A 56,440-nucleotide genomic window follows, 5' to 3' on the forward strand; every position below is an offset into this window, starting at 1 on the left:
CCCCCGGCGCCACCCGCCCGCTGGCCTACCCTGAGGAGGTCACCCCCGCAACCGGAGTCCGAGAAGTCGGAGAAGGTCGAGAAGGTCGGAGAAGTCGCAGGTCATGAGCGAACTGGCATATCCATACGAAGCACCGGCCTCGCAGGCGCTGTTCGACCGTGCCGCGGCCGTCACGCCCGGCGGGGTGAACTCCCCGGTGCGGGCCTTCGGCGCGGTGGGCGGCACCCCGCGGTTCATGGTGTCCGGCACCGGGCCGTACCTGACCGACGCCGACGGCCGGGAGTACGTGGACCTCGTCTGCTCCTGGGGCCCGATGATCCTCGGGCACGCGCACCCCGAGGTGGTCGCCGCCGTACAGGAGGCGGTCGCGCGCGGGACGTCGTTCGGCACGCCCGCCGAGGGCGAGGTCGCGCTCGCCGAGGCCATGGTCGAGCGGGTCGCGCCGCTGGAGCAGGTGCGGCTGGTGTCCAGCGGGACCGAGGCGACCATGTCGGCGATCCGGCTGGCGCGCGGGTTCACCCAGCGCACCAAGGTCGTCAAGTTCGCCGGGTGCTACCACGGCCACGTCGACTCGCTGCTCGCCGCGGCCGGCAGCGGGGTCGCCACCTTCGCGCTGCCCGACACCCCCGGCGTCACCGGCGCCCAGGCGAGCGACACGATCGTGCTGCCGTACAACGACCTCGACGCCGTGCACGCCGCCTTCGCCGCCCACCCCGGTGAGATCGCCTGCGTCATCACCGAGGCGTCGCCGGGCAACATGGGCGTCGTACCGCCGCTGCCCGGCTTCAACCAGGGACTGAAGGACGCCTGCGCCGCCAACGGCGCGCTGTTCGTCTCCGACGAGGTGATGACCGGCTTCCGGACCAGCCGTGCCGGTTGGTACGGGGTGGAAGGCGTCGTCCCCGACCTGATGACCTTCGGCAAGGTGATGGGGGGCGGGTTCCCCGCCGCCGCCTTCGGGGGGCGCGCGGACGTCATGGCGTACCTCGCCCCGGCCGGCCCCGTCTACCAGGCCGGCACCCTCTCCGGGAACCCGGTCGCCACCGCCGCCGGTCTGGCCCAGCTCCGGCTGCTCGACGAGGCGGTGTACGACAAGATCAACGCCACCTCCGCCCAGATCCAGGGCCTGGTCGGCGAGGCGCTCGGCAAGGAGGGGGTGGCGCACACCATCCAGACCGCCTCCAACATGTTCTCCGTCTTCTTCACCGACGGCCCGGTGCGCAACTACGCGGACGCCAAGGCGCAGGAGTCCTTCCGCTTCACCGCCTTCTTCCACTCCCTCCTCGCGAACGGCGTCTACCTGCCGCCGTCCTCCTTCGAGTCCTGGTTCGTGTCCGCCGCGCACGACGAGCGGGCCGTGCAGCGGATCGCCGACGCCCTGCCGGCGGCGGCCCGGGCGGCGGCGGAGGCGACCGCATGAGCAGCGCCGACCGCGACCGCGACATCACCGTCGTCCACCTGATGCGGCACGGCGAGGTGGAGAACCCCGGCGGCGTGCTGTACGGCCGGCTGCCCGGCTACCACCTCTCCGAGCTGGGCCGGCGGATGGCCGACCGGGTCGCCGAGCACCTCGCCCCGCGCGACGTGACGTACGTCGTCGCCTCGCCGCTGGAGCGGGCGCAGGAGACGGCGACCCCGATCGCCAAGGAGCACGGGCTCGACCTGGACACCGACGAGCGGCTCATCGAGGCCGCCAACGTCTTCCAGGGCAAGACCTTCGGCATCGGCGACGGCGCGCTGCGCCGCCCCGCCAACTGGCGGCACGTGGTCAACCCGTTCAGGCCGTCCTGGGGCGAGCCGTACGTCGACCAGGTGGTGCGGATGAAGGCGGCGCTGGACACGGCGAAGGACCGGGCCCGCGGGCACGAGGCCGTCGTCGTCAGCCACCAGCTGCCGATCTGGATCGTGCGGTCCTACATCGAGCGGCGCCGCCTGTGGCACGACCCGCGCAAGCGGCAGTGCACGCTCGCGTCCCTGACGACGTTCACGTACCAGGGCGACCGGATCGTGTCGGTCGGGTACTCCGAGCCCGCCCGTGACCTCGTCCCCGCCCACCTCCTCGCCGGCGCCAAGCCGGTGAAGGGGAAGGGCAAGGCGTTCGGGGCCTGAGGGTCCGGGTTCCGGGTTCCGGGTTCCGGGTTCCGGGTTCCGGGTTCCGGGGCGCGGCCCAGCAGCCCAGCACTGCCCGCGGCGCGCACGTCACGAAATCCGCACGCATTTCCGGAACCCGCCCGTTCGTCGCGTCCTCTGACTGGGTGACCAGCACAGGACGTGACGAACGGGGACACCATGCCCACCACCACCCGCCGGATCCTCAGCCGCCGGAGCGCGCTCGGCCTCGGCGCGGGCGCCGCGGCGGCCGTCGGACTGACGGGCTGCGGCGGCTCCGGCACCTCGGACGGCCTGAAGCCGGAGGCGGCCGGTTCCCCCACCCGGCGGGCGCCGAGCCCGACCGTGACCGCCCGCCCCCTCGGCGACGGCTCCACGGAGTTCACCGGCAAGCAGCCCCACCAGCCCGCCGCGGCCGAGCCGCTGGAGCCGGGCCAGGCGCCGCCGCAGTTCGTGGTCTTCTCCTGGGACGGCGCCGGCGAGGTCGGCAACGGCCTCTTCCCGCGCTTCCTGGAACTCGCCGAGGAACACGACGCGCACATGACCTTCTTCCTCTCCGGGCTCTACCTCCTGCCCGAGTCGAAGAAGCGCCTGTACGAACCGCCGAACAACCCGCGCGGCGCCTCCGACATCGGCTACCTCACCGACGCCCACATCAAGGAGACGCTGAAGAACGTCCGCCGGGCGTGGCTGGACGGGCACGAGATCGGCACCCACTTCAACGGGCACTTCTGCGCCGGTTCCGGCTCCGTCGCCCACTGGACCCCCGCGCAGTGGCGCGACGAGATCGACCAGGCGAAGAAGTTCGTGACCGAGTGGCGGACCAACACCGGCTGGACCGACCTGCCCGCCCTCCCCTTCGACTACGACAAGGAACTGGCCGGCGGCCGCACCCCCTGTCTGCTCGGCCAGGAGAACCTGCTGCCCACCGCCCGCGAGCTGGGCTGGCGCTACGACGCCTCCTCGCCCGGCGGCCGGCAGGTGTGGCCGGTGAAGCGGGACGGGATCTGGGACCTGCCGTTGCAGCAGATACCTTTCCCCGGACATTCCTTCGAGGTCCTGTCGATGGACTACAACATGCTGGCCAACCAGTCCGTCAACTCGACCAAGGCGCCGCCCGCCAACTACCCGGGCTGGCGCGAGCAGGCCGCCCAGTCGTACATATCCGGCTTCCGGCGGGCCTACGAGACGAACCGCGCCCCCTTCTTCGTCGGCAACCACTTCGAGGAGTGGAACGGCGGCATATACATGGACGCCGTGGAAGAGGCGCTCCGGCACATCGCGCGCGAGAAGGAGAAGGGCGGCGACATCCGGCTGGTCTCCTTCCGGCAGTTCACCGACTGGCTGGACGCCCAGCGTCCCGAGGTGCTCGGCAAGCTGCGCACGCTGGAGGTCGGCACCGCGCCGGCCGGCGGCTGGAAGACCTTCCTGAAAGCGGCCCCCACCAGCGCCTGAGGTGCGGGTTCGCGGTCGCGAGGGGGGTGCGCAAGATCCTCGGAACGGACATGCGAAACTTTTCACATGAGTGCCGCCAGCCGTTCCCCCCTGGGTCCCTCGGGTTCCCGGGGCCCCCTGGGTTCGAACCGCACCACCGCCCGCGCCCGCCGCGCCGCCCTGGCCGCCGGTGCCGTCGCCGGCGCGCTGCTCGTGTCCGCGTGCGGCTCCGGCGGGACGTCGGGCGGTGGCGGCGACACCAACTACATCACCGGCGCGGACGGCGTCGCCACGGTGGACCAGGGCGACCGCACCGCCATCCCCGACCTCTCCGGCGAGACCGTCGACGGCGAGCAGCTCGACGTCGACGACTACCAGGGCAAGGTCGTCGTCCTCAACGTATGGGGCTCCTGGTGCCCGCCCTGCCGCGCCGAGGCCAAGAACTTCGAGAAGGTCTACCAGGACGTCAAGGACCAGGGCGTCCAGTTCGTCGGCATCAACACCCGCGACACCTCCACCGGCCCCGCCAAGGCCTTCGAGAAGGAGTACGGGATCAGCTACCCGAGCCTGTACGACCCGGCCGGCAAGCTGATGCTCCGCTTCGAGAAGGGCACCCTCAACCCCCAGGCCATCCCCTCCACGCTGGTCATCGACCGCGAGGGCAGGATCGCCGCGCGCACCCTCCAGGCCCTCAGCGAGGAGAAGCTGCGCAAGATGCTCAAGCCGGTCCTGGCGGAGAAGTGAGCGGGGAAGTGACGTGACCGCCGCCCTGTCCACCCTCGCCGCCGACCCCGGCGAGACCGTACGCAGCGGCGCGCTGCTGCTCGCCCTGCCGATCGCGCTCCTCGGCGGCCTCGTCTCCTTCTTCTCGCCCTGCGTCCTGCCCCTGGTCCCCGGCTACCTCTCCTACGTGACCGGGGTCACCGGCACCGACCTCGCCGACGCCCGCCGCGGCCGCATGGCGATCGGCGCGTCCCTCTTCGTCCTGGGCTTCACGGCGGTGTTCGTCTCCGGCGGCGCGCTGTTCGGGTTCTTCGGGCAGACCCTCCAGGAGGAGCGCTCCGTCCTGACCAAGGTGCTCGGCGTCCTCATGGTCGTCCTGGGTGTCTTCTTCATGGGCCTGATGCCCTGGCTCACCCAGCGCGAGTTCCGCTTCCACAAGCGGCCCGCGACCGGGCTGGTCGGCGCCCCGCTGCTCGGCGCCCTGTTCGGCATCGGCTGGACCCCGTGCATCGGCCCCACCCTCGCCTCGGTCCTGGCGCTCTCCTCCGACCAGGCCAGCGCCGGGCGCGGCGCCATACTGACCGTGGCCTACTGCCTCGGCCTCGGCGTGCCCTTCGTGCTCGCCGCGGTCGCCTTCCGCAAGGCGCTGGGCGCCTTCGACTGGGTCAAGCGCCACTACGTCTGGGTGATGCGGATCGGCGGCATCATGATGATCGCCACCGGACTGCTGCTGCTGACCGGCGCGTGGGACAGCATCGTGCAGCAGATGCAGACCTGGTCCAACGGCTTCACTGTAGGGATCTGACGCGATGAGCAAGACGACGACGGACGACTCGCGGAAGGCCGGTGACGACCAGGAACTGGGCGCCGCCGGCTCCCAGCTGTCCACCGCCCCCAAGGAGGAGGCGCCGACCCTGCCCGCCATGGGCGTCATCGGCTGGGCGCGCTGGTTCTGGCGGCAGCTCACCTCGATGCGGGTGGCGCTGCTGCTGCTCCTGCTGCTGTCGCTGGGTGCCATCCCCGGCTCGCTGATCCCGCAGGACGGCACCGACCCCACCAAGGTCGACCAGTTCTACCAGGACCACGAGACCCTCGCGCCCGTCTACGAGAAGCTCGGGCTCTTCCACGTCTACAGCTCGGTGTGGTTCTCGGCGATCTACATCCTGCTCTTCGTCTCCCTCATCGGCTGCATCGTCCCGCGCACCTGGCAGTTCGTCGGCCAGCTCCGCGGCCGGCCGCCCCGCGCCCCCCGCCGCCTGACCCGGCTGCCCGCCTACACCACCTGGCGCACCGGCACCGCGCCCGAGGAGGTCCGCGAGGCCGCGCTGAAGCTGCTGAAGCAGCGCCGCTTCCGCGCCCACCTGGACGGCGACGCCGTCGCCGCCGAGAAGGGCTACCTGCGCGAGGTCGGCAACCTCGCCTTCCACATCGCGCTGATCGTGATGCTGATCGCCTTCGCCTGGGGCCAGCTCTTCAAGTACGAGGGCAACAAACTGGTCCTGGAGGGCGACGGCTTCTCCAACACGCTCACCCAGTACGACGACTTCAAGTCCGGCAACCTGTGGTCGCAGGACGACCTGGACCCGTTCAGCTTCACCCTGAAGGACTTCAAGGGCACCTACGAGACCTCCGGCCCCAACAAGGGCACCCCGCGCACGTTCGAAGCGAGGATCACGTACAGCGAGGGCGCCTACGGCAAGGAGAAGTCGACCACCGTCAAGGTCAACGAGCCGCTGGAGATCGACGGCTCCAAGGTCTACCTCGTCAGCCACGGCTACGCCCCGATCGTCACCGTCAAGGACGCCGACGGCAACGTCGTCGTCGACCACGAGGCGTACGCCCTGCTGCCGCTGGACGCCAACGTCACCTCCTCCGGCGCCATCAAGGTGATGGACGGCTACCGCAACGCCAAGGGAGAGAAGGAGCAGCTCGGCTTCAACGCGTTCTTCCTGCCGACCTACGGCGGCGCGGGCTCGACGATGCTCTCCACCTTCCCGGCGCTGCTCAACCCGATGCTCGCGCTCTCCGCCTACCACGGCGACCTCGGCGTGGACTCGGGCATCCCGCAGAGCGTGTACCAGCTCGACGACAAGAACCTGAAGGAGTTCAAGGACTCCGACGGCGAGCTGTACAAGAAGCAGCTCAAGGTCGGCCAGACCATGCAGCTCCCGGGCGGCAACGGCTCGGTCACCTTCGAGGGCATCCAGGAGTGGGCCGGCTTCCAGGTCACCGCGCAGCCCGGCAGCGGCTGGGCGCTCGGCGGCGCGCTCGTCGCCATCTTCGGCCTGGCCGGCTCCCTGTTCATCCAGCGCCGCCGGGTGTGGGTGCGGGCCGTCGAGGGCCCCGACGGCGTCACCGTCGTCGAGATGGCCGGCCTCGGCCGCAGCGAGTCCGCGAAGCTCCCCGAGGAACTCGGCGACCTCGCCGGTGTCCTCTACGACCGGGCGCCCGGCGCCCCCGACACCGACACCGATCCCGAAACCGAACCTTCCGCACCTGCCGAGAGGGCTGAGAAGAAGTGACTCTCGCCGACGCGACCCAACTGGCCGCAGCGACCAACGAGAACCTCGCGAACATCAGCAACACGCTGATCTACTCGTCGATGGCGGTCTACACCCTGGCCTTCTTCGCCTACATCGCCGAGTGGATCTTCGGCAGCCGCAGCAAGGTCGGACGGACGGCCGCCGCGCTCACCGCGCAGGAGAGCGCGGGCGCGAAGGCCGGCCCCGCCGTCACCGTGCAGAAGGCCGGCGGCACCGCCGTACTGGAACGCCCCAAGGTCGTCGTCCGGTCGGCGGCGAGCGCCCGCGACGTGCCGGACGGCCCCGGCGCGGCCGGCGGCACGGAGCAGGGCGACCTCTACGGCCGTATCGCCATCTCCCTCACCGTGCTCGCCTTCCTGATCGAGTTCGGCGGCGTGCTCACCCGGGCGCTGTCCGTGCGGCGGGCGCCGTGGGGCAACATGTACGAGTTCTCCATCACGTTCTCGACGGTCGCCGTCGGCGTGTACGTGGTGCTGCTGCTCCTGAAGAAGAACATCCGCTGGCTCGGCCTGCCCCTGATCACGACGGTCCTGCTCGACCTCGGCCTCGCCGTCACCGTCCTCTACACGGCCAGCGACCAGCTCGTCCCCGCCCTGCACTCGTACTGGCTGTACATCCACGTCTCCACGGCGATCCTGTGCGGCGCGGTCTTCTACGTCGGCGCGGTCTCGACGGTGCTGTACCTGTTCAAGGACTCCTACGAGAACAAGCTCGCCTCCGGCGGCACCCCCGGCCGCTTCGCCGACTCCGTCCTGGACCGGCTGCCCTCGGCCGCCTCCCTCGACAAGTTCGGCTACCGCGTCAACGCCGCGGTCTTCCCGCTGTGGACGTTCACGATCATCGCGGGCGCCATCTGGGCGGGCGACGCCTGGGGCCGCTACTGGGGCTGGGACCCCAAGGAGACCTGGTCCTTCATCACCTGGGTCGCCTACGCCGGCTACCTGCACGCCCGCGCCACCGCCGGCTGGAAGGGCCGCAAGGCCGCCTACCTGGCCCTGGCCGCCTTCGCCTGCTGGCTGTTCAACTACTACGGCGTCAACATCTTCGTCTCAGGCAAGCACTCCTACGCGGGAGTCTGACCCCCTCCGCACACCGAAGGCCGGCCCATGACGCGCGTCACGGGAACCGGCCTTCGGCGTACGGACGGGGACCCGTCACTCGGTCTCACCGATGTCCTCGTGCCACAGTCCGGGGTTCCGTGCGATGAAGTCACGCATCATCGCCGTACAGCCGGCGTCGTCCAGCAGCACGATCTCCACACCGTGGCCGGCCAGCCAGTCGTGCCCGCCCTGGAAGGTGGCCGCCTCGCCGATCACCACCCGGGAGATCCCGAACTGCCGGACCAGCCCCGAGCAGTACCAGCACGGGGACAGCGTCGTCACCATCGTCGTCCCCCGGTACGACCGCTGCCGTCCCGCCGCGCGGAAGGCGGCGGTCTCCGCGTGCAGGGAGGGGTCGCCGTCCTGGACGCGCCGGTTGTGTCCGCGCCCGAGCAGCGTGCCGTCTGCCCCGTAGAGGGCGGCCCCGATGGGAATGCCGCCCTCCGCGAGCCCGGCGCGGGCCTCTTCGACGGCGGTGGTGAGCCAGGAGCGTGCGTTTTCTCGGTCCATGCCGTCAACTGTGCCGTGTTCGCTCCCCTGATGCCGGTCCAGGAGCACGTCGGCGTCGGTCACGGCGCTGGCGTCCCCGACCGCCCGCGCGTGGTCGCGCCGCTCGGCCAGGTCGGCGCAGGGGGCGCAGCCGGGGACCGGGACCGGTGGCCGGTCCCGGTCCCGCGCCGTGCCGACGCCGGAACGGCCGTTGGCGGCCCGGACGCCGGCGAGCATCCGCTCCTCCTGCGTGGCCGGACGCACCGCCGCCGGGTCGGCCTGCCACTCGCGGCCACCGCCGACGGGGCGGAGCATCACGTGGGGACCGAGGCGGTCCCGGTACTCGCCGACCTGACCTCGCTGCGGGTCGTAGACCAACGCTCCTACTTCCATGCCGTTCCCTCTCATTACTGTGCGTGTAACGAGCGTTGCGCAGGGGAATCATCGGGAGCAATGCTGTGCACGTGACACTGGTCCACTGTCACGGCGGGGGGAGGGGCTGGGGTGAGTCGGCGTAATGCGGAGGGGGCGGCCTCGGGTGCCACCACGGCGGCTGTCTTCGGTGAGGTGCTCCGGCATTTCCGGGAGGCTGCGGGCCTGACGCAGGCCGAACTGGCGAGACGCGTCCACTGCGACCGGTCGCACGTCGCGCGGGTGGAGGCGGGGACGCGGGTGCCCCAGGACACGTTCGCCAAGGCGTGCGACGAGTTGCTGGGCACGGGCGGGGTGCTGCTGCGGCTTTGGCGGCGGATCGACTGGTATCCGCAGGTGGAGCATCCGGATTGGTTCGAGCGCAGGGCGCGCATGGACGCGGAGGCGGTGGTTGTCCGGGCGTATCAGACGCAGGTGATTCCCGGGTTGTTGCAGACGCCTGAATACGCGACAGCGCTCTTCGGCCGACGGCTCGCGCAACCGGACGATGTGGAAGACCGGGTGAGCGCTCGACTGAGCCGACAGCGGCGATTCCTTGAGAAGGGCGGCCCGTTCTACCTTGCTGTCCTGGACGAAAGTTGCCTTCGGCACGTGGTGGGTGGCCCGGACGTCATGCGGGGGCAGTGTGAGCATCTGCTCGCCGTCGGGCGCCTGCCCAACATCCGTATTCAAATCGCGCCGTTGGGCTGGGCGGACATCGACCGCCCCGACACCTCCCTGTCGCTGATCGAACTCCCCGGTGGGCAGCGGTGGGTGTACTCGGAGTCGTTGGACCGGGGCCACTTCAGCGATGATCCGGCCGTCTTCATGCACCACACCCGGACATATGATGTGCTCAGGGCGGACGTGCTGTCGGCGCCCGAGTCCGCGAGTCTGATCCGTGACGTGTTGGAAGGATACGAGGCCGATGACCAGCCATCAGCTCCGCACCGTGACGTGGATCAAGAGCAGCTACAGCGGCGCCAACGGCGGCGACTGCGTCGAGGTGGCCCCCGGATTTATGGGCGCCGTCCCCGTCCGTGACAGCAAGAAGCCGGACGGCCCCGTCCTCCTGCTGAACCGTTCCGCCTGGGCGGCGTTCACCGCGTCGCTGCGCTGACGTACCGGGACGCGGATTTCCGCGTTGCGGTGTCGCGGGCGATTACCCATCCAAGTACTTCGGGGAAAAAGAACCCCACCAAGCCCCACCCCTCCCGCCCGTGAGGCGGTCTCACTCGGGTGGGTGAATGTCGGCGGTCTGGCTGGATTTCCGGCCCTCAACTCCCGCACGCTCAGGGCGACAAGACCGCAGACATGCGTCGGCCCCCGCCGGGACTCACGATCCCACTGCGAGGGCCTGACCACCGAGGAAGTGAGCGCTTCCTGATGGGTACCACCGACCTTACCGCGCCGCCGCACACCGGGGGCGTAATCCACGACAATGTCCGCCACACCGCCAACTTCACGGTGGTCGGCAACCACCTCGCCCAGCACCCGGAGTTGTCGCTGCTGGCGATCGGTCTGGGCCTGCACATCCAGTCGCTGCCCACGGGGCGGAACGTCGACATCAAGAGCCTCACCGCCCGCTTCAAGGAGGGCGCGACCCGGATCGCCGGCGCCCTGCGTGAGCTGGAGGCCCACGGCTACCTGCGTCGCGAGCGCGAACGCACCCCGACGGGCCGGATCGTCACCCGGACCGTCTCCTGCAACCACCCCGCCGCAGCCGCCGCCCGTCGGCACCGCCGCCCGGCGCCGTCTCCGGCCCCGGAACGGCGACACGCGCCCCGGACGCCGAAGAAGCGCGCCCTGCCCGCCGTACCGCAGCCGAGCCGCAAGGCCCCGGCGCTGCTCCAGCAGGCCACCGACCTCCTCGCCGGCCTGCGCCACCACGACTCCCGCCTCCTGCTGTCCGCCTGCGACACGGCCCACCTGGCCCCCGCCGTCGCCGCCTGGCTGGAACGGGACGTCACCCCCACCGCCGTACGCCACGCCCTGACCGACGGCCTCCCACCCGAGGGCGTACGCCGCCCGGCCGCCCTCCTGGCCCACCGCCTGACGGCGCTGCTGCCACCCCCACCACCGTTCCGCACCCCGGCCGCACCACCGCCGGTCGTCCACCCCCTGCGCAACTGCGACGGCTGCGACCGCAGCATCCGAGCCGCAGAACCCGGCACTCGCTGCCGCGACTGCCGAACGACAGCCCAGCACTGAACCCGTAAAGGAACCTCATGGTCAGCCCGCCTCACGAGGCGATGCACCGCATCTTCCAGCACGACCCGGGGCTGTTCAGCCGGGTCTCGCGGTACCTGGGCGTGGAGATCCCCACGCCCGTCAGCGCGACAGCCCTGCCGACCGACCTCACCGAGACCAGCCCCGTCGAACGCCGCGTCGACACGCTGCTGCGCTTCGAGACGGCCGAACAGGGCCCCTTCCTCCTGGCCGTGGAGGCACAGGGCAAGAAGGACCCGGACAAGCCCGCGAGCTGGGCCTACTACGTCTCGTACCTGTGGACGAAGTACCGGGTGCCGACGGCTCTGCTGGTCGTGTGCCAGGACCATGCCACGGCGAAATGGGCTCAGCAGCCGGTGCACAGCGGGCCGCCCGAGCTACCCACTCTCAGACTCCAGCCCTTGGTCGTCGGCCCGCACAACATGCCCGTGATCGTCGACCCGGAAGAAGCCCGCGCCGACCTCTTTCTGGCCAGCCTGGCGGCCATCACACACGCCGCAGACACGTCCGTGAATGCGATACTGAAGGCCCTTGCCACAGCGCTGCGGGACGTGCCCGAAGGCATCCTGGACCCAATCGTCGAATTCACCGCGCAGGGCCTGGGCAACCGCCCGGTCAAGCACCTCTGGAGGAACCTGGTGGCCGTGGACCTCTCCTTCTACAAGTCCTACATCTTCGAAGAAGTGCGCGCTCAGAGCCGAGCCGAGGACGTTCTGCTCGTCCTGGAGCAGCGCGGGCTGACCATCTCCGATGGCGTCCGCAGCCGTGTCACGGAGTGCGACGACCCCGAGGTTCTCCGCCGCTGGCTCACCCGCGCCGTCACCGCCCCCACAGCCGAAGCGATCTTCGAAGGCGAGTAGGTCAGTCGGATGTTCGACCGACCTCTATGCTGGGCCTCCCGCTCAGAGGTCGGTCGTACGCCGGGAGGCACGTGTGTCAGCGCTGGAGCCGGACGATCCGCGCTCTGTCGGGGAGTACCGGCTGCTGGGGCGGCTGGGTGCGGGCGGTATGGGCCGGGTGTACCTCGGCCGGTCGCCGGGCGGACGGCTCGTCGCGGTCAAGGTGGTGCACGAGGGGCTGGTGCGGCGGCCGGAGTTCCGGGACCGGTTCCGGCGTGAGGTGCAGGCGGCCCGGATGGTCAGCGGCGCGTTCACCGCGCCGGTCATCGACGCCGATCCGGACGCGCCCCTGCCGTACCTGGTGACCAGTTACATCGCCGGGCCGTCGCTGGAGCAGGCGGTCGCCGAGCGGGGGCCGTTCGACAGCAGGGCGGTGACCGCGCTCGCCGCCGGGCTGGCCGAGGCGCTGATGTCGATCCACGCCGCCCACCTCGTCCACCGCGACCTCAAGCCCTCCAACGTGCTCCTCGCCGAGGACGGCCCCCGCGTCATCGACTTCGGCATCGTCCGCAGCGTCGAGGCCGAGTCCATCACCACGACCGGGCAACTGGCCGGCTCCCCGGGGTTCATGTCCCCCGAGCAGATCAACGGCGGCGAGGTGACCCCCGCCAGCGACGTCTTCTGTCTCGGCGCGGTGCTGGCCTTCGCGGCGACCGGCCAGAACCCCTTCGGCGGCGGACCGACCCCCGCCCTCCTCTACCGCGTCGTGCACAACGCCCCCGACGTCGGTGCCGTCACCGACCCGGCCCTGCGCGCCCTCGTCGCCGACTGCCTCGCCAAGGACCCGGCCGCCCGCCCGACCCCGCGCGTGATCCTCACCCGGATCGGCCCGCAGGGCGGAGAGGGGGCGACGGTCCTGTCCTACGGCGGCCAGTGGGCGCCGGAGGCGGAGGCGGGCGCCTGGGAGACCGGGCACGCGCGGCCGGCCCCGGCCGGGCCGATGCCGCAGGTCCGGCACGCCGATCACCAGCCCACCCTCGTCGCCCCGGCGCCCGCCGCGACCCGCGTCCAGGCCGCGCCGCCCCCACCGCCACCGCCCCCGCCCGCGAGCCGCAGCAGACGGGCCCTGCTGTTCTCCGGCGCCGGAGCGCTCGCCGCGATCGGTGTCGGCACCGGGTTCTGGCTCAACCGGTCGGCCACGCCCGGCCGCAGCGCCGCCGCCGCGTCACCGACGCCCAGTCCCTCCGCCTCCGCGTCCGCCTCCGCCGGGAGCGGCGTACGGCCCGTCGGGCACTGGCTCCTCGACGAGACCTCGGGGACCGTCGCCCACGACACCCAGGGCGGCCACGACGGCACCACGACCGGCGTCACCTGGCAGACCGGCGACGGCGGCGGCGCGACGTTCGACGGGAGCACCGGACAGATCGTCACCGACGGGCCGGTGCTGGAGACCGGGACGGGCCGTAGTTTCACGGTCGCGGCCTGGGTCCGCCTCACCGCCGTGCCCGGCACCTTCGCCACCGCCGTCAGCCAGGACGCCGACAGCGCCAGCGGCTTCTACCTCCAGTACTCCGGCACGGACCAGAGATGGGCCTTCTCCCGCCCCGGCCTGCGGGCCGTCGGCCGCACCGCGCCCACCGGGGGCGTCTGGACCCATCTGACCGGCGTCTGCGACGGCACGAACCGCAGGCTGCGGCTGTATGTCGACGGGGTGGAGGAAGCGGTCGTCGAGGACACCGCGCCGACCCCGTCGAACGGCGCGTTCGTGATCGGCCGGGCCTGGTACGACGGGAAGCCCACGGACTTCTTCCCGGGCACCGTCAGAGACGTACGGGTCTTCGACCGGGCTCTCGCGCCCGCCCGCGTCACGGCCCTCATGTGACCGGAGCGGTCAGTCCCCCTTGGGGTCCTCGTCCCGGTCCCCGCCCCCGTCCCTGCCCTTGTCCTCGTCGAGGGACTTGAGGAAGTCCGGGTTGTCGTCGGGGGCGACCCACTGGCCCCGGCCCCCGCCGCCGCCCTGGAACCGTCCCGGTCCGCCGGCCGGCTGCCGCTTCTTCCCCGCGATGATCCACGAGATCGAGCCGGCCAGCGGGAAGAGGAGCACGAGGATCGCCCACAGCGGCTTGGGCATGTGACGGACGTCCTCGTCCTTGGTGCTGATGCAGTCGATGAACGCGTAGACGCTCAACGCCAGTGGCACGAGGAACATCAGCACCCGCAGCATGGGGCCTCTCCAGCGAAAGCGGTGGGCGGTACGGGTTCAGCGTAGCCGCTCGGGGATACTGGACGGCATGGCTTACGACGATCTTCGCTCCCTGCTCAGGGCACTGGAACGCGAGGGCGACCTCAAGCGTGTCAAGGCCGAGGTCGACCCCTACCTGGAGGTCGGGGAGATCGTCGACCGGGTGAACAAGGCCGGCGGCCCCGCCCTGCTCTTCGAGAACGTCAAGGGCTCCGACATGCCCCTGGCGATGAACGTCTTCGGTACCGACCGACGCCTGCTGAAGGCGCTCGGTCTCACGTCGTACGAGGACATCTCCGACAAGATCGGCGGGTTGCTGAAGCCCGAGCTGCCGCACGGGTTCGTCGGGGTGCGCGAGGCGTTCGGCAAGCTCGGCGCGATGGCGCACGTACCGCCGAAGAAGGTGAAGGAGGCGCCGGTCCAGGAGACCGTGCTCACCGGCGACGACGTCGACCTCGACCGCCTCCCCGCGCTCTTCACCTGGCCCAAGGACGGCGGTTCCTTCTTCAACCTGGGCCTCACCCACACCAAGGACCCCGAGACCGGCATCCGCAACCTCGGCCTCTACCGCCTCCAGCGCCACGACAAGCGCACCATCGGCATGCACTGGCAGATCCACAAGGACAGCCGGAACCACTACCAGGTGGCGGCGAGGCGGGGCGAGCGGCTGCCGGTCGCGATCGCCTTCGGCTGCCCGCCGGCCGTGACGTACGCCTCGACCGCCCCGCTCCCCGGGGGCATCGACGAGTACCTGTTCGCCGGGTTCGTGCAGGGCAAGCGGATCGAGATGGTCGACTGCAAGACGGTCCCGCTCCAGGTCCCGGCGGGCGCCGAGGTCGTACTGGAAGGCTGGCTGGAACCCGGCGAGATGCTCCCCGAGGGGCCCTTCGGCGACCACACCGGCTTCTACACCCCGCAGGAACCCTTCCCCGCCCTGACCATCGACTGTGTGACGATGCGCAAGCGTCCGCTGCTCCAGTCGATCGTCGTCGGCCGCCCCCCGACCGAGGACGGCCCGCTGGGACGGGCGACGGAACGCTTCTTCCTCCCGCTCCTCAAGATCATCGTGCCGGACATCGTGGACTACCACCTCCCGGAGGCGGGCGGCTTCCACAACTGTGCGATCGTGTCCATCGACAAGAAGTACCCCAAACACGCCCAGAAGGTGATGCACGCCATCTGGGGCGCGCACATGATGTCGCTGACCAAGCTGATCGTGGTCGTCGACTCCGACTGCGACGTCCACGACCTGCACGAGGTCGCCTGGCGGGCGCTCGGCAACACGGACTACGCCCGTGACCTGACCGTCGCGGAAGGCCCGGTCGACCATCTCGACCACGCCTCCTACCAGCAGTTCTGGGGCGGCAAGGCGGGCATCGACGCGACGAAGAAGCTTCCCGAGGAGGGGTACACCCGGGACGGGGGCTGGCCGGACATGGTGCTGCCCGACCCGGAGACGGCGGCGAAGGTCGACCGCCGCTGGAAGGAGTACGGACTGTGACGTCGGCTTCCGCCGCGCTGCCCCGGCAGCCGGGGCGTACCAAGGCGTTCCTGCGCCTGGTGATGATCGAGCACTCGGTGTTCGCGCTGCCCTTCGCCTACATCGCCTCGCTCACCGCGATGTACCAGTGGGACGAGAACATCCACTGGGGCCGGCTGCTGCTGGTGACCATCTGCATGGTGGGCCTGCGCACCTTCGCGATGGCCGTCAACCGGATCATCGACCGCGAGATCGACGCCCGCAACCCGCGCACCGCCCACCGCGAACTGGTCACCGGCGCGATGTCGGTCAAGCACGCCTGGACCGGCGCGATCGTCGCGGTCGTCGTCTTCCTGGGCTCGGCGGCCCTGCTCAACCCGCTCTGCCTCGCCCTCGCGCCGGTCGCGGTGATCCCGATGGTGGTCTACCCGTACGGCAAGCGGTTCACCAACTTCCCGCAGGCCATCCTCGGTCTCGCCCAGGCGATGGGCCCCATCGGCGGCTGGCTGGCGATCACGGGTGAGTGGTCCTGGGACGCGGTGATCCTCGGCCTCGCGGTCGGCATCTGGATCGGCGGCTTCGACCTGATCTACGCCTGCCAGGACGTCGAGACCGACCGCGAGGTCGGCGTCCGCTCGGTCCCGGCCCGGTTCGGCGTCCCGGCCGCGATCTGGGGCGCGCGGGGCTGCCACACCGTGACGACGGCCCTCTTCGTCTGGTACGCCCTCGCCACCGGCGCCGGCACGTTCTTCTGGCTCGGCCTGCTGATCGTCGCGGGCGCGTTCGTCTACGAGCACACCATCGTGCGCCCGAACGACCTCTCCCGCCTCAACCGCGCCTTCTTCAGCGTCAACGGCTTCATCGGTATCGCCTTGTTCGTGTGCGCGCTGCTGGATCTGCTGGTGCGGGGGCTGACTCCCTGACGGCCGGGCCCCGGGCGGTCGGGCTCAGTTCACGGTTCTGGCGATGATGTGCACACTGACCCGTAGAGGTGTGGGCCAGTTGACCTCGCCGCGAACGATCACGGTGTCATTGTCCTGCGGCACCACGTTGTGGAGGGTCATGACCGCCTCCCCGAGGAAGGGCCTGTCCTGCGCGTCGATCTCAGCGATGGATTCCACTACTTCGCTGAAGCGGTTGACGCCTTGCGCGTTGAGGGGAGCGTGAACATCCCCTGCTTGCCGGAAAGATGGAACGCGTAAGCCACGAATTGCGTGACCGCACGGGGAGACACGGACACAGGTGCGATCAAACCTTCATTCGCCGCATCAGACATTGCGGTGGCCCTCCTGACCGGAAAAGTAAACCGGCGTCCTGTATTTACCCGTAGGGTCCAGAACGAGACAGATGATCCTCTGATCGGCCTAAGTGAGGGCCGGTCGGATGGCGGACCGCTGCGGGCAGGGCGGTGGCCGCAGACCGCGCGGACCGGATGAGGTGGCGAGCGAGCTCGTGACCCGTGACATGCGGCACGGGAGTGTCATCGATCCGCTCGGGTGAGCGGATCGATGACACTTGGCGAGCTTTTGTCAGGCGTTTCTGTGTGGACTGTCCTGTCCCGCTGACCCGTCAGGCCGCCGGTATCCGGGTCCGTCCCCGGCGCCGGAAGGCGAACGCCGCTGCCGCGCCCGCCGCCAGGCCGATCAGGTGGCCCTGCCAGCTGATGCCGGACTGGGTGGGGGCGAGGCCCGCGAGCAGGGAGCCGCCCCAGACCGCGGCCACCAGGACCCCGGCCAGGACGCCCAGCGGGCGGCGCTCGACGAAGCCGCTGACCAGCAGGAAGCCGAAGAGGCCGAAGATCAGGCCGGAGGCGCCGGCCGTGTTGGTGTCCGACGGGGAGACCAGCCAGACGCCCAGCCCGTCCGCCACCACGACGGCCGCGCAGACCGCGAGGAACCGGCGTATCCCGCCCAGCGCGGCGAGGAAGCCGAGGACCAGCAGCGGCACGCTGTTGGCGGCGACGTGGGCGAAACCGAAGTGGACGAAGGACGCCGGGACGACGTCCGCCAGCTCCGACGGGGTGCGCGGGACGATGCCGAAGCGGTCCAGGGCGTGACCGCTCGCCACGTCGGCCAGTTCCAGGAGCCACAGCAGCGCGACCCAGGCCGCCATCAGCTTGGCCGCGGCCTTCGCCCGGTCGCCGCGCGGCCATTCCGGCCTGCGCGTCCCCGATGCCCTGCCCGTCATGTCAACCCCCGCCGACTCACCCGTCCCCTCCGGACAACGCCCGGACCCCCTTGGCCGGTTCCCGCCCCACGGCTGCCGATAGGCTCGGTACCGTGAACCCAGTCAAGCCAGGAGAGACGGCGCGTACGCCTTGGATCGTAGGGGTGTCAGGTGCCTCCGGCACTCCGTATGCCGCCTCCGTGCTGCGCGCTCTGCTCGCCGCGGGCGAGAGCGTCGACCTGGTGGTCAGCCGGGCCTCGCGGCTCACCCTGCTCGACGAGACCGGCATCTCCTTCCGGGACGCCCACTGGCGTGACGACCTGCGGGAATGGCTCGCGCGCGGCGCCGACGGCAAGCCCGGTACCTTCGCCGTCGACCTCGACGCGGTGCGGTACTGGAACGCCGGGGACCTGGCCGCCGGGCCGTCCTCCGGTTCGTACCCGGCCAAGGGCATGCTCATCGTGCCCGCGTCGACGGCGTGCGTCGCCGGGGTCGCGCTCGGCCTGTCGAAGGACCTGTTGCAGCGGGCGGCGAGCGTCACCCTGAAGGAGGGGCGCAAGCTGGTCGTGGCCGTCCGGGAGACCCCGCTCAACGGGCAGACCCTCCGGCACCTGGTGGCCCTGGACGACGCGGGCGCCGCCGTGGTGCCCGCCTCGCCCGCCTTCTACGCGGGCGCCACCCACATCCAGGACCTGGTGGACTTCGTCGCCGGCCGGGTCCTCGACGCGGCGGACGTACCGCACCGGCTCTACCGCCGCTGGGCGGGCGAACTCGGCGGCGGGTCCGGGTCCGGTTCTGGTTCCGGTACCGGTACCGGTACCGGTACCGGAACCGATTCAAGTACGCCCCTCTGAGGCCCCACCCTCATCCCCCCCACATACACAACTCAGAATTCTTCGAGATCCACATATCGGAAGGCTTCGATCCATGGACGCGGTGGACAGGCAGCTCATCCAGGCCCTGCGGGAGAACGGCCGGGCCTCCTACGCCGAGCTGGGGCGCCTCGTCGGTCTGTCGGGACCCAGCGTCACCGACCGCATCAACCGCCTGGAAGCGGCCGGTGTCATCACCGGCTACCGGGCCACGGTGGACGCCGCCTCGCTCGGCCTGGGCGCCGTCGCCCTGATCGGCATCTCCCTCTCCGACGCCGCCGACCACGAGGACGTGGCCCAGCGGCTGAAGGAGCTGCGGGAGATCGAGGACTGCTGGTTCATCGCCGGCGACGACTCCTACATGCTCAAGGTGCGCGCGACCGACGTGGACGGTCTGGAGCGGATCATCCGCCGGCTGTCGGGGACCAAGGGCGTCTCCCGGACCCGTACCACCGTCGTGCTCTCCACCAAGTGGGAGAACCGGGTGGGCGAGCTGCCGGACGAGGTCTAGACAGGCGTACGGTTGGTCGAGTTGTCGGAGAAAGGTGTGGGTATGGACGTCGGGCTCAAGCGCGAGCTGGAGGAGAAGGTCCGCTCCGGTGAGCGGCTGACCCGCGAGGACGGCATCGCGCTGTACGAGTCGGACGATCTGGCCTGGCTCGGCGGCCTCGCGCACGAGGTGCGGACGCGGAAGAACGGCGACGTCGTCCACTTCAACGTCAACCGCCACCTCAACATGACCAACGTGTGCACGGCGTCCTGCGCCTACTGCTCCTTCCAGCGCAAGCCGGGGGAGAAGGACGCGTACACGATGCGCATCGAGGAGGCGGTGAAGCTCGCCAAGGAGATGGAGAGCGAGAACCTCACCGAGCTGCACATCGTCAACGGGCTGCACCCGAATCTGCCGTGGCGGTACTACCCGCGCTCGCTGCGCGAGCTGAAGGCCGCGCTGCCGAACGTATCGCTGAAGGCGTTCACCGCCACCGAGATCCACCACTTCGAGACCATCTCCGGGATGTCGGCCTCCGACATCCTCGACGAGCTGATCGACGCGGGTCTGGAGTCCCTGACCGGCGGCGGCGCCGAGATCTTCGACTGGGAGGTCCGGCAGCACATCGTGGACCACCGCACCCACTGGGAGGACTGGTCCCGCATCCACCGGCTGGCGCACGAGAAGGGGCTGAAGACCCCGTGCACCATGCTCTACGGCCACATCGAGGAACCGCGCCACCGCGTGGACCACGTGCTGCGGCTGCGCGAGCTCCAGGACGAGACGGGCGGCTTCCAGGTCTTCATCCCGCTGCGCTACCAGCACGACTTCGTGGACATGAAGGACGGGAAGGTCAGGAACCGGCTCCAGGCGCGGACGCAGATGGCGACGGGGGCCGAGGCGCTGAAGACCTTCGCCGTCTCCCGGCTGCTGTTCGACAACGTGCCGCACGTGAAGGTCTTCTGGGTGATGCACGGCGTGCAGACCGCGCAGCTCGCGCTCCAGCACGGAGCCGACGACATGGACGGGTCGGTGGTCGAGTACAAGATCACCCACGACGCGGACAACTACGGCACGCCGAACAAGCTGACCCGCGACGACCTGCTCGACCTGATCCGGGACGCCGGGTTCCGGCCGGTGGAGCGGAACACGCGGTACGAGATCATCCGGGAGTTCGACGGCCCCGACCCGGCGCGCCGGGACGCGCCGCAGCCGATGCGGGTGTGATCTCCCGTCGCCGGGTGCGGGTGGTTCGTGGCTGAGCGCGCCGTTCCCCGCGCCCCTGGAGGTACGTCCACCGCGCGTACCTCCAGGGGCGCGGGGTTGTGTCCATGTGCGGCTCCGGCGGGTACCCGGCCCCCATGCCCCCCGAGGACGACTACACGGCCCAGCCCTTCGTACCGGACCACGGTGGCCTGACCGCCCTCCGTGAAGCCGCCGCCGGCTGCCGGGGCTGCCCCCTGCACAGGGAAGCCACTCGGACGGTGTTCGGCCGGGGCGACGCCCACGCGCGCGTGATGCTCGTCGGGGAGCAGCCCGGGGACCAGGAGGACCGGCAGGGGGAACCCTTCGTCGGGCCCGCCGGCCGGCTGCTCGACCGGGCGCTGGACGAAGCCGGCCTGGACCCGGCGGACGCGTACGTCACCAATGCCGTCAAGCACTTCAAGTTCACGCGGGCGGAGCCCCGCAAGCGCCGGATCCACAAGGCGCCCACCCTGCGCGAGATGACCGCCTGCGGCCCCTGGCTCGCCGCCGAGCTGGCGCTGGTCGAACCCGAGCTGATCGTGGTGCTCGGCGCGACCGCCGGCAAGGCGCTGCTGGGCTCCTCGTTCCGGGTCACCCAGGTGCGCGGCACGGTGCTGGAGGAGGAGATCCACGGGCGCCCGGAGCGGCTGGTGCCGACCGTGCACCCCTCGGCGGTGCTGCGCGCGGACGACCGGGAGGCCGCCTACCAGGGGCTGGTCGCGGATCTGACGGTGGCGGCACACGCGCTGGGGTAATAGTTACCATTGCGCCGTGCCTCTTACTTTCACTCTCGACCCGGCCGTCACGACCGACCTGCGTGACGGCGTCCTCGACCTGTGGACGGACGTGTCCAACGCGGGCGGCTCCGTCGGCTTCGTGCCGCCGGTGACGCGGGAGACGGTCCGCCCCGAGCTGGTCAAGCACCTGGTGGCCATGGCGGAGGGCCGTACCCGGCTGCTGGTCGGGCACGACGAGGAGAGGCGGGTGGCCGCCACCGCGTTCCTCACCCGCAACACCCACCGGCTGATGACCCACTGGCTGTGGCTCTACACCGTGATGGTGCACCCCCGGTACCAGGGCCAGGGGTACGGCCGTGACCTGCTGGCCGCCGCCGCAGACGCGGCCCGCTCCCTCGACGGCATCGAGGCGATACGCCTGACCTGCCGGGGCGGTCTCGGCCTGGAGCGGTTCTACGCCTCCTGCGGCTACAAGGAGGTCGGCCGCGTCCCCGGCGCGATCCGCGTCTCCCCCGGCGACGACCGCGACGACGTGATCATGCTGCTGCCGCTGAGCTGACCCCCGTACCGCCTCCCGTACCCCCGCTGACGCGCGGGCGCCCCGGCGTGCTTCACTGGACGGTGCCTCTTTGTGCCGGAAACGGAAGTGTGGATTGAGATGCTCCGCTACACGCTGATGCGCCTCGGGATCTTCGTGGGCTGCCTCGTGGTCGTCTGGGGCCTCGTCTACGCCGGGGTCTTCCCGAGCGCCCTCGGTGACTCCAACGGCATGTGGATCGTGCTGCTCGCCCTGGTGATCTCGGCCCCGATCAGCTTCGTGGCGCTGCGCGGCGAGCGCGACCGGGCCTCCGTCCAGGTGGTGAACAAGGTGGACCGCATGAAGGCCAACCTGGAGGCCAACCGCAGTCAGGAGGACGGCGTCGACGACGCGTCCCGGGCGCAGGGCCAGACCTCGTAGCGGCAGAGCGACACGCGCGCAGCGCACGAGCGCCCCGGTGATCGCCGGGGCGCTTTGCGTTGTGCGGGAGAAGGTGGCCGGAAACCTCTCAAAGTCAGGCTATGGGCCTCTCAAAGTATTGGTGTTAAAGTCGGATGCATGAAGTCTGCAGCCGTGTCCCCTCTGCCCGTGAGCGTCCCGCTCGTGGCGCGGCTGCACGTGGACCTCTGCCGGTGCGCGTCCGCAAGCTGTCGCCCCTGACGTCCCCCGCTTCCCCCCTTCCGTGACGTCGGCTCAGCGCGTCCCGTCCCCCTTCAACGGAGCATGTCCGTGTCCTCACGCACGCAGTCCTTCAAGGTGCCCTTCTGGGCCCAGATCATCGCCGGTCTCGTCCTGGGCGTGCTGCTCGGCTGGCTCGCCCGCAGCCAGGACGTCTCCTGGCTGGTCACGACCCTGGAGAAGGTCGGCAGCATCTTCATCGGCCTGCTGAAGCTGGCCGTCGCCCCGCTGGTCTTCTTCGCGATCCTGGTCTCGATCACCAACCTCAGGAAGGTCAACAACGCGGCGCGCCTGGCGACCCGCACCCTCCTCTGGTTCATGATCACGTCGCTGATCGCGGTGGCCATCGGCCTCGTCATCGGCCTGGTCACCAACCCCGGTGCCGGCACCGGACTCACGCCCAAGGACGGCTCGGTCCCCGACCACACGGGTTCCTGGCTGGACTTCCTCACCGGCATCGTGCCGACCGACGTGATCACGCCGTTCACCGAGCTGAACGTGCTCCAGATCGTCTTCATGGCCGCCGTCGCCGGTATCGCCGCCCTCCAGCTCGGCGACAAGGCCAAGCCGATCCTCACCCTGAGCGAGTCCGTCCTCGAACTCCTCCAGAAGGCCCTGTGGTGGGTCATCCGCCTCGCCCCGCTGGGCACCGTCGGCCTGATCGGCAACGCGATCGCCACGTACGGCTGGGACCTGATCGGCAAGTACGCGACCTTCACCGCCGACATCTACGTCGGCTGCGCGATCGTCCTCTTCGTGGTCTACCCGGCGCTGCTCGCGGGCGTCGCCAAGGCCAACCCGCTGCAGTTCTTCAAGGGCGCCTGGCCCGCGATCCAGCTGGCCTTCGTCTCCCGCTCGTCGGTCGGCACCATGCCGCTGACGCAGAAGGTCACCGAGCGGCTCGGCGTGCCGAAGGAGTACGCGTCCTTCGCGGTGCCGTTCGGCGCGACGACCAAGATGGACGGCTGCGCCGCGATCTACCCGGCGATCGCCGCGATCTTCGTCGCGCAGATCTTCGACATCCAGCTGGGCGTCGGTGACTACCTGCTGATCGCCTTCGTCTCGGTGGTCGGCTCCGCCGCCACGGCCGGTCTGACCGGCGCGACGGTCATGCTGACCCTGACCCTCTCCACGCTGGGCCTGCCCATGGAGGGCGTCGGTCTGCTGCTCGCCATCGACCCGATCCTGGACATGATGCGCACGGCCACCAACGTGGCCGGCCAGGCGCTGATCCCGGTCATCGTCTCGGCCCGCGAGGGCCTGCTCGACCGCGAGGCGTACGACAAGGCGCACAGCTCCCCGATCGACGAGCCGGAGCCCGTACGGGACCGCGAGCCGGAGCAGGTGCCGGCCGCCGCGTAGCTTCGCGGCGTATCGGAGCGTATACGGATGTATCGGGCGTACGGCCCGGGCGGGAGTGCTCCGCCCGGGCCGTACGCTGATGCGTATGGGTGTGGGTGTGGGCGCGGGCGCCGGAAGAACCAAGCGGATGCCGCGGGCCGTCCGGGAGCAGCAGATGCTGGACGCCGCCGTGCGCACCTTCGCGCGGCGCGGTTACCGGGCCGCGTCGATGGACGAGATCGCCGAGCTGGCGGGCGTGTCCAAGCCGCTGGTGTACCTGTACCTCAACTCCAAGGAAGACCTCTTCACCGCCTGCATCCGCCGCGAGGCACAGGCGCTGACCGCGGCGGTGCGGGGCGGGGTGCGCCGCGGGCTGCCCGCCGACGGGCAGCTCTGGTCCGGGCTGCGGGCGTTCTTCGACCACACCGCCCGCAATCCGGACGGCTGGGCGGTGCTGCACCTCCAGGCCCGCACGCACGGCGCCCCGTTCGCCGCCGAGGTCGCCGCGATGCGCGAGGAGATCGTCGCGTTCGTGACGGAGCTGATCGCCGCGGCGGCCCGTGAGGCCCACCGTGACCCCGACCTGCCCGGCCACGAGGTCGCGGGGCTCGCCGAGGCGCTGGTCGGCGCCGCCGAGTCGCTCGCCGACTGGGCGGGTGCCACCGAGGGCGTCACCGCCAAGCAGGCGGCGGCGACCCTGATGAACTTCGCCTGGGCCGGGCTCGGCGACCTGATGGCGGACCGGCCCTGGACCGCGCCCGACGACGCCGACGAGAACGAGGGCGCGGGGGAGACGGTCGCTCAGGCCGGGTAGACGCTGCCCGTCAGGTGGACGCGGTCACGCGGGCCCCGCAGTTCGAACCGCCCGCCCCGCGCCCCGTACACCACCGTCCCCGGCAGCGGCACCGGTGCCCGGAACTCCGCCCGCACCCTGACCGCGTCCGGCGTGCCGTGCTCCGCCAGGCAGCGGGCGACGGTCCACATGCCGTGCGCGATGGCCCGCGGGAAGCCGAACAGGCGGGCGGTGAGCGGGTGGAGGTGGATCGGGTTGTGGTCGCCGGACGCGGCGGCGTAGCGGCGGCCGGTGCCGCCGGCCGGGTGCCAGGTGGCCCGGACGGGGAGCGGCTCGGGCTCCTCGCGGGCGGCTGAGCGGGCGGCCGCGGGGGCGGCCGGGTCCGTCCGGTGCCGGGCCAGGTACGTACTGGCCGACTCCCATACGACGCCTGCGCCGGCCCGCACCTCGGTGACCACCGTCGCCTCGGTGCCCCGCCGGTGCGGTGCCAGCCCGGTGACGGACACGGCGAAGTCGTACGCCGCGTCGGCCCGCAGCGGTGCCCGCCGGGTGATGTCGATCGACGTGTGGACCAGGCCGAGCAGCGGCAGCGGGAAGTCCCGGGCGCTCATCAGCCGCATGGCCAGCGGGAACCCCATGACGTGCGGATACGTGACCGGCAGGGTCTCCTCGCCGGTGGGGAAGCCGCAGACCCGCTCGTACGCCGTCAGCCGGGTCAGGTCGGCGCGCAGCCGGGGCAGCAGCAGCCGGGTGGGCGGGAAGCCGGCGTCCGGGCGGGGGCGTTTGAAGGGGGAGAGCAGGGCGCCCCGGGCCAGCAGCGGGGGCAGGGCGGGGACGGTCGACAGGGTGCTGGTCATCTCAGGCCCCCAGCAGGCTCTGGCCGCAGACCCGGACGACCTGGCCGTTGACCGCGCCCGAGGCCGGGTGGGCCAGCCAGGCGGTGGTCTCGGCGACGTCGACGGGCAGACCGCCCTGGGCGAGGGAGTTCATCCGGCGGCCCGCCTCGCGGATGAACAGGGGGACCGCCGCCGTCATCTTCGTCTCGATGAAGCCCGGCGCGACCGCGTTCACCGTCACCCCGTGCTCGGCCCGCGCGCGCGGGGCCAGGGCGCGGACCAGGCCGACGATCCCGGCCTTGCTCGCCGCGTAGTTGGTCTGGCCGGCGTTCCCGGCGAGCCCCGCGATGGACGCCGTCGCCACGATCCGGCCGCCGGTGCGCACCGCCCCGGCGGTCAGCAGCGCGTCCGTGGTGCGCAGCACGCTCGCGAGGTTGACGTCGAGGACGGAACTCCAGCGGTCGGCCGGCATGTTGACCAGCCGGCGGTCCCGGGTGATGCCCGCGTTGTGGACGAGGACGTCCAGCCCGTCGGGGACCGTCGCCGCGATCCGCCCGCCCGCGTCGGCGGCGGTGATGTCGAGGGCGAGGGCGGTGCCGCCGAGCCGTTCGGCGACGCGCCGGGCGTCGGCCTCGGCCGCGGGGACGTCCAGTACGACGACGTGGGCGCCGTCCCGGGCGAGGGTCTCGGCGACCGCCTCGCCGATGCCGCGCGCGCCGCCGGTGACCAGGGCGGTGCGTCCGGCGAGGGGGCGGGCGGGGTCGGCCGGGGCGGCGGGCCCGTCGTCACCGGGGCCGACGTCGATGACCTGGCCGCTGACGTAGGCCGACTTGGGGGAGAGCAGGAAGCGGAGCGTGGACTCGGCGGCGCGGGCGTCCGTGAGGCGGACCAGGTTGACGGTCCTGCCCCGGCCGATCTCCTTGCCGAGCGAGCGGGTGAAGCCCTCCAGCGCCTGCTGGGCGGCGGCCTGGTGGTGGTCGCCGGCGGCGGCCGGGGAGCCGAGCACGAGGACGCGCCCGCCCGCCGTGACCGACCGCACGACCGGGTGCAGGGCCGCGTGCACCTCGGCGAGCGCCGCCACGTCCCGGACCCCGGTGGCGTCCAGGACGACGGCGGCGGGGCGGTCCGAGGCGCCGGTCCGCAGGAAGGACAGGTCGTCCAGTTCGGACGTGCCCGCCGTCAGCAGCAGGACCTCGCCCTCCAGGGCCGGGCGCTCCGGCGACCAGCGGCGCAGCGGCGCGGGCTGCGGCAGGCCGAGCCGGCGGGTCAGGAAACGGCCCGGCGCGGTGCCGGTGAAGCTCAGATAGCGGTCGGCCATGCGTGACTCCCAGCGTCCGGTCTGCTTACTCTGGAGTAAGGTTACCGGAGGTAAGGAGGCGTCGCCGCGTGGCTGCGGACGTCGCCGTGTGGATGAGGAAGCAGGGTCGAGATGAGTCCCCTTGAGCCCCCGAGGGCCCGCCGGGTCGCGGTCGTCGGCGGTACGCGCATCCCGTTCGCCCGCTCGGACGGCCCGTACGCCACCGCCTCCAACCAGGAGATGCTGACCGCCGCCCTGGACGGACTGGCCGAGCGGTACGGGCTGCGGGGGCCCGGCGCGGTGGGCGAGTTCGTCGCCGGGGCGGTCCTCAAGCACAGCCGCGACTTCAACCTCGCCCGCGAGACGGTCCTCGGCTCGGTACTCGATCCCCGTACGCCCGCCTACGACGTCCAGCAGGCGTGCGGCACCGGGCTCCAGGCGGTCGTCGCCGCCGCCAACAAGATCGCCCTCGGGCAGACCGAGTCGGCGGTCGCGGGCGGTGCGGACACCGCGAGCGACGCGCCGCTCGGCGTCAACGACCGGCTCCGGCGCATCCTCCTGGAGGCCCGCCGGGCGAAGTCGGCGGGCGCCCGGCTGAGGGCCCTGGCCCGCATCCGCCCCGGCCACCTCGTCCCGGACATCCCGCGCAACGCCGAGCCGCGCACCGGACTGTCGATGGGGGAGCACGCGGCGGTCACCGCCCGCGCCTGGGGCATCACCCGAGGGGCCCAGGACGAACTGGCGGCCACCAGTCACCAGCGGCTGGCGGCGGCGTACGAGCGCGGGTTCTTCGACGACCTGGTCGTCCCGTTCCGGGGACTGTCCCGCGACCAGAACCTGCGCCCGGACTCGACGCCGGAGAGGCTGGCCGCGCTGAAGCCGGTGTTCGGCACGGACGGGCCCGCGCCGACCATGACGGCGGGCAACTCCACGCCCCTGACCGACGGCGCGGCCACCGTGCTGCTGGCGAGCGAGGAGTGGGCGGCCGAGCGCGGGCTGGAACCGCTGGCGTACCTGACCGCGTACGAGACGGCGGCCGTCGACTTCGTGGCCGGGGATGTGGCGGGCGGCGAGGACGGACTGCTGATGGCCCCGGCGTACGCGGTGCCGCGGATGCTGGAGCGGACCGGGTACGGCATCGAGGACTTCGACCTGATCGAGGTGCACGAGGCGTTCGCCTCCCAGGTGCTGGCCACACTGGCGGCCTGGGAGAAGCGGGGCCTGGCCCCCGTGGACCGGTCCCGCCTGAACGTGGCCGGCTCCTCGCTCGCCACCGGCCACCCCTTCGCGGCGACCGGCGCCCGGATCGTGGCCACCCTGGCGAAACTGCTGGCCGAACGGGAGGCGCCGGGCCGGGGGCTGATCTCGGTCTGCGCGGCGGGCGGACAGGGCGTCACGGCCGTCCTGGAACGCGCCTGACCCGCCCCGGGACGGCGTGCGAGGCCGCTGACACGTGACTCCCGAGGCTACTTACAGGTAACTCCGGAGGTTGCACAACCCCGGCCCCGGACCGACCCGGAACCCGCACGAACTCCCCACGTGGGCCCCGTACGATCCCCAAGCCGACCGGCGGGGCCGCCACCCCGCCGGTCCACCGGTCCGCCGGGCCCCACCGGTCGCACCGGTCCCACCGCTGAACGCCGGCACGCGTACGTCATGCAGCCGAGCGGAGCCGCCGCCGCCCGCCCCAGGAGCCGCCCGTGTCCACTCCGCTTCCCTCCTTCGCCGCGTCCGCCACCTACGGCGACGCGCCCGGACCCGTCCTCGTGGAGCCCGAGACACGGCGGCTGGACGGGGCCGTGCGGGAGGTGTACGTACCGCCGTTCGCCCCGCCGGTCCGGCACGGGTCGCTCGCCGACCTGCCGTTCGACAACGCGGCCGCGGCCCCCGGATCGGTGGTGCTCGGCCGCAGGGCGGCGGACGGGCGGTGGGCCGACGTGACGGCCGCCGAGTTCGCCGAGCAGGTGCTGGCGCTGGCCAAGGGCCTGATATCCGAGGGCCTGGCGCCGGGCGACCGGATCGCCGTCATGGCGCGGACGACCTACGAGTGGACCCTCCTCGACTTCGCCGCCTGGGCCGCCGGGCTGGTGACCGTGCCGATCTACCCGACCTCCTCCCTCTTCCAGATCCGATGGATCCTGCACGACTCCGGCGCGGTCGCCCTGGCCACCGAGACCACCGCCCAGGCCGCCGCCCTCGGCCCGGATCTCGACCGGCTGCCCGATCTCAAACGCCTGTGGATCATCGAGCAGGGCCATGTGGAGCGGCTCGCGGAGCTGGGCGCCGAGGTGCCCGACGCCGAGATCGGCGTCCGCCGCGGCATGCTCAGCCCCAGCACCCTCGCCACCCTCATCTACACCTCCGGCACCACCGGCCGGCCCAAGGGCTGCGCGCTCACCCACGGCAACTTCTTCGCCGAGGTGGACAACGCCATCGAGCTGCTCTACCCGGTGTTCAAGGCCGAGGCCAAGGACGAGGAACCCTCGATCCTCCTCTTCCTCCCCATGTCCCACGTCTTCGGCCGGATGGTCGCCGTCGCCTGTGTCCGGGCCCGGGTCCGCCTCGGCCACGCCCCCAGCCTGAAACCGGACGAGCTGCTGCCGGACCTGGCGGCGTTCCGGCCGACGTGCCTGCTGACCATCCCGTACATGCTGGAGAAGGTCTTCAACACCGCCCGCGCCAAGGCCGAGTCCGGCGGCCGGGCGACGGTCTTCGACCGCGCGGAGTCCGTGGCGGTGCGCTACGGCGAGGCGCTGGAGGCCCGCCAGACCGGGGCGGGCGGCGGCCCGGGACGCGCCCTGAGGACGGCCCGCGCCTTCTACGACCCGCTGGTCTACCGCAGGATCCGGTCCGCCATGGGCGGCCGGGTCCGGTACGCCATCTGCGGCGGCTCCCCGCTGGGCCGCCGCCTGGCCGCCTTCTACGCCGGGGCCGGAATCGAGATCTTCGAGGGGTACGGCCTGACCGAGACGACGGCGGCGGTGACGGTGACGCCGCCGCTCAAGCCGCGCCTGGGCACGGTGGGCTGGCCGCTGCCCGGCACCCGGCTGCGGATCGCCGTGGACGGCGAGATCCTCGTCTCCGGCGAGCAGGTGCTGCACGGCTACTGGGACCCGGCGGCCGGCGGTGTGGTGTCCGCCGCGCCGGACGGCTGGTTCGCGACCGGCGACCTCGGCGCCCTGGACGACGAGGGGTACCTGACCATCACCGGCCGCAAGAAGGAGATGCTCATCACGGCGGGCGGCTCCAGCGTGGCCCCGGCCCCGCTGGAGGACTGGCTGCGCTCCCACCCCCTGATCTCCCAGTGCCTGGTCGTGGGCGACCGCCGCCCCTACGTCTGCGCCCTGTTCACCCTGGACCCCGACGGCATCACCCACTGGCGCCGCATGAACGGCAAGCATCCGGTGCCGCCGGAGCTGCTCGTCGACGACGAGGACCTGCACGCCGTCCTCCAGCGGGCGGTCGACGAGGCGAACAAGCTCGTCTCCCGCCCCGAGTCGATCCGCCGCTTCGCCGTCCTGCCGCACGACTTCACGGAGTACGCGGGCCATCTGACCCCCTCGATGAAACTCCGCCGCGATGTGATCATGCGGGACTTCGCGGACGTGGTGGAGGGGCTGTACCGGACCGGCTGACGGCGGGGGCAGCGGCGGGCGATCGGCGGTGGGCAGCGGTGGCGGGCAGTGGGGGGCGGGCGATTGGCGGTGGACAGTGGTGGCGGGCGGGCGGTGGTGGCGGGCAGTGGCGGGCGATCGGTGGTGGCGGGCGGTGGCGGGTGGTCAGCGGCGGGCGATCAGGCAGGCCTGCGGGACCTTCGAGGAGGTCTCCTCCTCCTGGATCCGCACCGTCCGCGACAGCACGGTGAACCCGGCCCGCTCCAGCAGTTCCGCCACCGGCTCCGGCCGCCTGCGTTCGAATTCCAGGGTCACCGGGTGACCGAAGGGGCGGTCCAGGAGCAGCGGCTCGTCGCCGACCTGGAAGGCGAGCAGCAGATGCCCGCCCGGGGCCAGCACCCGCCGCACCTCCGCGAAGAGGTCCGGCAGCCGCTCCCAGGGCGTGTGGATCGACGAGTACCAGGAGACGGCCCCCGCGAGGGCACCGTCGGGCAGGTCCAGCGCCAGCATGGAGCCCTGTTCGAACCGCAGGTCCGGATGCTCGCGACGCGCGATCTCCAGCATGGCGGCGGAGAGGTCGAGGCCGAAGACGCGCAGGCCGAGCGAGGCGAGGTGCGCGGTGACCCGCCCGGGCCCGCAGCCCAGGTCGGCCACCTCGCCCTCCGGTCCCACCAGCTCGGCGAAGGCGCCCATCAGGGCCCGGTCGAGGGGGGTGCCGGCGCCCGCGGCGCGGAAGCGGTCGGCGTAGTCCTCGGCGATGGCGTCGTAGAAGGCGCGGGTGGCCTCGGTCGTGGTCATGACCGAGGAGAGTAGGGGCCGCCACGGACAGCGCCGGTGGTTTTTGGCCGGGAAAGGCAGGAGCCCCACGCCGGAGGGCGCGGGGCTCCTTGGGTACTGCACTCGATCCGGATCGGGAGATCAGATCAACTGATCAGATCAGACCGGGGTGACGTTCTCAGCCTGCGGACCCTTGGGGCCCTGCGTGACGTCGAAGGACACCTGCTGGTTCTCCTCCAGGGACCGGAATCCCTGAGCGTTGATCGCGGAGTAGTGGACGAAGACGTCGGGGCCGCCGCCTTCCTGGGCGATGAATCCAAAGCCCTTTTCGGCGTTGAACCACTTCACGGTTCCGGTAGCCATAAGCCCTCCTTGGGCCCAAAGGGTTGCCCTGCTCCAGAACCAGCAAGTGTGAAGATTTAATTCTGCACAACTGCATACGTCTGAGAATGACGAGAGCCCGCGGTCACATGCTCCGCAGGCTCTGTACTGCAAGGGAAACCAAACTGCAACTTGCGGCGAGCCTAGCATGCAGGCACCCGAAAGCAACAGAGCGCAAGATCACTTCACCCGAAGGTTTGAATCCCCGTGGCGTCCGGCTGACGCCCGGAGCCCTGGGGAACCGCCCGGGGGTCGGCGCCCGGTGATCCCCCGGCGAGGGCTAGCCTCGCGATGTGGACAATTCTCGCACCCGGCCGCGTGTCGGCCACATCCAGTTCCTGAACTGCCTGCCCCTCTACTGGGGGCTCGCGAGAACGGGCACGCTCCTCGACTTCGAGCTGACGAAGGACACCCCGGAGAAGCTCAGCGAGCAGCTGGTGCGGGGAGACCTCGACATCGGGCCGATCACCCTGGTCGAGTTCCTCAAGCACGCCGATCGACTGGTCGCCTTCCCGGACATCGCCGTCGGCTGCGACGGCCCGGTGATGAGCTGCGTGATCGTCTCGCAGAAACCCCTGGAGCAGCTGGACGGTGCCCGGGTCGCCCTCGGGTCGACCTCCCGCACCTCCGTCCGCCTCGCCCAGCTGCTGCTCGCCGAGCGGTTCGGCGTACAGCCCGACTACTACACCTGCCCGCCCGACCTCAGCCTGATGATGCGGGAGGCGGACGCGGCCGTCCTGATCGGCGATGCCGCGCTGCGCGCCAACATGCTCGACGGGCCCCGCTTCGGCCTGGAGGTGCACGACCTGGGCGCGCTGTGGAAGGAGTGGACCGGCCTGCCGTTCGTCTTCGCGGTCTGGGCGGCCCGCAAGGAGTACGCCGAGCGCGAGCCGGAGATCACCCGCAAGGTGCACGAGGCCTTCCTCGCCTCCCGCAACCTCTCCCTGGAGGAGGTCGACAAGGTCGCCGAGCAGGCCGCCCGCTGGGAGGACTTCGACGAGGCGACCCTCGCGCAGTACTTCACCACGCTCGACTTCCGCTTCGGGCAGCCGCAGCTCGCGGCGGTCACCGAGTTCGCCCGCCGGGTCGGGCCGACGACCGGGTTCCCGGCGGATGTGACGGTGGATCTGCTCCAGCCCTGAGCGGGCCACTACCCTGCTCGCAGGCCGCGTACCGGGGGACCGGGGGAGGGGGGACGCCATGCGCCCGCTGGAGACCGGCGAACCCACGGCCGTGGGGCCCTGCCGGATGCCCGACCGGCCGGGTCCGGTCGGCCAGGTCCGCCGCTGCCAGGTCCGCCGTTGCCCGGTTCGCTTCCGGCCCGACCGCTTCCGCCCGGACGGGAGGCCGCGGGCACGGCTGCCGCACACGGAGAACGGGCCCACGGCATGAGCGTCGAGCTGCTGGTCGTCGTCGTGGCCGCGCTGTGGGGAGCGGCGGCGGGCGCGCTGCTGCCCCGCGCGGCCTACCGCTTCTCCGTCCCTCCCGGCGAGGACTGGCGGCGCACCTGCCCGGCCGGACACCCGGTCGAGGGCTGGCTCGGGCGGGCCCGCTGCCCCCGGGACGGGACGGCGTACGGCCCCGGCGCCGCCGTCCCCGCCGCCGTCACCGCGCCGGCCTGCGCCGCCCTCGCCGCCGCCACCGGCACCCGGCCCGAGCTGGCCGTCTGGCTGCTGCTCGCGCCGGTCGCGGTGCTGCTGACCGTCGTCGACGTCCGGGTACGGCGCCTGCCCGACCCGCTCACCCTGCCGCTGGCGGGTGCCGCCCTCGCCCTGCTCGGCCTGGTCTCCCTGGTCCCGGAGCACGCCGGGTCCTGGACCACCGCCCTGCTCGGCGCCCTCGCGCTCGGCGCCGGCTACTACGCGCTGTTCCTGATCAACCCCTCCGGCATGGCCTTCGGCGACGTGAAACTCGCCCTCGGGGCGGGTGCGGTGCTCGGCTGGTACGGCTGGGCGACGCTCCTGCTGGGCGCCTTCGCCGGATTCCTGCTCGGCTCGCTGTACGGCATCGGCCTCGTCGTCGCCCGGCGGGCCGCGCGCGACACCCAGATCGCGTTCGGGCCGTTCCTGATCGGCGGGGTGTTCCTCGGCCTGCTGGTGGGGGCCTTCACGGCCTGAACACCGCCGGGACGGAGGCCGCCACGGCCTGAACCCCGCGGGGGACGGAGACGGCCACGGCCTGATGTCGGCCCTGAAGACCGCTGGCGTACGCTGGTTCGGTCCGTCCACACGGGACGATCTGTCCACAACCCTTGACGAAAGGGACGCCCGGTGACCGAGAAGGCCGACCTCCAGCCCGTCCTCGACCGCGCCGCCGCCGGTGGTCGGATCACCCCGGAAGAAGCCCTCGTCCTCTACCGTGACGCCCCGCTGCACGCGCTGGGCTCCGCCGCCGACGCGATCCGCCGGCGGAAGTACGCCGGGATCGAGCACATCGCGACGTACATCATCGAGCGGAACATCAACTACACCAACGTGTGCGTCACGGCGTGCAAGTTCTGCGCCTTCTACGCGGCCCCCAAGGACACCAAGAAGGGCTGGAGCCGCGACCTCGACGACATCCTGCGCCGCTGCGCGGAGACCGTCGAACTGGGCGGCACCCAGATCATGTTCCAGGGCGGACACCACCCGGACTACGGCGTCGAGTACTACGAGCACCACTTCTCCGCCATCAAGAAGGAGTTCCCGCAGCTCGTCATCCACAGCCTGGGGGCGAGCGAGGTCGAGCACATGGCGCGGATCTCCAAGGTGAGCGCCGAGGAGGCGATCCGGCGCATCCACGCGGCCGGGCTCGACTCCTTCGCCGGGGCCGGCGCCGAACTGCTGCCCGCGCGCCCCCGCAAGGCCATCGCGCCGCTGAAGGAGTCCGGCGAGCGCTGGCTGGAGATCATGGAGATCGCGCACAACCTGGGCGTGGAGTCCACCAGCACGATGCTCATGGGCACCGGCGAGACCAACGCCGAGCGCATCGAGCACCTGCGGATGATCCGCGACGTGCAGGACCGCACCGGCGGCTTCCGCGCCTTCATCCCGTACACCTACCAGCCCGAGAACAACCACCTGAAGGGCCGCACGCAGGCGACGCTCTTCGAGTACCTGCGGATGATCGCCATCGCGCGGATCTTCCTCGACAACGTCGCCCACATCCAGGGCTCCTGGCTGACCACCGGCAAGGAGGTCGGCCAGCTCTCCCTGCACTACGGCGCCGACGACCTCGGCTCGGTCATGCTGGAGGAGAACGTGGTGTCGTCGGCCGGCGCCAAGCACCGTTCCAACCGGCTGGAGCTGATCGACCTGATCCGGAAGGCCGGGCGGGTCCCCGCGCAGCGGGCGACGACGTACGAGCACCTGGTGGTGCACGACGACCCGGCGAACGACCCGGTCGACGAGCGCGTCGTCTCGCACATCTCGTCCACGGCGATCGAGGGCGGCACCGCGCACCCCGAGCTGAAGCTGATCGCGGCCGACTGACCCGGCCGTGCTGACCATTCACGCCGCCGAAGAGGTCCGCGCCGACTGGGACGCGTCGCCGCTGGCCGACGGCGCGGTCGCCGTCGAGGGCGGGCGGATCGTCGCGGTGGGGCCCGCCGGTGAGATCGAGGCGAGGTTCCCAGGCGCGCGGGTACGGCGCTGGCCGGGGGCGCTCGGGCCCGGGCTGCTGCACGAGGGGGCGCTGCCCGACGCGCCGAGCCCGCGCGAACGCGTGCACGCCGTGCTGAAGTCGGGGGCGGTGGCCGTGCTGGCGGAGTACGTCGACGCCGGGCTGCGGGCCGCCGCCGGGCGCAACGACGTGGCGGTGCTGCCGGCCACGCGCCGGCCGGTGCTGACCGCCGGCGGACGGGCCGACCTCGCCGTGTTCGACGCCGACGGCGCGTGCCTCGCGACGGTGTGCGCGGGGCGGCTGGTGCACCGGCGGCGGTGAGCCTGCGGGGCCCGGCACATCGGCGGGGGTGAGCCTGCGGGGCCCGGCGCATCGGCGGGGGTGCGCCCGCGGGGGTTCGGTGCACCGGTGGCCGCGGGGGTTCGGCACACCGGCGGCGATGAGCCCGGGGTTCCGTACACCGCGGCGGTGAGCCGGCGGGGTTCCGTACACCGCGGCGGTGAGCCGGCGGGGTTCCGTACACCGCGGCGGTGAGCCCGCGGGGGCCCGTACACCGCGGCGGTGAGCCCGCGGGGCCCGGTGGGGCTCAGCCCGCGAACGCCTCCCCGAAGGCGCCCGCCTCCTGGTCGACCCCGCTGCAGTCCGTCGCCGCGTCGCTGGAGTCCGTGTCGTCGTCGCACTGCTGGTCGCGGAAGGTCGACCACATCGACACCCAGGCGATCTCCTTCTCCTCGGCGAACGTCCGTACCTCCGCCGCGTCGGCGAGCGTGAACGTCTCCCCGTCGACGTCGTTGACGCCGATCATCGAGGTCAGCGCCATGCCCCGCCAGGCGTTCGCGTCGGAGAGGCCGAAGATCTCCTTCAGCTGGGTGTGCGCGGCCTTGGCGGAGGTGAGGGCGTAGTCGCCCATGTCGCCGTCGTAGGACTCGCCGTAGTTCATGGTCATCAGGTTGACCGTGGAGACCTGCACGGCGTGGTTGTTGGCGGACTCCAGCAACGCGACGCTGTCGTCGTCCAGCCCCGAGGGCATCACGGGGAGGGTGAAGGAGACCGTCAGGTCCGTGCGCTCCTCCTGGAGCAGCGCGATCGCCTCCGAACGCAGGTCGACGGAGTCGGAGTCGGTCAGCTCGTCGCCCTCGATGTCGAAGTCGGCGAGGGTGGCGCCCCCGGCCGCGTCCAGTGCCTCGCCGTACGCCTCCGCCAGCTCCTCCGCGCTGTCGCAGGTCGCCGCCAGCTCGTCGCCGGAGGCGCCGCCGAAGGAGACCCGGACCGAGGAGCCGTCCGCGGTGAGGTCCGAGATGCGGGAGGCGACCGACGAGTCGTCGATGGCGTGGCTGCCGTTCCACTCGGGGGTGCAACCGCTGCCGGAGGAGATGACGAACGCCAGGTTGTACGTCGCCGGGGAGCCCGCCGAGTCCAGGTCGTTGGCGGTGGTGGCGCTCACGTAAGGGGCGTAGCCGGTGGACGACGTGGTGCCGGACGGCGCCGACGGCGTGCTGGAGGACGGGGCCTCGGGCGCCGCGTCTGAGGAGTCGTCACCTCCCGCGGAGCAGCCCGCAGTTGCCAGGGCGAACAGACAGATCAGCCCTGCTGCGGCTTTTCGTGGACTCCTCATCGCGTACGCTCCCGCTCTCAAGATGTATGTCCCAGGACGGAAACAGAACGTGTCTCCGAACCGGAAAGGTGCCACACGCGACTGTGCCCCTCCTGGCAAAGAGCCGCGTTTTCCTGCGGTTTCTCAGCGGAATGACAGGTCCGGCCCGTTCTCATGGGCGCCTCACAAGAAAGCCAGAGTTTTGATCACATGAAGTGCTTCTAACATCTGAGGAATGCATTCCGAGCCTGCCATCGAAAGCCGCGCCGCTGCGCGCGGTCGCCGCCGCAAACGCGGTAACGGGTCCGCCGCATCGGTCGACGGTCCTGTGTTCGTTGACAACTCCGGACGCCGGGCCAAGCTGCTGCGCCGGCTCGGCATCCTCGTCGGCGTCGTCTGTATGGGGTACGCGGTCGTGCTGGGCCTGGCCTTCATGGGCATCGGCACCTCGATCAACCCGTCGTCGCTGCTGCCCTTCGGAGGCGGCGGCAACGCCTCCGCCCCCGGCGGGGGCATGCAGCCGCAGGGCGGCGTCGCCCCGACCGGGATGCCCAGCGGTGCGCCCAGCGGCGTTCCGTCCGGCGCCCCCACCGGTGTTCCGCCCACCGGAGCCGCGATCGGCTCCGCCTCCGCCACCGCCACCGCTTCCGCCCCGGCCGCCTCCGCGACCGCCGACTGACCGGAATCGCAGCCAACTCCATGACCACGACACCACCTTCCCGCGGCCGCCGCCGGGCACCGAGCCGGATGGAACGCGCCGCCGGCCGGGCCGCCGCGCTGCAGAAGCCGCGGGTCATCCTCGCTCTGCTGCTCCTGCTGGCCCTGACCTGCGTCATGCTGCTGGACGGCTACCTGCGCGCCGAGGTCGGCGGCGACCAGCGCGTCCGTACCGGCGCCAGCTCCAGCGACGTCCCCGACGACGTGCTGGAGGGCGGGCCGATCCTGTCCTTCCGCGGCGGCCAGGCCACCACCGTCTCCGTGCCGGACAAGACGATCGCGCTGACCTTCGACGACGGGCCGAACCCGACGTGGACGCCCCAGGTGCTGGAGATCCTGGAGGAGTACGACGTCCCGGGCACCTTCTTCTTGGTCGGGTCGATGGTCTCGCGCTACCCGGACATCGTCGACGACCTGGTCGACCAGGGCAACGAGGTGGGCATCCACACCTTCACCCACGTCGACCTCTCCTACCAGAGCGACGCCCGCATCACCCGGGAGATCGAGCAGACCCAGCTCGCGCTGGCGGGCGCGGCCGGGATCACGACGACGCTGTTCCGGGCGCCGTACTCCTCGGAGATGGACGCCATCGACAACTACAGCTGGCCGGTCTACGAGAAGCTCGGTGAGGACGGTTACACCAGCGTCTTCATCGACACCGACAGCGACGACTGGAAGAAGCCCGGCGTCTCGAAGATCATCAAGTGGGCGACGCCGGAGGACGGCGAGGGCGCCTCCGTGCTCTTCCACGACGCGGGCGGGGAGCGCTCGCAGACGATCAAGGCGCTGCCGAAGTACATCGAGAAGATGAAGGCGAAGGGCTACACCTTCACCACCATCAGCGGTGTCATGGCGGAGCAGGGCGCGGGCGCCCCGGCCGCGGCGGCGGCAGGAGCCGGGCAGGGCACGGCGCCGGGCGCCGAGGCCGCGCAGGGCGGTACCGGTACCGGTACCGACAACGGCACCGGTACGGGTACGGGCGCCGACAGCGGATCGCAGCTCCAGGCCGCCCACCGCGAGGCCACCGGCACGACCCTCTACGAGGGCAAGGCGCTCATCGCGGCCGTCCGCGTCGCCGAGTGGACGGTCCCGGCGCTCTCGGTCGGGCTGATGGTGGTGGGCGTCGCCGTCATGGGCCGGTTCGGGATGATGCTGATCCTCGCCCGCCGGCACTACAGACAGCGCAACAAACGCCGGTTCAGCTGGGGCCCGACCGTCACCCGCCCGGTGAGCGTGATCGTCCCGGCGTACAACGAGAAGGAGTGCATCGCCAACACCCTGAAGTCGCTGGCGCAGAGCACCCACCCGATCGAGGTCATCATCGTGGACGACGGCTCCTCGGACGGCACCTCCGAGATCGCCCGCGAGGCCGCCGACGCGCTCGGCATGACCAACGTCCGCGTCATCCGCCAGGAGAACGCGGGCAAGCCGGCCGCCCTCAACAACGGCGTGCGCAACGCCAGTCACGACATCGTCGTGATGATGGACGGCGACACCGTCTTCGAGGCGGAGACCGTACGCCACCTCGTCCAGCCGTTCGCCGACCCCCAGGTCGGCGCGGTCGCGGGCAACGCCAAGGTCGGCAACCGCAACACCATCATCGGGGCCTGGCAGCACATCGAGTACGTGATGGGCTTCAACCTCGACCGGCGCATGTACGACCTGCTGCGCTGCATGCCGACCATCCCCGGCGCGATCGGCGCGTTCCGCCGCGAGGCGGTCCTGGAGGTCGGCGGCATGAGCGAGGACACCCTCGCCGAGGACACCGACATCACCATCGCCATGCACCGCGCGGGCTGGCGGGTCGTCTACCAGGAGCACGCCCGCGCCTGGACCGAGGCGCCGGGTTCGCTGAAGCAGCTGTGGTCGCAGCGTTACCGCTGGTCCTACGGCACGATGCAGGCGCTGTGGAAGCACCGGAAGTCCCTGACCGACAAGGGCCCCTCGGGCCGCTTCGGGCGGGTCGGCATGCCGCTGGTGGTGATCTTCCAGATCATCACGCCGGTCTTCGCGCCGCTGATCGACGTCTTCACCGCGTACTCGATGATCTTCGTCGACTTCAAGGCCGCGCTGCTGGCGTGGCTGGCGGTGCTGGGCATCCAGCTGTTCTGCGCGGCGTACGCCTTCCGGCTGGACAAGGAGAAGTACCGGTACCTGCTGATGATGCCGCTCCAGCAGCTCGCCTACCGGCAGATGATGTACCTCGTCCTGATCCACTCCTGCATCACCGCCCTCACCGGCGGCCGGCTGCGCTGGCAGAAGCTGAAGCGGACGGGCGAGGTCGGCACTCCGGCGGGGGCCGGCGGATGAGCTGGGACCAGTACGGGCCCGGGCAGCGTCCCGGGCCCGGGTCTGGCCAGGGCCAGGGCCAGTACGGGCAGGGGTACGGGTACGGCGGGTACGGCGACCAGGGGCAGGCGTATGTGCCGCCCCAGCAGTACGGGTCTCCCCAGCAGTACGGGTCTCCCCAGCAGTACGGGTCTCCGCAGCCGTACGTCCCGCCGCAGCCCCAGCCGCAGCCGTACCCGCAGCAGTACGGCGAGTACGGCGAGTACGGCGCGTACGGGCAGCAGGAGGCGCCGTCGGCCGAGTCGACGGCGCAGCTGCCCCAGGTGGAGCCGGAGCCGGAACCGCAACCGCAGTCTCCGCCGGAGTCGGAACCGGCGCCGCCGCCCGCGGCCCGGTCCGGCGGCCGGGACCGGTACTTCGACACCCTGCGCGCGGTCGCCCTCGTCCGCGTCGTGACGTACCACACCTTCGGCTGGGCCTGGGCCGGGATGGTCTTCCCGTCCATGGGGATCATGTTCGGCCTGGCCGGCACCCTGATGGCGAAGTCGCTGGAACGCCCGGCCCTGAAGGTGGTCAAGAGCCGCATCCGCCGACTGCTGCCGCCCTTCTGGTTCTGGGGCCTCTTCGTCGTCGTCGCGATGCTGATCCACGGCTGGATGCCGGGCTGGCAGATCGTCTACTGGATCGTGCCGCTCGGCGACCCGCCGGGCAACGCCTGGGGCGAACAGGCCTGGGAGATCCTCTGGTACCTGCGCACCTACCTGTGGTTCGTCCTCGTCTCCCCCCTGCTGCTGAAGGTGTTCCGGCTGGCGCCGGTCCCCGTGCTGCTGGCGTCCCTCGCCCCGATCCTCGTCTTCCAGTTCGTCTGGCAGCCGCCCGACAACCGGTTCGGCACCGGGCTCCTCGACCTGGCGACGTACCTCTTCTGCTGGGTGCTCGGCTTCGCGCACCGCGACGGGGTGCTGGCCCGGCTGAAACCGGCCGCGGTCGTGGTCCTGTCGCTGGCCGCGCTCGGCTACGGCGGCTGGTACGCCCTCGCCCACCAGGCCGAGTACGGCACCTACGACCTGGACGACATCCCGCTGGCCCAGGCGTTCTGGTCGGCCGGCTTCGTGACGCTGCTGATGTACTCCAAGGCCAGGCTGAACGTCGACTTCGCGGGCCTCGCCCGCTTCCGGCGGCTGGACCGGCTGGTCAGCGTCTTCAACGCCCGGGCCGTCACGATCTACCTCTGGCACGAGCTGGCGCTGATCCTGGCCGTGCCGCTGGTCGACCAGTTCTGGAAGGTGCCCGCGTTCGAGACGTACCTGCCGCTGGAGAGCCAGTGGTTCATGTTCGGCATCGGCTGGGTGCTGATCGCGCTGTTCGTGCTGGCCTGCGGATGGGTGGAGGACGTGGCGGGGCGCAAGAGGCCGCGGCTCCTGCCGTGAGCCCGGCCGGCGCGGCCTGTAAGAATGGGCGGGTGACCCGCGCCTCCCTGAACAAGCAGCCGCACGAAGTCGCCTCGATGTTCGACCACGTGGCGGCCCGGTACGACCTCACCAACGACGTGCTGTCGCTCGGCCAGGACCGGGTGTGGCGCAAGGAGGTCGCCCGGGCCGTCGACGCCCGGCCCGCGCAGAAGGTCCTCGACCTGGCCGCGGGCACGGCGACCTCCTCGCTGCCCTTCGCCCGCACCGGCGCGTACGTCGTCCCCTGCGACTTCTCGCTCGGGATGCTCCAGGTCGGCAAGGGGCGCCACGCGTGGCTGCCGTTCACCGCGGGCGACGCGACGCGGCTGCCGTTCGCGGACGACGTCTTCGACGCGGTCACCATCTCCTTCGGGCTGCGCAACGTCCAGGACACGGACGCGGCGCTGCGCGAGCTGTACCGGGTGACCAAGCCCGGCGGCCGGGTCGTCATCTGCGAGTTCTCGCACCCGACGTGGGCGCCGTTCCGTACGGTCTACACCGAGTACCTGATGCGTGCCCTGCCGCCGGTCGCCCGCGCGGTGTCCTCCAACCCGGACGCGTACGTCTACCTCGCCGAGTCCATCCGCGACTGGCCCGACCAGCCCGCCCTGGCCGAACGGCTGCGCAAGGCCGGCTGGTCCAAGGTGGCCTGGCGGAACCTGACCGGCGGCATCGTGGCCCTGCACCGGGGCTTCAAGGAGAGCTGACCCCGAAGTTCCCGGCGGAGCCGACCTCAGGACGCGTCGAGGACCGCGTACACGCCGAGGACTGTCTGCGCGCTGAGAATCGCCTGCGCGTCGAGAACCGCCTGCGCGTCGAGAACCGTCTGCGCGCCGAGAACCGTCTGCGCGTCGAGAATCGCCTGCGCGTCGAGAACCGCCTACGTGTCGAGAACCGCCTACGTGTCGAGAACCGCCTGCGCGTCGAGAATCGCCTGCGCGTCGAGAACCGCCTGCGCGCCGAGAACCGCCTACCCGCCGAGAACCGCGTACGGGACGGCGACCGGTGCGCCCTCCGCCCCCGACACCCTTGCCGCACCCGCCGTGCCCGCCGCCGCACCCGCCCCGTCCCTGGCCGCATCCGGCGTGCCCGGCTCGTCCAGTGCCCGGCGCAGTCCGCCGCCGGGCGGCGCCGGAGTCCGGGGCTCGCGTACCCCGGCGCCCCCGCCGCCCTCACCCGCGCCGAAGTCGAACCACACGGTGACCGCGGCCCCGCGCGGCACCTCGGCCCCGGGCGGCGGGTACTGCCGTACGACGTACTCCACGACCACGCGGTGCAGTTCGGGCCGGTCGGGGGCGGCCAGCAGCACCCCGCGCGCCTCGGCCGCGCGGCGCGCGTCCACGGCCATCAGACCGACCAGACGCGGCACGCGTACCTCGGGCGTCTCGGATGTATCGGGTGTCTCGGGTGCGTTGCGCACAGAACCTCACCCCCAGCGGTACGGGCAGAGTAACCCCCGCCGCGCACCCGCCGGAAGCTTTTTGTAGCGATACGTAGTCGAATCCCCTCCCTCCGTTACTCTCCGTCACAACTCCAGGCGATAGCAGTGCCCCTGCCGCTGCGACCGAGGCGTGATGAACACCTCCGCCAGCCGCATCCCCAGCCGCCGCGTCACCGCGATGGAGCGCTCGTTGTCCGCGTCGACCATCGCGACCACCCCCGGTAGCCCCGCCGCGCGCAGCCGCCGTACCGTCTCCCGGGCCGCCGCCGTCACGTACCCCTTGCCCCAGTGCGGCCGGGCGAGCCGCCAGCCGATCTCGATCTCGCCCTTGGGGCCCCAGTCCCGCGGCCACGGCTGGGCGCCGGTGAAGCCGATGACCTCGTCCCGCTCGTCGAGGACGGTCCACAGGCAGAAGCCGTGCTCGGCGTCGTGCCGGCGCTGGCGGGCGGTGAGTTCCTCGTACACGGACAGCTCCGCCGGCCGGCCGCCGTGGAACTCCATGACCTCCGGGTCGTCGAAGGCCCGGTGCCAGGCGACGGCGTCCTCGTCGGTGGGAACACGCAACCGTACAGCGGGGAGAGCTCGTTTCACGGGGCAGCCCTTCAGCCGGGTGATCGGTGACGCTGAATAGACTGCCCATGTCCGGTGCCCGTCGGCACGCAGAATTCCGAACCCGTGGGAGACCCCGCCGTGACCGAGCCCCTCTCCGACAACACCGCCGATGTGATCGTCGTGGGCGCGGGGCCAGCCGGCTCCACCACCGCGTACCACCTGGCCAAGGCCGGACTCGACGTCCTGCTGCTGGAGAAGACCGCGTTCCCCCGCGAGAAGGTGTGCGGCGACGGGCTCACCCCCCGCGCGGTCAAGCAGCTGGTGGCGATGGGTATCGACATCTCCGAGGAGGCCGGCTGGCTGCGCAACAAGGGCCTGCGGATCATCGGCGGCGGCACCCGCCTCCAGCTCGACTGGCCCGACCTCGCCTCCTTCCCCGACTACGGTCTGGTCCGCAAACGCGACGACTTCGACGAACAGCTCGCCCGCCAGGCCCAGAAGGCCGGCGCCCGGCTGTACGAGCGCTGCAACGTCGGCGCCCCGGTCGTGGACGACCGCACCGGCCGCATCACCGGCGTCCAGGCCAAGCTCGGCGAGGAGAAGCGGGACGTCACCTTCCACGCCCCGCTGGTGGTGGCCGCCGACGGCAACTCCACCCGGCTGTCGCTGGCGATGGGTCTGCACCGTCGCGAGGACCGCCCGATGGGCGTCGCGGTCCGCACCTACTTCACCTCCCCCCGGCACGACGACGACTATCTGGAGTCCTGGCTCGAACTGTGGGACCGCCGTGGCCCCCAGGACCGCCTCCTCCCCGGCTACGGCTGGATCTTCGGCATGGGCGACGGCACCTCCAACGTCGGTCTCGGCGTCCTCAACACCTCCTCCTCCTTCAAGGACCTGGACTGGCGCGAGGTCCTCAAGGCCTGGTGCGCCTCCATGCCCGAGGACTGGGGCTACACCCCGGACAACATGACCGGCCCGATCCGCGGCGCCGCCCTCCCGATGGCCTTCAACCGCCAGCCCCACTACACCCGCGGCCTGCTGCTCGTCGGTGACGCCGGCGGCCTGGTGAACCCCTTCAACGGCGAGGGCATCGCCTACGCCATGGAGTCCGGCCAGATCGCCGCCGACGTCATCGTCCAGGCACACGCGCGGGCCACGCCCTCCCAGCGCGAGACCGCCCTCCAGCGCTACCCGCGCGTCCTGAAGGACACCTACGGCGGCTACTACAACCTCGGCCGCGCCTTCGTGAAGCTCATCGGCAACCCGAAGGTCATGCAGATCGCCGCCCAGCGCGGTCTGACCCACCCCGTGCTGATGAAGTTCACCCTGAAGATGCTCGCCAACCTGACGGACCCGACCGGTGGCGACGCGATGGACCGCATCATCAACGGACTGACCAAGGTGGCCCCGAAGGCGTGAGCCTCCCGGCCGCGGGGCACCGGGTCACCCGCTGACCCCCGGCCCGCTCACCCCGTGAACCGCGCGGCTCTGGCGGCCCGGCGTGCGAACACCTCCTCGCGCCGGTCCGCCGACTGCCGCAGCGCCGCCTTCTGTTCCCGCGCGGAGAGACGGTCCAGGTACACCCGCCCGTCCAGGTGGTCGGTCTCGTGGGCGAGGCACCGGGCGAAGTAACCGGTGCCCTCGACGAGCAGCGGTGCGCCGTCCTTGTCGAACCCGCGTACCACCGCCCGGTCCGGGCGCGGTACGTCCATGACGGCGCCCGGCACCGACAGACAGCCCTCGCCCTCGTCGAGCAGCCGCCGCCCGTCCGGACCGACGGGCTCCAGCACCGGATTGACGATGTGCCCGACATGCCGGACACCGTCGTCGTCCGGGCAGTCGTAGACGAACAGGCGCAGGCCGACGCCCACTTGGTTGGCCGCGAGTCCGGCCCCTTCGGCGACGTACATGGTCAGGAACATGTCGTCGATGAGCGCGGCGAGGTCGGGACCGAACTCGGTGACGTCCCGGCAGGGCTTGTGCAGCACCGCCTCGCCCACCTCGGTGACCCGCCGCACGCTGCCGCGCCGGGCCTCGGGCGCGAACGGCGGGTAATCGGCGGCGGGCCGCCCCTGTACGAACACACTCGGCATGGTCTCTCTCCTTCGGCTGGTGCGATCAGCTGGCCACAGACCGAGCATGGCAGGAGAGGGCGAAGGGCCGCTGCCCCTGTGGACAACGGCCCTTCGACTGTGCAGAGCTGTGGATAACTCGGATCAGAGCACGCGCACCGCACCGCTCGGCGGGTCGTAGGAGAGCGGCTTCTCGACGACGCCGGTGGACGAGTTCTGGGCGCCGACGAACATGCCGTCGCCGACGTAGATGCCCACGTGGTAGGCACTGCCGGCGCCGCCCCAGTAGAGGATGTCGCCCGGCTGGAGGCTGTCCAGCGAGACCTGGGTGCCGGCCACGGACTGGTCCTGGGAGACGCGGGGCAGGCTGACGCCCACCTGCTTGTAGGCGGCCTGGACCAGGCCGGAGCAGTCGTAGGCGGACGGTCCGGTGGCGCCGGAGACATAGGCCGCGCCCACCTGGGCCCGCACGAAGGAGACGACCGCGGCGGCGGAACCGGTGGCCGTGGACGTGCTGGTGCTCGCGGAGGAGCCGCCGGTGTCGCCGGAGCCGGTGTCGGTGTCGGCCGAGACGGTCAGGGTGGCGCGCTCGGCGTCGCGGGCGGCGCGCTCCGCCGCGTCCCTGCGGGCCTCCTGCGCGGCCTTCTTCTTGGCCGCGGCCTTCGCCTTGGCCTCCTTCAGGTCGGCCTTGGCTTCCTTGGCGGCCTTGGCCGCGGCGGCGTCACGCTCGGCCTGCAGCTGGTAGTTCGCGGCGGCCTGCTGGGTGGCGTCCGCGGACTGCGCGACCTGGGCGGCCATCTCGGCCGTCAGGGTGGGCAGCTCCAGGGTCTGCGTCACCGGCTCGGCCGCGTTCGCCGAACCCGATGCTCCGGCCACTGCCAGCGTGCTGAGGACGCCACCGGCAACTCCGGCCCGCATCGCGACGGTCGTCGACGCGCTGCGGCGGGGCTTCCGGTGGCTGCGTATGTGAGCGGTGTGGGACATGGGTACAACCGGTATCAGGAGCTCCTCCATACCTACAAGAAACGTGTGCTGCGCCACAGTTGTTCAGCCGGCGCCGCGAAAGCTCGGCACACCGCCCTTTTCTGACGCCGTAACGGACATAGCGGGCGGCTGTAACAAGCCTGTGATCACGGTCTTTGATCGTTACGCCCGAATTGCTCCCCGCTTACCACTGGTTGAGGCAGATGGCCAAGCCCGCTTCTCATGCGCCTCTCATGGATGTGGCGGAGGTCACGGAACGGTCACCCGGGTGTGCGCGTCCGCTCGTGAACGCGCGCACGCATTCACACCGGAGCCCTCGTCCGGCCCCGGGATGTGAACGCGGGCCCACTATCAAGTGATCGAGTCCAGCGCCAATTTGCATGCACGGGAACCTTCTTGATATTGAGACGACCCCGCTGAGCAGCGTCGACGAGGGAAAATGTCACCACTGGTGATCAGTCGGAAGCTTCCTGTGTGAAGATCACCGCTCATCCGACTTCATGATCCTTCGTCAGGTGGTGGAGATCACAAAGCTTGTGCGATACCCCGTGTCGCAGATCACAGAGCCACAGGCATAAGATGCGGAGCAGTTGGGCTTGTGACCTGCTTCACATGTTCGCGATCTTCGCCGGGACCAGCGGGGCTCGTGGGGCTGCTGAGGCGGCTGTGAGCCCGGGCAAAACCGCCAGCAGTCAGTGCCGACTGAGAGGAGCGAGGAGCGGTGAACGCGTATGCGCCCATCCTCGTACTGGGAGCCCTCGGGGCAGGCTTTGCGATCTTTTCCGTGGTCATGGCCACGTTGATCGGTCCGAAGCGGTACAACCGGGCCAAGCTCGAGGCCTACGAGTGCGGAATCGAGCCGACCCCCACGCCGGCCGGCGGCGGGCGCTTCCCCATCAAGTACTACCTGACGGCGATGCTCTTCATCGTCTTCGACATCGAGATCGTCTTCCTCTACCCCTGGGCCGTCACCTTCGACGCCCTGGGAGTTTTCGGGCTCGTGGAGATGCTGCTCTTCGTGCTCACCGTCTTCGTCGCGTACGCGTACGTATGGCGGCGCGGCGGCCTGGAATGGGACTGAGGGGCCTTTTAGTCATGGGACTCGAAGAAAAGCTGCCGAGCGGCTTCCTGCTGACCACCGTCGAGCAGGCCGCGGGCTGGGTGCGGAAGTCGTCGGTCTTCCCGGCCACCTTCGGCCTCGCCTGCTGCGCCATCGAGATGATGACCACCGGGGCCGGCCGCTACGACCTGGCGCGCTTCGGCATGGAGGTCTTCCGCGGCTCGCCGCGCCAGGCGGACCTGATGATCGTGGCCGGCCGGGTCAGCCAGAAGATGGCGCCGGTGCTGCGGCAGGTCTACGACCAGATGCCGAACCCCAAGTGGGTGATCTCCATGGGGGTCTGCGCCTCCTCGGGCGGCATGTTCAACAACTACGCGATCGTCCAGGGCGTCGACCACATCGTCCCGGTCGACATCTACCTCCCGGGCTGTCCGCCACGGCCCGAGATGCTGATGGACGCCATCCTCAAGCTCCACCACAAGATCCAGAACTCCAAGCTCGGCGTCAACGCCGAGGAAGCGGCCCGCGAGGCGGAGGAGGCGGCGCTCAAGGCCCTGCCCACCATCGAGATGAAGGGGCTGCTGCGATGAGCGACGCGAACGGCACCGGGGCCAACCCCGAGAAGGACCTCTCCGCCGAGAAGCTCCCCGGCCAGCGCGGCCAGGGCGGCGAGGAGATCCGCGTCCAGCGCGGCATGTTCGGCGCGAACAACGGCGGCGACACCTCCGGCTACGGCGGCCTGGTCCGCTCGGTCCGACTCCCGGGGCCGGCGAGCAGGCCGTACGGCGGCTGGTTCGACGAGGTCGCCGACGAACTGGAGGGCGCGCTGGAGGAGCAGGGACTGCTCCCCGACAATGCCATCGAGAAGACGGTCGTCGACCGCGGCGAGCTGACCTTCCACATCGAGCGCGAGCACCTGGTCCGCGTCGCCCGCACCCTGCGCGACGACCCGGCCCTGCGCTTCGAGCTGTGCACCGGCGTCAGCGGCGTCCACTACCCCGGCGACAAGGGCCGCGAACTGCACGCCGTCTACCACCTGCGCTCGATCACCCACAACCGGCTGATCCGCCTGGAAGTCAGCGCCCCCGACGCCGACCCGCACATCCCGTCGCTGTTCGAGGTCTACCCGACCAACGACTGGCACGAGCGCGAGACGTACGACTTCTTCGGCATCGTCTTCGACGGCCACCCGGCGCTGACGCGGATCATGATGCCGGACGACTGGCAGGGCTTCCCGCAGCGCAAGGACTATCCCCTCGGCGGCATCCCCGTCGAGTACAAGGGCGCCCAGATCCCGGCTCCGGACCAGCGGAGGTCGTACTCATGAGCACGTCGCACGCATCCCCCAGGGAGACCACCGAGGGCACCGTGTACACGGTCACCGGCGGCGACTGGGACGAGGTCGTCCAGTCCGCGGCCCGCGCCGACGACGAACGCCTGATCGTCAACATGGGACCGCAGCACCCGTCCACCCACGGCGTGCTCCGGCTGATCCTGGAGATCGAGGGCGAGACCGTCACCGAGGCCCGCTGCGGCATCGGCTACCTGCACACCGGCATCGAGAAGAACCTCGAGTACCGGACGTGGACCCAGGGCACGACGTTCGTGACGCGCATGGACTACCTGACGCCGTTCTTCAACGAGACGGCGTACTGCCTGGGCGTCGAGCAGCTCCTCGGTATCGAGGACCAGATCCCGGACCGCGCCTCGGTCGTCCGGGTGCTCCTGATGGAGCTGAACCGGATGTCCTCCCACCTGGTGGCCATCGCCACCGGCGGCATGGAACTCGGCGCCACCACGATCATGATCTACGGCTTCCGCGACCGGGAACTGATCCTCGACATCTACGAGCTGATCACCGGCCTGCGGATGAACCACGCGTACATCCGCCCCGGCGGCCTCGCCCAGGACCTGCCGCCCGGCTCGGTGGACCAGATCCGCGAGTTCGTGAAGAAGATGAAGAAGAACCTCCCGGAGTACGACAAGCTCGCCACCGGGAACCCCATCTTCAAGGCCCGCATGCAGGACGTCGGCTACCTCGACCTGGCCGGCTGCATGGCCCTCGGCGCCACCGGCCCGATCCTGCGCTCCACGGGCCTGCCGCACGACCTGCGCAAGTCCCAGCCGTACTGCGGCTACGAGACGTACGACTTCGACGTCCCGACCGCCGACACCTGCGACGCCTACGGCCGCTTCCTGATCCGGCTGGAGGAGATGCGGCAGTCGCTCAGGATCGTCGAGCAGTGCCTGGACCGGCTGAAGCCCGGACCGGTCATGGTGCCCGACAAGAAGATCGCCTGGCCGGCCCAGCTCGCCCTGGGACCGGACGGACTGGGCAACTCCCTCGACCACATCAAGAAGATCATGGGCACCTCCATGGAGGCCCTGATCCACCACTTCAAGCTGGTCACCGAGGGCTTCCGGGTGCCGCCGGGACAGACGTACACCGCGGTCGAGTCCCCCAAGGGCGAACTCGGGGTGCACGTCGTCTCCGACGGCGGCACCCGCCCCTACCGGGTCCACTTCCGCGACCCGTCCTTCACCAATCTCCAGGCCATGGCGGCGATGTGCGAGGGCGGCCAGGTCGCCGACGTCATCGTCGCGGTGGCGTCCATCGACCCCGTGATGGGAGGCGTCGACCGGTGACCACCAGTTCCTCTCAGCGGGGCGTCGGACTCGGCATGCCCGAGCTGCCCGCGCCCGACTACCCGGCCGACGTACGGGCCCGCCTGGAACCCGACGCGCGCGAGATCATCGCCCGTTACCCGGACTCCCGGTCGGCCCTGCTGCCGCTGCTGCACCTCGTGCAGTCCGAGGAGGGCCACGTCACGCGCACCGGGATGCGGTTCTGCGCCGAGATGCTCGGCCTGACCACCGCCGAGGTCACCGCGGTGGCGACCTTCTACACCATGTACCGGCGCCGGCCGAGCGGCGACTACCAGGTGGGCGTCTGCACCAACACGCTGTGCGCGGTCATGGGCGGCGACGCCATCTTCGAGGAGCTCCAGGAGCACCTGGGCGTCGGCAACGGCGAGACCACCGACGACGGCAAGATCACCCTGGAGCACATCGAGTGCAACGCGGCCTGCGACTACGCGCCGGTCGTGATGGTCAACTGGGAGTTCTTCGACAACCAGACCCCGGCGAGCGCCCGCCGCATGGTCGACGACCTGCGGGCCGGCCGGCCGGTCACGCCGACGCGCGGCGCGCCCCTGTGCACGTTCAAGGAGACCGCCCGCATCCTGGCGGGCTTCCCCGACGAGCGGGAAGGCGCCGTCGAGGCCGGGGGAAGCGCGGGACCCGCCTCCCTGGCCGGCCTCAAGCTGGCGAAGGGCGAGTCCGCCGCCGCGCGCGTGGTGCACCCGCGCGGCGCGGCGCCGCACGGTGAGCCCGCGCACGAGCCGCCGCACGAGCCGCCGCACGATCCTTCGCCGACCGAGCACCTCAGCTCACACGACGCGCCGCAGGACACATCGGCCTCCGACCCCTCCCACCCGGCGGGGCCCACTGCCGAGGAGGGGGAGTGATGACCTTGGCCGCCGAGATCAAGGACACCGGCCCGGAGAAGCTGCTCGCACCCGTGCTGTCGGCCTTCTGGGACGAGGACAGGTCCTGGACGCTGGACGTCTACCGAAGGCACGAGGGCTACGAGGGGCTCCGCAAGGCGCTGGCCATGTCCCCGGACGACCTCATCGCGTACGTCAAGGAAGCCGGTCTGCGAGGACGCGGCGGCGCCGGGTTCCCCACCGGGATGAAGTGGCAGTTCATCCCCCAGGGGGACGGCAAGCCGCACTATCTGGTTGTCAACGCCGACGAATCGGAGCCGGGGACGTGCAAGGACATCCCGCTCCTCTTCGCGAACCCGCACAGCCTCATCGAGGGCATCGTCATCGCGTGCTACGCCATCAGGTCGTCGCATGCCTTCATCTATCTGCGGGGTGAAGTCGTCCCCGTGCTGCGGCGGCTGCACTCAGCCGTCGCTGAGGCCTACGCGGCGGGCTTCCTCGGCGAGAACATCCTGGGCAGCGGACTCGATCTGAACCTCACCGTGCACGCGGGCGCGGGCGCGTACATCTGCGGTGAGGAGACCGCACTGCTCGACTCGCTCGAAGGCCGCCGTGGTCAGCCGCGGCTGCGTCCCCCCTTCCCCGCCGTGGCCGGCCTCTACGCCTGCCCCACTGTGGTGAACAACGTCGAGTCGATCGCGTCGGTTCCCGCGATCCTGAACAAGGGCAAGGACTGGTTCAGGTCGATGGGGAGCGAGAAGTCCCCGGGCTTCACGCTGTACTCCCTCTCCGGCCATGTCGCAGGCCCCGGCCAGTACGAGGCGCCGCTCGGCATCACGCTGCGCCAGCTCCTCGACATGAGCGGGGGCATGCGCCCCGGCCACCGCCTGAAGTTCTGGACGCCGGGCGGCTCCTCGACGCCGATGTTCACCGAAGAACACCTCGACGTCCCCCTTGATTACGAAGGAGTGGGCGCCGCCGGTTCCATGCTCGGAACGAAAGCCCTCCAGTGCTTCGACGAGACGACCTGCGTGGTCCGCGCGGTCACCCGCTGGACCGAGTTCTACGCCCACGAGTCCTGCGGCAAGTGCACGCCCTGCCGCGAAGGGACGTACTGGCTGGTGCAGCTGCTGCGCGACATCGAGGCCGGCAAGGGCCGCATGGAAGACCTCGACAAGCTGAACGACATCGCCGACAACATCAACGGCAAGTCCTTCTGCGCCCTCGGCGACGGCGCCGCCTCGCCGATCTTCTCCTCGCTGAAGTACTTCCGTGAGGAGTACGAGCAGCACATCACGGGCCGCGGCTGCCCCTTCGACCCCGCGAAGTCGACGGCCTGGGCCGACCACCGTACGGAGGTGAAGGCATGACGGTGACCACGAGCGCCCCCTCCGGCGGAGGAGAGGCCGCGGTCCCGCCCGAGGACCTGGTGTCGCTGACCATCGACGGCGTGGCGATCAGCGTGCCCAAGGGCACCCTGGTCATCCGGGCCGCCGAGCAGCTCGGCATCGAGATCCCCCGGTTCTGCGACCACCCGCTCCTCGACCCGGCCGGCGCCTGCCGGCAGTGCATCGTCGAGGTCGAGGGCCAGCGCAAGCCGATGGCGTCCTGCACCATCACCTGCACCGACGGGATGGTGGTCAGGACCCACCTCACCTCGCCGGTCGCGGAGAAGGCCCAGAAGGGTGTGATGGAGCTGCTGCTCATCAACCACCCGCTGGACTGCCCGGTCTGCGACAAGGGCGGCGAGTGCCCGCTGCAGAACCAGGCGATGTCGCACGGCAACGCCGAGTCCCGCTTCGAAGGCAAGAAGCGGACCTACGAGAAGCCCGTGCCGATCTCCACGCAGGTGCTGCTCGACCGCGAGCGGTGCGTGCTGTGCGCCCGCTGCACCCGGTTCTCCAACCAGATCGCGGGCGACCCGATGATCGAGCTGATCGAACGCGGCGCGCTCCAGCAGGTCGGCACCGGCGAGGGCGACCCCTTCGAGTCGTACTTCTCCGGGAACACCATCCAGATCTGCCCGGTCGGCGCGCTCACCTCGGCGGCGTACCGGTTCCGCTCCCGCCCCTTCGACCTGGTCTCCTCGCCGTCGGTGTGCGAGCACTGCGCCGGCGGCTGCGCGACCCGCACCGATCACCGGCGCGGCAAGGTCATGCGGCGCCTGGCGGCGCACGACCCCGAGGTCAACGAGGAGTGGATCTGCGACAAGGGGCGGTTCGGGTTCCGGTACGCGCAGCAGCGGGACCGGCTCACCACGCCCCTGGTGCGCAACGCGGAGGGCGAGCTGGAGCCCGCCTCCTGGCCGGAGGCGCTGCAGATCGCCGCGCAGGGACTGCTGGCCTCACGCGGCCGGACCGGGGTGCTGACCGGCGGACGGCTCACCATGGAGGACGCCTACGCGTACAGCAAGTTCGCGCGCGTGGCGCTCGACACCAACGACATCGACTTCCGCGCGCGCGTGCACAGCGCCGAGGAGGCCGACTTCCTGGCGGCCCGGGTGGCGGGCCGGGGCCGCGACCTCGACGGTACGGGGGTGACGTACGCGGCGCTGGAGAAGGCGCCCGCGGTGCTCCTGGTCGGGTTCGAGGCCGAGGAGGAGGCGCCCGGGGTCTTCCTGCGGCTGCGCAAGGCGTGGCGGGGGCACGGGCAGAAGGTGTTCGCCCTGGCGACGCACGCCACGCGCGGTCTGGAGAAGGCCGGCGGCACGCTGCTGCCCGCCGCGCCCGGTACCGAGACCGAGTGGCTGGACGCGCTCGCGGGCGGGGTCGGCCTGGAGGACGACGGCACCCGGGCCGCCGAGGCGCTGCGCGCCCAGGGCGCGGTCATCGTCGTCGGCGAGCGGCTGGCGGCCGTCGCCGGGGGCCTGACTGCCGCCGTGCGGACCGCGTCCGCGACCGGCGCCCGGCTGGTGTGGATTCCGCGCCGGGCCGGGGAGCGTGCCGCCATCGAGGCGGGCGCGCTGCCGACGCTGCTGCCGGGCGGGCGTCCGGCGACCGACCCGCGCGCGCGGGACGAGGTCGCCGCCGTCTGGGGCGTGGCCGCGCTGCCGCACCGCTACGGCCGGGACACCGGCCGGATCATCGAGGCCGCCGCCGACGGCGAACTCCAGGCGCTGCTGGTCGCGGGCGTGGAGGTCGCAGACCTGCCCGACCCGGAACGCGCGCGTGCCGCACTGGCCGAGGCCGGGTTCGTGGTGTCGCTGGAGTTGCGGCCCGGCGAGGTCACCGAGCTGGCCGACGTGGTCCTGCCCGTCGCGGCGGTCGCCGAGAAGGCGGGCACCTTCGTCAACTGGGAGGGCCGGGTCCGCTTCTTCGAGGCCGCGCTCAAGCCCGACCAGATGTCCCGGCGCCTGGCGCCCACCGACGCGCGGGTCCTCCAGATGCTGGCCGACGCCATGGACGTACACCTCGGGCTGCCGGACCTGCGGACGGTGCGCGCGGAGATCGACCGGATCGGGCCCTGGGAGGGGCCGTCGGCCACCGAGCCCCTGGAGCGGGCCGCCGCGCTGCCCCGGCCGGCCGCCGGGGAGGCGGTGCTCGCCGGGCACCGGCTGCTGCTGGACCAGGGCCGCCTCCAGGAGGGCGACGAGGCGCTGGCCGGCACCCGGCACGCGGCACGCGCGCGCGTGTCGGCCGCCACGGCCGCCGAGGCGGGCGTCAAGGACGGCGACGTCCTCGCGGTCACCGGCCCGGCGGGAGTCGTCGAACTTCCGCTCCAGGTCACCGAGATGCCCGACCGGGTGGTGTGGCTGCCGCTGAACTCCACCGGCGCGGGCGTCGCCTCCGACGCCGGGGTACTGCCCGGCTCCCTCGTCCGCATCGGCCCGGCGACGACCGTCGGCGCGGCCCCCGAGGAGGTGGAGGCATGAGCGCGTACCTCGCCGCTGAAGACCTCTCGATGTTCGGCCAGGACCCCTGGTGGCTGGTCGTCGTCAAGGCGGTGTTCTGCTTCGCGTTCCTGATGGTGACCGTACTGATCGCCATCGTCATGGAGCGCAAGGTCGTCGCCTGGATGCAGTTGCGCATCGGCCCCAACCGGCACGGCCCCTGGGGCATGCTCCAGTCGCTCGCCGACGGCGTGAAGCTGATGCTCAAGGAAGACGTCGTCGTCAAACGCGCCGACAAGGCGGTGTACGTCCTCGCGCCGGTCGTCGCGGCCATCCCGGCCTTCATGGCGTTCGCCGTGATCCCCTTCGGACCGGCCGGCAACGAGGTCTCGATCTTCGGTCAGCGCACCACCATGCAGCTCACCGACCTGCCGATCGCCATGCTGTACATCCTGGCGGTCGCCTCGGTCGGCATCTACGGCATCGTCCTGGCGGGCTGGAGCTCCGGCTCGACCTACCCGCTCCTCGGCGGCCTGCGCTCCTGCGCGCAGATGATCTCCTACGAGATCGCCATGGGCGCCGCGTTCGCCTCGGTGTTCCTCTACTCGGGCTCCATGTCGACCTCCGCGATCGTCGAGCAGCAGGCCGACCGCTGGTACATCCTGCTGCTGCCGGTCTCCTTCCTGCTCTACGTCGTCACGATGGTCGGCGAGACCAACCGCGCCCCCTTCGACATGCCGGAGTCCGAGGGCGACCTGGTGGGCGGCTTCAACACCGAGTACTCGTCGATCAAGTTCGCGATGTTCATGCTCGCCGAGTACGTGAACATGGTGACGGTCTCGGCGGTCACCACCACCCTCTTCCTCGGCGGCTGGCGGGCCCCCTGGCCGGTCAGCACCTTCTGGGAGGGCGCCAACCACGGCTGGTGGCCGATGCTGTGGTTCGTCGTCAAGCTCCAGCTGCTGCTGTTCTTCTTCGTCTGGCTGCGCGGCACGCTGCCCCGGGTCCGCTACGACCAGCTGATGAAGCTCGGCTGGAAGGTCCTCATCCCGGTCTCGCTGGTCTGGCTGATGCTCGTCGCGACCGTCCGGGCGCTGCGGAACGAGAACTACGACTTCGCAGACATCGCGCTCTACGTCTGCGGCGGCGTGATCGTCGTCCTGCTGCTCTCCTTCCTCTTCGACCTGTACCGCGACAAGGGGAAGCGGGCTGAGCAGCCCGCCGAGGAGTCGGCCGCGTTCGACCCGATGGCCGGGGGGTTCCCCGTGCCGCCGCTGCCGGGACAGGAGTTGCCGCCGGTGCCCAGGCGCGGTCCGCGCCGGGAGCGGGAGCTGATTGTCAGTGGTGGGGTCGATACTCACAGTGACGGACCCGTGGGCGGATCCACGGGCGGACCTACGGATGGAAAGGAGGCGTCCGATGGCTGAGGAACCGAAGGAGACCAAGCCCGGTTTCCAGAACCCCGTGGCCGGCTTCGGCGTGACCTTCAAGGCCATGTTCAAGAAGCGGCTGACCGAGCAGTACCCGGAGCAGGAGAAGACCACCGCTCCGCGATTCCACGGACGGCACCAGCTCAACCGCCATCCGGACGGCCTGGAGAAGTGCGTCGGCTGCGAGCTGTGCGCCTGGGCCTGCCCCGCCGACGCGATCTACGTCGAGGGCGCGGACAACACGGACGAGGAGCGCTACTCGCCCGGTGAGCGGTACGGCCGCGTCTACCAGATCAACTACGCCCGCTGCATCCTGTGCGGGCTGTGCATCGAGGCGTGCCCCACGCGCGCGCTGACGATGACCAACGAGTTCGAGCTGGCCGACTCCAGCCGCGCCAACCTCATCTACACCAAGGAGCAGTTGCTCGCCGGGCTCGACGACAACATGGTCGACACGCCGCACGCGATCTACCCGGGGACGGACGAGCAGGACTACTACCGGGGCCTGGTCACCGAGGCCGCCCCCGGTACCGAGCGGCAGGTCGCCG

At 71.2% G+C, this 56,440-nt stretch carries 55 protein-coding genes (1 of these 55 cut by a window edge); 42 read left to right on the forward strand and 13 right to left on the reverse strand.

Annotated elements, in window-relative coordinates:
* Positions 1 to 103 precede the first annotated feature (103 nt).
* From hemL to ccsB, 7 genes are all read left to right on the forward strand, one after another.
* On the forward strand, positions 104 to 1,420 hold the full coding sequence (gene hemL, locus J7I94_RS04095; protein ID WP_215165164.1) for a glutamate-1-semialdehyde 2,1-aminomutase: 1,317 nt from the start codon (positions 104 to 106) through the stop codon (positions 1,418 to 1,420).
* On the forward strand, positions 1,417 to 2,109 hold the full coding sequence (locus tag J7I94_RS04100; RefSeq protein ID WP_215165165.1) for a histidine phosphatase family protein: 693 nt from the start codon (positions 1,417 to 1,419) through the stop codon (positions 2,107 to 2,109). The genes hemL and J7I94_RS04100 overlap by 4 nt, the downstream gene beginning before the upstream one ends.
* A 180-nt stretch (positions 2,110 to 2,289) precedes the next feature.
* On the forward strand, positions 2,290 to 3,564 hold the full coding sequence (locus tag J7I94_RS04105; protein ID WP_215165167.1) for a hypothetical protein: 1,275 nt from the start codon (positions 2,290 to 2,292) through the stop codon (positions 3,562 to 3,564).
* Between the two features lie 66 nt (positions 3,565 to 3,630).
* Positions 3,631 to 4,287 (forward strand): TlpA disulfide reductase family protein, encoded by a 657-nt coding sequence (locus J7I94_RS04110; RefSeq protein WP_215165169.1) that lies wholly within the window; start codon positions 3,631 to 3,633, stop codon positions 4,285 to 4,287.
* A gap of 13 nt (positions 4,288 to 4,300) precedes the next feature.
* On the forward strand, positions 4,301 to 5,071 hold the full coding sequence (locus J7I94_RS04115; protein ID WP_308114489.1) for a cytochrome c biogenesis protein CcdA: 771 nt from the start codon (positions 4,301 to 4,303) through the stop codon (positions 5,069 to 5,071).
* Between the two features lie 4 nt (positions 5,072 to 5,075).
* Complete coding sequence (locus J7I94_RS04120) at positions 5,076 to 6,788, forward strand: cytochrome c biogenesis protein ResB (RefSeq protein ID WP_215165170.1); 1,713 nt, start codon at positions 5,076 to 5,078, stop codon at positions 6,786 to 6,788.
* On the forward strand, positions 6,785 to 7,888 hold the full coding sequence (ccsB, locus tag J7I94_RS04125) for a c-type cytochrome biogenesis protein CcsB (RefSeq protein WP_215165171.1): 1,104 nt from the start codon (positions 6,785 to 6,787) through the stop codon (positions 7,886 to 7,888). Before J7I94_RS04120 ends, ccsB begins: the two co-directional genes overlap by 4 nt.
* Positions 7,889 to 7,963: 75 nt before the next feature.
* On the opposite strand, the gene J7I94_RS04130 is transcribed toward ccsB, so the two are convergent.
* A complete protein-coding gene (locus J7I94_RS04130) occupies positions 7,964 to 8,419 on the reverse strand; it encodes a nucleoside deaminase (RefSeq protein WP_215165292.1) in 456 nt (151 codons plus the stop codon).
* Between the two features lie 483 nt (positions 8,420 to 8,902).
* Here J7I94_RS04130 and J7I94_RS04140 point away from each other — a divergent pair, with 483 nt between their 5' ends.
* The 5 genes from J7I94_RS04140 to J7I94_RS04160 all read left to right on the forward strand — a co-directional run bounded on the left by J7I94_RS04140 (position 8,903) and on the right by J7I94_RS04160 (position 13,759).
* Entirely contained in the window at positions 8,903 to 9,853 is a 951-nt protein-coding gene (locus J7I94_RS04140) for a helix-turn-helix transcriptional regulator (protein WP_215165172.1), read from the forward strand.
* Entirely contained in the window at positions 9,816 to 9,929 is a 114-nt protein-coding gene (locus tag J7I94_RS04145) for a DUF397 domain-containing protein (protein ID WP_308114490.1), read from the forward strand. Before J7I94_RS04140 ends, J7I94_RS04145 begins: the two co-directional genes overlap by 38 nt.
* 266 nt (positions 9,930 to 10,195) lie before the next feature.
* Entirely contained in the window at positions 10,196 to 11,020 is an 825-nt protein-coding gene (locus tag J7I94_RS04150; protein WP_215165174.1) for a helix-turn-helix domain-containing protein, read from the forward strand.
* A gap of 17 nt (positions 11,021 to 11,037) precedes the next feature.
* On the forward strand, positions 11,038 to 11,898 hold the full coding sequence (locus J7I94_RS04155; RefSeq protein ID WP_215165175.1) for a hypothetical protein: 861 nt from the start codon (positions 11,038 to 11,040) through the stop codon (positions 11,896 to 11,898).
* Positions 11,899 to 11,971: 73 nt separating this feature from the next.
* Positions 11,972 to 13,759, forward strand: coding sequence for a LamG-like jellyroll fold domain-containing protein (locus tag J7I94_RS04160; RefSeq protein ID WP_215165176.1), 1,788 nt, complete (start codon positions 11,972 to 11,974; stop codon positions 13,757 to 13,759).
* 9 nt (positions 13,760 to 13,768) lie between these two features.
* Here the strand turns inward: J7I94_RS04160 and J7I94_RS04165 are convergent, their stop codons facing one another.
* Positions 13,769 to 14,101, reverse strand: coding sequence for a PLD nuclease N-terminal domain-containing protein (locus J7I94_RS04165; RefSeq protein WP_215165177.1), 333 nt, complete (start codon positions 14,099 to 14,101; stop codon positions 13,769 to 13,771).
* Positions 14,102 to 14,168: 67 nt separating this feature from the next.
* On the opposite strand from J7I94_RS04165, the gene J7I94_RS04170 reads away from it, so the two are divergent.
* Positions 14,169 to 15,620 carry a menaquinone biosynthesis decarboxylase gene (locus J7I94_RS04170; RefSeq protein WP_215165178.1) on the forward strand — a complete coding sequence of 484 codons (1,452 nt, stop codon included), beginning with the start codon at positions 14,169 to 14,171 and terminating at the stop codon, positions 15,618 to 15,620.
* A complete protein-coding gene (gene mqnP / locus J7I94_RS04175; protein ID WP_215165179.1) occupies positions 15,617 to 16,522 on the forward strand; it encodes a menaquinone biosynthesis prenyltransferase MqnP in 906 nt (301 codons plus the stop codon). Before J7I94_RS04170 ends, mqnP begins: the two co-directional genes overlap by 4 nt.
* Positions 16,523 to 16,546: 24 nt before the next feature.
* Here mqnP and J7I94_RS04180 read toward each other — a convergent pair whose 3' ends face one another.
* Positions 16,547 to 16,720 (reverse strand): hypothetical protein, encoded by a 174-nt coding sequence (locus J7I94_RS04180; protein WP_215165180.1) that lies wholly within the window; start codon positions 16,718 to 16,720, stop codon positions 16,547 to 16,549.
* A gap of 448 nt (positions 16,721 to 17,168) precedes the next feature.
* A complete protein-coding gene (locus J7I94_RS04185; protein ID WP_215165181.1) occupies positions 17,169 to 17,786 on the reverse strand; it encodes a rhomboid family intramembrane serine protease in 618 nt (205 codons plus the stop codon).
* Positions 17,787 to 17,878: 92 nt separating this feature from the next.
* Here J7I94_RS04185 and J7I94_RS04190 point away from each other — a divergent pair, with 92 nt between their 5' ends.
* The 8 genes from J7I94_RS04190 to J7I94_RS04225 all read left to right on the forward strand — a co-directional run bounded on the left by J7I94_RS04190 (position 17,879) and on the right by J7I94_RS04225 (position 24,480).
* The gene (locus J7I94_RS04190; RefSeq protein WP_215165183.1) at positions 17,879 to 18,619 is read left to right on the forward strand and encodes a UbiX family flavin prenyltransferase; all 741 of its coding nucleotides are present in this window, start codon (positions 17,879 to 17,881) and stop codon (positions 18,617 to 18,619) included.
* A 73-nt stretch (positions 18,620 to 18,692) separates the two neighbouring features.
* A complete protein-coding gene (locus J7I94_RS04195; RefSeq protein WP_189423099.1) occupies positions 18,693 to 19,148 on the forward strand; it encodes an Lrp/AsnC family transcriptional regulator in 456 nt (151 codons plus the stop codon).
* A 42-nt stretch (positions 19,149 to 19,190) separates the two neighbouring features.
* Positions 19,191 to 20,354, forward strand: coding sequence for an aminofutalosine synthase MqnE (gene mqnE / locus J7I94_RS04200; RefSeq protein ID WP_215165184.1), 1,164 nt, complete (start codon positions 19,191 to 19,193; stop codon positions 20,352 to 20,354).
* Positions 20,355 to 20,488: 134 nt separating this feature from the next.
* A complete protein-coding gene (locus J7I94_RS04205; RefSeq protein ID WP_215165185.1) occupies positions 20,489 to 21,127 on the forward strand; it encodes a UdgX family uracil-DNA binding protein in 639 nt (212 codons plus the stop codon).
* 16 nt (positions 21,128 to 21,143) lie between these two features.
* Complete coding sequence (locus J7I94_RS04210; protein ID WP_215165186.1) at positions 21,144 to 21,668, forward strand: GNAT family N-acetyltransferase; 525 nt, start codon at positions 21,144 to 21,146, stop codon at positions 21,666 to 21,668.
* 99 nt (positions 21,669 to 21,767) lie between these two features.
* On the forward strand, positions 21,768 to 22,067 hold the full coding sequence (locus tag J7I94_RS04215; RefSeq protein WP_215165187.1) for a DUF4229 domain-containing protein: 300 nt from the start codon (positions 21,768 to 21,770) through the stop codon (positions 22,065 to 22,067).
* A gap of 303 nt (positions 22,068 to 22,370) precedes the next feature.
* The gene (locus tag J7I94_RS04220) at positions 22,371 to 23,687 is read left to right on the forward strand and encodes a dicarboxylate/amino acid:cation symporter (RefSeq protein WP_215165188.1); all 1,317 of its coding nucleotides are present in this window, start codon (positions 22,371 to 22,373) and stop codon (positions 23,685 to 23,687) included.
* Between the two features lie 85 nt (positions 23,688 to 23,772).
* Positions 23,773 to 24,480, forward strand: coding sequence for a TetR/AcrR family transcriptional regulator (locus tag J7I94_RS04225; protein ID WP_215165190.1), 708 nt, complete (start codon positions 23,773 to 23,775; stop codon positions 24,478 to 24,480).
* Here the strand turns inward: J7I94_RS04225 and J7I94_RS04230 are convergent.
* Both J7I94_RS04230 and J7I94_RS04235 read right to left on the reverse strand, forming a co-directional pair.
* The gene (locus tag J7I94_RS04230) at positions 24,468 to 25,316 is read right to left on the reverse strand and encodes a MaoC/PaaZ C-terminal domain-containing protein (protein WP_215165192.1); all 849 of its coding nucleotides are present in this window, start codon (positions 25,314 to 25,316) and stop codon (positions 24,468 to 24,470) included. The two genes, J7I94_RS04225 and J7I94_RS04230, sit on opposite strands and share 13 nt — an antisense overlap.
* Position 25,317: 1 nt before the next feature.
* A complete protein-coding gene (locus tag J7I94_RS04235; protein WP_215165194.1) occupies positions 25,318 to 26,613 on the reverse strand; it encodes a 3-oxoacyl-ACP reductase in 1,296 nt (431 codons plus the stop codon).
* A 111-nt stretch (positions 26,614 to 26,724) separates the two neighbouring features.
* Between J7I94_RS04235 and J7I94_RS04240 the strand changes: the two genes are divergently transcribed.
* Together J7I94_RS04240 and J7I94_RS04245 are read left to right on the forward strand one after the other, a co-directional pair.
* On the forward strand, positions 26,725 to 28,011 hold the full coding sequence (locus tag J7I94_RS04240; RefSeq protein ID WP_215165196.1) for an acetyl-CoA C-acetyltransferase: 1,287 nt from the start codon (positions 26,725 to 26,727) through the stop codon (positions 28,009 to 28,011).
* 281 nt (positions 28,012 to 28,292) lie between these two features.
* Complete coding sequence (locus J7I94_RS04245) at positions 28,293 to 30,227, forward strand: long-chain fatty acid--CoA ligase (RefSeq protein ID WP_215165197.1); 1,935 nt, start codon at positions 28,293 to 28,295, stop codon at positions 30,225 to 30,227.
* A 144-nt stretch (positions 30,228 to 30,371) separates the two neighbouring features.
* Here J7I94_RS04245 and J7I94_RS04250 read toward each other — a convergent pair whose 3' ends face one another.
* Entirely contained in the window at positions 30,372 to 31,004 is a 633-nt protein-coding gene (locus J7I94_RS04250) for a class I SAM-dependent methyltransferase (protein WP_215165198.1), read from the reverse strand.
* A gap of 138 nt (positions 31,005 to 31,142) precedes the next feature.
* The gene (locus J7I94_RS04255) at positions 31,143 to 31,346 is read right to left on the reverse strand and encodes a cold-shock protein (RefSeq protein ID WP_003974443.1); all 204 of its coding nucleotides are present in this window, start codon (positions 31,344 to 31,346) and stop codon (positions 31,143 to 31,145) included.
* Between the two features lie 311 nt (positions 31,347 to 31,657).
* Between J7I94_RS04255 and J7I94_RS04260 the strand changes: the two genes are divergently transcribed.
* The 4 genes from J7I94_RS04260 to J7I94_RS04275 all read left to right on the forward strand — a co-directional run bounded on the left by J7I94_RS04260 (position 31,658) and on the right by J7I94_RS04275 (position 35,285).
* Positions 31,658 to 32,506, forward strand: a complete 849-nt coding sequence (locus J7I94_RS04260) for a menaquinone biosynthetic enzyme MqnA/MqnD family protein (RefSeq protein ID WP_215165199.1) — start codon at positions 31,658 to 31,660, stop codon at positions 32,504 to 32,506.
* Between the two features lie 246 nt (positions 32,507 to 32,752).
* Positions 32,753 to 33,481 (forward strand): A24 family peptidase, encoded by a 729-nt coding sequence (locus tag J7I94_RS04265; RefSeq protein ID WP_215165200.1) that lies wholly within the window; start codon positions 32,753 to 32,755, stop codon positions 33,479 to 33,481.
* A gap of 153 nt (positions 33,482 to 33,634) precedes the next feature.
* Entirely contained in the window at positions 33,635 to 34,834 is a 1,200-nt protein-coding gene (gene mqnC, locus J7I94_RS04270; protein ID WP_215165201.1) for a cyclic dehypoxanthinyl futalosine synthase, read from the forward strand.
* Between the two features lie 7 nt (positions 34,835 to 34,841).
* A complete protein-coding gene (locus J7I94_RS04275) occupies positions 34,842 to 35,285 on the forward strand; it encodes a hypothetical protein (protein WP_215165203.1) in 444 nt (147 codons plus the stop codon).
* A gap of 265 nt (positions 35,286 to 35,550) precedes the next feature.
* On the opposite strand, the gene J7I94_RS04280 is transcribed toward J7I94_RS04275, so the two are convergent.
* Positions 35,551 to 36,579, reverse strand: a complete 1,029-nt coding sequence (locus J7I94_RS04280) for a chitinase (RefSeq protein WP_215165205.1) — start codon at positions 36,577 to 36,579, stop codon at positions 35,551 to 35,553.
* Positions 36,580 to 36,886: 307 nt separating this feature from the next.
* Here J7I94_RS04280 and J7I94_RS04285 point away from each other — a divergent pair, with 307 nt between their 5' ends.
* From J7I94_RS04285 to J7I94_RS04300, 4 genes are read left to right on the forward strand one after another with little or no spacing between them, the layout of a single operon-like run.
* Entirely contained in the window at positions 36,887 to 37,237 is a 351-nt protein-coding gene (locus J7I94_RS04285) for a hypothetical protein (RefSeq protein WP_308114491.1), read from the forward strand.
* Between the two features lie 20 nt (positions 37,238 to 37,257).
* Positions 37,258 to 39,585 carry a bifunctional polysaccharide deacetylase/glycosyltransferase family 2 protein gene (locus J7I94_RS04290; protein ID WP_215165208.1) on the forward strand — a complete coding sequence of 776 codons (2,328 nt, stop codon included), beginning with the start codon at positions 37,258 to 37,260 and terminating at the stop codon, positions 39,583 to 39,585.
* Positions 39,582 to 40,994: an acyltransferase gene (locus J7I94_RS04295; RefSeq protein ID WP_215165209.1), complete on the forward strand. Its 1,413-nt coding sequence runs from the start codon at positions 39,582 to 39,584 to the stop codon at positions 40,992 to 40,994. Before J7I94_RS04290 ends, J7I94_RS04295 begins: the two co-directional genes overlap by 4 nt.
* Before the next feature lie 32 nt (positions 40,995 to 41,026).
* Positions 41,027 to 41,722, forward strand: coding sequence for a demethylmenaquinone methyltransferase (locus J7I94_RS04300; protein ID WP_215165210.1), 696 nt, complete (start codon positions 41,027 to 41,029; stop codon positions 41,720 to 41,722).
* Positions 41,723 to 41,985: 263 nt separating this feature from the next.
* On the opposite strand, the gene J7I94_RS04305 is transcribed toward J7I94_RS04300, so the two are convergent.
* Both J7I94_RS04305 and J7I94_RS04310 read right to left on the reverse strand, forming a co-directional pair.
* Complete coding sequence (locus J7I94_RS04305) at positions 41,986 to 42,363, reverse strand: PASTA domain-containing protein (RefSeq protein WP_215165293.1); 378 nt, start codon at positions 42,361 to 42,363, stop codon at positions 41,986 to 41,988.
* Between the two features lie 177 nt (positions 42,364 to 42,540).
* Positions 42,541 to 43,047 carry a GNAT family N-acetyltransferase gene (locus tag J7I94_RS04310; protein ID WP_215165211.1) on the reverse strand — a complete coding sequence of 169 codons (507 nt, stop codon included), beginning with the start codon at positions 43,045 to 43,047 and terminating at the stop codon, positions 42,541 to 42,543.
* A gap of 99 nt (positions 43,048 to 43,146) precedes the next feature.
* On the opposite strand from J7I94_RS04310, the gene J7I94_RS04315 reads away from it, so the two are divergent.
* Entirely contained in the window at positions 43,147 to 44,430 is a 1,284-nt protein-coding gene (locus tag J7I94_RS04315) for a geranylgeranyl reductase family protein (protein WP_215165212.1), read from the forward strand.
* Positions 44,431 to 44,477: 47 nt separating this feature from the next.
* Here J7I94_RS04315 and def read toward each other — a convergent pair whose 3' ends face one another.
* Together def and J7I94_RS04325 are read right to left on the reverse strand one after the other, a co-directional pair.
* The gene (gene def, locus J7I94_RS04320) at positions 44,478 to 45,104 is read right to left on the reverse strand and encodes a peptide deformylase (protein WP_215165213.1); all 627 of its coding nucleotides are present in this window, start codon (positions 45,102 to 45,104) and stop codon (positions 44,478 to 44,480) included.
* Positions 45,105 to 45,227: 123 nt separating this feature from the next.
* Positions 45,228 to 46,067, reverse strand: coding sequence for a C40 family peptidase (locus J7I94_RS04325; RefSeq protein ID WP_215165214.1), 840 nt, complete (start codon positions 46,065 to 46,067; stop codon positions 45,228 to 45,230).
* Positions 46,068 to 46,788: 721 nt separating this feature from the next.
* On the opposite strand from J7I94_RS04325, the gene J7I94_RS04330 reads away from it, so the two are divergent.
* The 9 genes in view from J7I94_RS04330 to nuoI are tightly spaced (at most 14 nt apart) and all read left to right on the forward strand, a layout consistent with a single transcriptional unit that may run on beyond the window.
* Entirely contained in the window at positions 46,789 to 47,148 is a 360-nt protein-coding gene (locus tag J7I94_RS04330; RefSeq protein ID WP_007383963.1) for an NADH-quinone oxidoreductase subunit A, read from the forward strand.
* A gap of 14 nt (positions 47,149 to 47,162) precedes the next feature.
* Positions 47,163 to 47,717 carry an NADH-quinone oxidoreductase subunit B family protein gene (locus J7I94_RS04335; RefSeq protein WP_029381065.1) on the forward strand — a complete coding sequence of 185 codons (555 nt, stop codon included), beginning with the start codon at positions 47,163 to 47,165 and terminating at the stop codon, positions 47,715 to 47,717.
* The gene (locus J7I94_RS04340) at positions 47,714 to 48,454 is read left to right on the forward strand and encodes an NADH-quinone oxidoreductase subunit C (RefSeq protein WP_215165216.1); all 741 of its coding nucleotides are present in this window, start codon (positions 47,714 to 47,716) and stop codon (positions 48,452 to 48,454) included. Before J7I94_RS04335 ends, J7I94_RS04340 begins: the two co-directional genes overlap by 4 nt.
* A complete protein-coding gene (locus tag J7I94_RS04345) occupies positions 48,451 to 49,773 on the forward strand; it encodes an NADH-quinone oxidoreductase subunit D (protein WP_215165217.1) in 1,323 nt (440 codons plus the stop codon). Before J7I94_RS04340 ends, J7I94_RS04345 begins: the two co-directional genes overlap by 4 nt.
* A complete protein-coding gene (gene nuoE, locus J7I94_RS04350; RefSeq protein WP_215165218.1) occupies positions 49,770 to 50,654 on the forward strand; it encodes an NADH-quinone oxidoreductase subunit NuoE in 885 nt (294 codons plus the stop codon). Before J7I94_RS04345 ends, nuoE begins: the two co-directional genes overlap by 4 nt.
* On the forward strand, positions 50,651 to 52,003 hold the full coding sequence (gene nuoF, locus J7I94_RS04355; protein ID WP_215165219.1) for an NADH-quinone oxidoreductase subunit NuoF: 1,353 nt from the start codon (positions 50,651 to 50,653) through the stop codon (positions 52,001 to 52,003). Before nuoE ends, nuoF begins: the two co-directional genes overlap by 4 nt.
* Positions 52,000 to 54,504 (forward strand): NADH-quinone oxidoreductase subunit G, encoded by a 2,505-nt coding sequence (locus tag J7I94_RS04360; protein ID WP_215165220.1) that lies wholly within the window; start codon positions 52,000 to 52,002, stop codon positions 54,502 to 54,504. Before nuoF ends, J7I94_RS04360 begins: the two co-directional genes overlap by 4 nt.
* Complete coding sequence (gene nuoH, locus J7I94_RS04365) at positions 54,501 to 55,889, forward strand: NADH-quinone oxidoreductase subunit NuoH (protein ID WP_215165221.1); 1,389 nt, start codon at positions 54,501 to 54,503, stop codon at positions 55,887 to 55,889. Before J7I94_RS04360 ends, nuoH begins: the two co-directional genes overlap by 4 nt.
* Positions 55,882 to 56,440, forward strand: the 5' portion of a protein-coding gene (gene nuoI / locus J7I94_RS04370; protein ID WP_215165222.1) for an NADH-quinone oxidoreductase subunit NuoI. The gene runs 83 nt beyond the window's last position; the window shows 559 of its 642 coding nt (coding positions 1–559); the start codon lies at positions 55,882 to 55,884; its stop codon lies beyond the right edge, outside the window. Before nuoH ends, nuoI begins: the two co-directional genes overlap by 8 nt.

Origin of the sequence: Streptomyces sp. ISL-12, assembly GCF_018614415.1 — a bacterium.
GTDB lineage: Bacteria > Actinomycetota > Actinomycetes > Streptomycetales > Streptomycetaceae > Streptomyces.

Bases quoted from the DNA above. Each gene is read 5' to 3' on its own strand.
- hemL (WP_215165164.1), top strand. From the start codon at position 104: ATGAGCGAACTGGCATATCCATACGAAGCACCGGCCTCGCAGGCGCTG.
- J7I94_RS04100 (WP_215165165.1), top strand. From the start codon at position 1,417: ATGAGCAGCGCCGACCGCGACCGCGACATCACCGTCGTCCACCTGATG.
- J7I94_RS04105 (WP_215165167.1), top strand. From the start codon at position 2,290: ATGCCCACCACCACCCGCCGGATCCTCAGCCGCCGGAGCGCGCTCGGC.
- J7I94_RS04110 (WP_215165169.1), top strand. From the start codon at position 3,631: ATGAGTGCCGCCAGCCGTTCCCCCCTGGGTCCCTCGGGTTCCCGGGGC.
- J7I94_RS04120 (WP_215165170.1), top strand. From the start codon at position 5,076: ATGAGCAAGACGACGACGGACGACTCGCGGAAGGCCGGTGACGACCAG.
- J7I94_RS04130 (WP_215165292.1), bottom strand. From the start codon at position 8,419: ATGGACCGAGAAAACGCACGCTCCTGGCTCACCACCGCCGTCGAAGAG.
- J7I94_RS04150 (WP_215165174.1), top strand. From the start codon at position 10,196: ATGGGTACCACCGACCTTACCGCGCCGCCGCACACCGGGGGCGTAATC.
- J7I94_RS04155 (WP_215165175.1), top strand. From the start codon at position 11,038: ATGGTCAGCCCGCCTCACGAGGCGATGCACCGCATCTTCCAGCACGAC.
- J7I94_RS04165 (WP_215165177.1), bottom strand. From the start codon at position 14,101: ATGCTGCGGGTGCTGATGTTCCTCGTGCCACTGGCGTTGAGCGTCTAC.
- J7I94_RS04170 (WP_215165178.1), top strand. From the start codon at position 14,169: ATGGCTTACGACGATCTTCGCTCCCTGCTCAGGGCACTGGAACGCGAG.
- J7I94_RS04185 (WP_215165181.1), bottom strand. From the start codon at position 17,786: ATGACGGGCAGGGCATCGGGGACGCGCAGGCCGGAATGGCCGCGCGGC.
- J7I94_RS04195 (WP_189423099.1), top strand. From the start codon at position 18,693: ATGGACGCGGTGGACAGGCAGCTCATCCAGGCCCTGCGGGAGAACGGC.
- mqnE (WP_215165184.1), top strand. From the start codon at position 19,191: ATGGACGTCGGGCTCAAGCGCGAGCTGGAGGAGAAGGTCCGCTCCGGT.
- J7I94_RS04205 (WP_215165185.1), top strand. From the start codon at position 20,489: ATGCCCCCCGAGGACGACTACACGGCCCAGCCCTTCGTACCGGACCAC.
- J7I94_RS04215 (WP_215165187.1), top strand. From the start codon at position 21,768: ATGCTCCGCTACACGCTGATGCGCCTCGGGATCTTCGTGGGCTGCCTC.
- J7I94_RS04220 (WP_215165188.1), top strand. From the start codon at position 22,371: ATGTCCGTGTCCTCACGCACGCAGTCCTTCAAGGTGCCCTTCTGGGCC.
- J7I94_RS04225 (WP_215165190.1), top strand. From the start codon at position 23,773: ATGGGTGTGGGTGTGGGCGCGGGCGCCGGAAGAACCAAGCGGATGCCG.
- J7I94_RS04230 (WP_215165192.1), bottom strand. From the start codon at position 25,316: ATGACCAGCACCCTGTCGACCGTCCCCGCCCTGCCCCCGCTGCTGGCC.
- J7I94_RS04235 (WP_215165194.1), bottom strand. From the start codon at position 26,613: ATGGCCGACCGCTATCTGAGCTTCACCGGCACCGCGCCGGGCCGTTTC.
- J7I94_RS04240 (WP_215165196.1), top strand. From the start codon at position 26,725: ATGAGTCCCCTTGAGCCCCCGAGGGCCCGCCGGGTCGCGGTCGTCGGC.
- J7I94_RS04250 (WP_215165198.1), bottom strand. From the start codon at position 31,004: ATGACCACGACCGAGGCCACCCGCGCCTTCTACGACGCCATCGCCGAG.
- J7I94_RS04255 (WP_003974443.1), bottom strand. From the start codon at position 31,346: ATGGCTACCGGAACCGTGAAGTGGTTCAACGCCGAAAAGGGCTTTGGA.
- J7I94_RS04265 (WP_215165200.1), top strand. From the start codon at position 32,753: ATGAGCGTCGAGCTGCTGGTCGTCGTCGTGGCCGCGCTGTGGGGAGCG.
- J7I94_RS04280 (WP_215165205.1), bottom strand. From the start codon at position 36,579: ATGAGGAGTCCACGAAAAGCCGCAGCAGGGCTGATCTGTCTGTTCGCC.
- J7I94_RS04290 (WP_215165208.1), top strand. From the start codon at position 37,258: ATGACCACGACACCACCTTCCCGCGGCCGCCGCCGGGCACCGAGCCGG.
- J7I94_RS04295 (WP_215165209.1), top strand. From the start codon at position 39,582: ATGAGCTGGGACCAGTACGGGCCCGGGCAGCGTCCCGGGCCCGGGTCT.
- J7I94_RS04305 (WP_215165293.1), bottom strand. From the start codon at position 42,363: ATGGCCGTGGACGCGCGCCGCGCGGCCGAGGCGCGCGGGGTGCTGCTG.
- def (WP_215165213.1), bottom strand. From the start codon at position 45,104: ATGCCGAGTGTGTTCGTACAGGGGCGGCCCGCCGCCGATTACCCGCCG.
- J7I94_RS04325 (WP_215165214.1), bottom strand. From the start codon at position 46,067: ATGTCCCACACCGCTCACATACGCAGCCACCGGAAGCCCCGCCGCAGC.
- J7I94_RS04335 (WP_029381065.1), top strand. From the start codon at position 47,163: ATGGGACTCGAAGAAAAGCTGCCGAGCGGCTTCCTGCTGACCACCGTC.
- J7I94_RS04340 (WP_215165216.1), top strand. From the start codon at position 47,714: ATGAGCGACGCGAACGGCACCGGGGCCAACCCCGAGAAGGACCTCTCC.
- J7I94_RS04345 (WP_215165217.1), top strand. From the start codon at position 48,451: ATGAGCACGTCGCACGCATCCCCCAGGGAGACCACCGAGGGCACCGTG.
- J7I94_RS04360 (WP_215165220.1), top strand. From the start codon at position 52,000: ATGACGGTGACCACGAGCGCCCCCTCCGGCGGAGGAGAGGCCGCGGTC.
- nuoH (WP_215165221.1), top strand. From the start codon at position 54,501: ATGAGCGCGTACCTCGCCGCTGAAGACCTCTCGATGTTCGGCCAGGAC.